Source organism: Paraburkholderia sp. PREW-6R (assembly GCF_039621805.1).
Taxonomy (GTDB): Bacteria; Pseudomonadota; Gammaproteobacteria; order Burkholderiales; family Burkholderiaceae; genus Paraburkholderia.
In genome coordinates, this window is the sequence record NZ_CP155074.1 from 1,091,171 (window position 1) to 1,148,841 (window position 57,671).

The following is a 57,671-nucleotide window of genomic DNA, read 5'->3' on the forward strand; positions in this document are numbered from 1 at the left end:
CGTGCGACGCGCCGCTTCTGCTGATCGCCATCACAGGCTATGGGCAACCCGAGGATCGCGTGCGCGCACAGGCGGCGGGCTTCGATCTGCACTTCGTCAAGCCGGTGAAGGTCGAGAGCCTGCTGGAATCGTTGTCGTCCCGGGTCACGGGCGACAACTCGACTGGGCGGGCGCCGCAGTAGCGTTGCTCCATGCCGGGTCTATGTCTCGCGCACGGCGCTTGCCAGGTGACGACGGCATGTAAGGAAGGCACATGCGTTGCTGCATCGGAAGAGCCTCCTGCGCTTTGCGCCCACCCTCTTGCCGAGTTCCCCATGCCGACACACCGCCGCCTTATCACGCTCTCCACCTGCGCCGTTCCACTGATCGTCGCCCTGGCCGCTTGCAGTCCGTCCGGCTCTGCAGGCGGTGGTCAGGGCAGTAACGGGGCGGCCACGAGCGCCGCTTCGCAGAGCGGCCAGGCCGCGGCTTCCGCGCCCGCGACCGCCGCTAGCGATAGTCCGGCTGGCGCAAGCCAGTAGAGAACTGGACGCATTTCTTGTAATGAGCAGAAGCGTCTTGATTCCCTATCGCCGACCTCCTGGCGCGCCGTAAAGGTTGGCAGGCATGCGGCGCCGGTAGGTGCGCAAAGCTGCGCAGGGCCTCGCCGTGATGGGCGGGCACCAGCGCGATCGCCCCTTCTACACGTGTGCTTGCAGGCGGCACAAAAAATGCGTCATCGCACACGATTACCCGTTCGGCGTCACCGTGACGCGAGACCCACTCGCCGCAACATGACGTTCTGGTTCGACAAGGTTAAGGAGCGCTTCAATGAACTATACAAAAGATCCGGCGGATTACGCGCTGGGTACTCAAGATCCTGCGTTGTTTGCCCATCAGCACGAAGGCGCGGTGTCATGGGGTGCCATTTTTGCTGGCGGCGTGGGCGCCGCCGCTTTTGCGTTGATCCTGCTAACCCTGGGCACTGGCCTGGGGCTCACGTCGATTTCACCGTGGTCTTCAGGCACGTCGAACGCCAAGGCGTTCGGGTTTGCAGCCGTGGTCTGGGTGTGCGTCACATCTATCCTGTCGTCCGGACTGGGCGGCTATCTGGCAGGACGGCTGCGCCGCCGCTGGCTCGCCACCGATGCCGATGAAGTGCACTTTCGCGACACCGCGCACGGTTTCCTCAGCTGGGCCGTGGCAACGCTCTTCACGGCCGCATTGCTCACGTCGGCTGCGTCGGGCGTGGTGCGCGCCGGCGCGCAAACCGCAGCGACATCGGCAGCGGCAGGCGGCGCGGTGACGATGAGCGGCATGCAGCGCGGCAACGCGGCGGCCGAAATGAACACGTGGCCGCTCGGCTACTTCGTCGACTCGCTATTCCGTTTGCCGGCTGGCGTGCCGCCTGGCGCCGTCACCACGCCGAACAGCAGTAACGAAGCGGCTCGCGCGGAAACCGTGCGCATTTTTCTCAATAGCGCGGCAACGGGCGATCAGTTGTCGCCGGAAGATACGGCGTACCTGAGCCAACTCGTCGCGCAACGGACCGGTCTTTCCCAGCAGGCCGCGCAGGCCCGGGTAGTCACGACCTACACACGTTTTCAGCAGAAAATCGCCGCCATCGACGCCGCCGCTAAAAATGCCGCAAATGAAGCGCGCAAGGTGACGATCGGCGCATCGCTATGGTTATTCGTTTCGCTTCTGATAGGTGCATTCTCCGCCAGCCTGATGGCGACCCACGGCGGCCGGGTTCGCCAGCTCTAACAAGACTTCAGATCAATTACCGAAGGAGGTATGTATGCGTTCGATTCTTCTCTATTTTCTCGGCGTGCCCATTCCGATCATCATTCTGATCGCCCTGTTCTGGCATTGACGATCAGCCGGTACAAAGAGTCAGAGCCTGGCCGGGTCTTTGAAGTCCCTCTCCGGTCGGGTCCGGCTCTTGCGAAGCAACATCGCAACGCTACAGCCGCGTTTTCAATGTACGAAGCAGTCCTGCAAAGCGTGGCGCGCGTTCCGGTCCTCTCACCGACCTATCTCGTTGTGCGCAAGCCAACGTGTTCCTTCAGGAGCAGACGATGGAACCCACAGACGCAGACGACGCGGTACAACAGGCCGCCGGCGATGTGCAGCAAGCCGCGGGCAATCTGCTGAGCGCGGCCGAAGCAAAGGCCACCGCCACCGCAAACGAACTGGGCGACCGGGCTCAACAGTTGTATGCCGATTTTGTGAAAGTCGTTCGCGAATCGACGCTGGACAAGCCGTTCTCCGCGCTTGCAGTGGCAGCGGGTGTCGGCTTTATTCTCGGCGCGCTACACGCGTCGAACCGGTCGCGCCCCGTGTATCTGCGCGACGATGACAGAACGCGCGACTAGTGTGCAGTTTATTTATCCGCCCAAGCCATCCGCCCAAGGAGTTCCGGTATGTCCGTGCGTGCAAAGATCACCAAATGGCGCAATGTCGGCCGGTTTTGCGTCGAACGCGCGAGTGATTACGGCGAACTTCTGGGCGTCGAACTCGAAGAGACGAGAAAGTGTCTGGTCCGCGAACTGAGCGCCCTCGTGGCGCTCGCGGTCGCGGCGCTCTTTACCCTATCGTTCGTCTGCATCGCGATCATTGCAACCGCATGGCAAACACCGTACTTTCTTCAGGTCGTGTGGGGAGTGGCGGCAGCGTGGCTGGTCATTTCGATCGTGTCACTGCTCATTGTGCGCGCGCAGAAACCCGGGCGATCGTTGCACGTGTTGCAGCGGGAAATTCGCAGTGATCTCGACACACTGAAGGAGGCGCTCAAGTGAACCGCGTACCTTCCCATCACGAAAGCGAAGCGGCAATCCTTGCACGCATGGCCGAGTCGCGCGTTGCACTACTCGCTGCCAACAGCATCACGGAGGCGGTCGACGCTTCCGGCGGGCCGACCCGAATCCCGGGTGCGAATCTCGTTGCGGCGCTAGTGGAGACGCCGCGTGTTGCACTGCTACTGGCGTTCTGCGTCGGCGCCATTGTGCTCGGACCGCGCCGGACGATACGCATAGCGGGGCGCTCGGGTGTGACGGCATGGGTGGCAGCAAGCGCCCGCAAGCTGGGTCAGCGGGTCGGCTAGTGCTGAACCCGGGCGCGGACGACCTGGCGATCTGCCAGCGCAATGTAGTCAGATCGCCTCTCTTCACGCACGAATGACCGGTTTGCCTGCCCGGTGTCAGCTGTGCAGAACCAGCTTCTGCACGCGCCAGTTCAACAGTTCGGCGACGAACAACGTGTTCTCCGCTGGGCACGCCATTTCGTGAATCCAGCCGAACTGCTTGGGCTGTTTGCCCGCCTTGCCTAGCACGCCAAGCACCTTGCCTTCGAGCGTCATCTTGTAGATGCGGCCCGGAAAAGCATCCGCGCTATACAGTACCTGATTGGGTCCCGGCGAGATGCAGATCGCCCACGGCGAGCCCGGCGCGAAGGTGCCGGCGGCGATCGCGGCCTCGTCCGGCATATTGCCAATGGCCGGGCGCGCGTCCGATGGAACCGGGACGTCGATCGTAAACTGGCGCAGGAACGTACCTTCCGTGTCGAACACCTGGATGCGCCGGTTGCTGCGATCGGCAACGTAGATATTGTCGTTCGCGTCGGTCGCAATGCTGTGCGGCGTATGGAATTGGCCCGGCCCCGTACCGCGCTCGCCCCATGACTTGATCCAGTTGCCGTCGCGATCCACTTTCGCGACGCGCGAGTTGATATAGCCGTCGCTGATATACGTGTTGCCCGCACGATCCCACGCGACGTCGGTCACCTGGCGAAAGCGCCCAGGCTCGGCCGGCAGCGGAGGATTCGGATGCTTGAGCGGACCGGTGTCTTCGTCGGCGGCTTCCTGTTTGCGTCCGAACACCATGTCGACGCGACCGTCCGGCGTGAATTTGATCACCATGTCGGAGCCTTTGTCCGTTACCCAGATGTTGTCCTGCCGGTCCACCTTGACCGCATGGGCGAATGACCATGCGTACAGGTTGTGCCCGATCTCGCGAATGAAGCGGCCGTCCGGTGCAAACTCCAGTAACTGCGCCGCAGCGGCACCGTAGGCGGGCCCGGTGCTGTTGCCGCGTGAGAGCACGAAGATGTGACCGTGCGAATTGAGCGCCACGCCGGAGCATTCGCCGAGGTACATGTCCTTTGGCAGCCGTACGGGATTGGCAACCGAATCGTAAGCAATGGAAGGTGCGGGCAGTTCGTCCGCGAACGCGGAAGGCATCGCAACGCCCGCCGCCGCGCCAGCGATCAGGCTCATGAAAGTGCGGCGGCTCATTGCACGATGCTCTGCCGTACCGCAACATGGACACAACAACCCATAAGCTTCGCTCATTCGATGTCTCCTCTGTTATGAATCACGGGGGGTGAAACCGTTGCTTCACAGTTGTACAGAGGCAATCGTAGTGCATAGAGCGCTTAATGGATAAGCCGCTTTTCGAGTTTAGCCGGTACTGCCGCCCTTTCTCAGCAGATACGTGTCCATGATCCAGCCATTCGCGCGACGCGCGTCGGCCCGCGTTCGCTGGATCTGGTCCATCACGTCCCTGACTTTTCCGCAGATGAGAATTTCGTCCGGCGTGCCGACATAGGCGCCCCAATAGATATCCACGTCCTCGTCGGCCACGTGCCGGTAGCTATCCTGCGAATCGAGCATGACGACTACACTGTCCACGTTGGGTGGAAACCCTTCGGCAATCCCACGTCCGTTCGTGATCTCCACAGAGCGGCCAATCAGGTTTAGCGGAACCCGGTGCCGCGCAGCAAGCGCCTGCACGCTGCTGATTCCTGGAATGACCTCGTAATCGAAATCATGCCTGCCGCTTTTGGCAATGGCTTCGATGATCCGGATCGTGCTGTCGTAAAGCGAGGGGTCGCCCCAAACGAGGAACGCGCCCACTTCCCCGTCGCGCAGTTCATCGGCGATCAGACGCTCGAATATCTGCTGCTTGTCACGGTTCAGTTCGTCGATTGTCGACTTGTAGTCTGTGTCGTCGCGGCGGCGTTCAGGGCTGGTTGCCTCGACGATGCGGTAATTCTCACCCTCGATGAAACGCTCGATAATCTGCCTGCGCAGCGCAATCAGCTTTTCCTTGGCGACGCCTTTATCCATCACGAAGAACGCGTCCACCTGGTTGAGTGCCTTGATCGCCTGGACGGTCATGTAGTCCGGATCCCCCGCGCCAATGCCGATAATCATGATTTTTTTCATTACGCTCACTCCTGCTCGATGCGACGACAGCCAGGTGACAGGTACGACATTGTTCGACTCGACCACCTGACTGTCCGTGACCACAAACCCCGCCGGTCATATGGTGATAAAAAACGTTGCTCGACGAATCATAGCGCGACGGATGTGCAGCGATGCTCGGCGATAACATAAACGCTATCACTCCATCCGGTTTCCGCATTGGAGTCCGTGGTTCTTCCTCCTTACACTGATCGGTCAGCCAGTTCAGCGTTTCATCGAGTGATCAGCGGCACTCGCGGCGCGACGACCAGGCGAACAGCAACACCTGCTACAACGACGACCACAACGATAAGCGGCCGCCTGAGGCCATCTGGATGGAGACACGCTTTGGACAGAGACACCCTTCCCGTACCGGCAGCCGCGGCCAGTTCCACCCGCCTCAACTTCCGCTGGCATGTGCTGATCTGGCTGCTGATCGGCGGCATCATCAATTATATGGACCGCGCGAGCCTCTCTATTGCCGCGCCGGGCATGATTCAGGAACTCGGGCTCACGCGCACGCAGATCGGCTTGCTCGGCAGCGTCTTTGCGTGGACGTATGCCGTCATGCAATTGCCGGCCGGCTGGGTGATCGACCGCTTCGGGGCGAAGCGCGCCTACGCGCTCGGCATGATCTGGTGGAGCGTCGCGACGTGGCTGACCGGCGTGGTCGGCTCGCTTTCGGGGCTGCTGGTCATGCGTGCGTTGCTCGCGGTGGGCGAAGCGCCGTGCTGGCCGACCTCGGCGAAAATCACGGCCGCCTGGTTTCCCGCCAAGGAGCGCGGCTTTGCAACCGGCGTGTGGGATTCCTCGTCGAAATGGGGACCGGCGATCGCGCCCGCCATGCTCGTTGCGCTGATGGTCGTATTCGGCTGGCGCTCGCTGTTTCATGTGACGGGCGCGGTCGGCATTGCGTTCGCACTACTGTTCCTGCTGCTCTATCGCAACCCGACTGACAGCAAACGGCTGCGCAAGGAAGAACTCGACTATATCGAAGCCGGCGGCGGCGGCCGGGAACGGTCGCTGAAAACAGCGTCGCTCAAGTGGCGTTCGCTGTTCGGGCGGCGCAGCGTATGGGGAATGATTCTCGGCTACTTCTGTACGATCTGGCTCTGGAACATCTTCCTCGTCTTTTTGCCGCTTTATCTGCTCGACCGCTTTCACATTTCGTTTGCGCAACTTGGCATCTATGCGGGCATTCCGTGGGCCGGCGGCGCGCTGGGCGAAATTGCAGTGGGCTATCTGGCAAAGAAACTGGTCGACCGGCATCTCGCGTCCGCTATCGACGCGAAACGGCGGCTGATTGCCTGCTGCGCGGCAGGCGCCGCCGTGTGCGCGATCGCGCTGCCTTTCTCTCACACGCTCGGCGTCACGCTCGCCCTGTTCACGGTGGGACTCGCGTTCATCGCCGCCGTGGTCGGGTCGGCATGGGCGCTGGCGGCGGACATCGCGCCTTCGTCCATGGTCGCGTCGGTCAGCGCGATCCAGAACTTCGGCGGCTACTTTGGCGGCGCATTCTCGCCGGTCGTCGCAGGCTTCATCGTCGATCGCACGGGCTCTTATGCGCTCGCTTTCATCTCGGGCGGCGTCATCGCGGGATGCGCGGCGCTCTTCTACTGGTTCATGGCGCGACAGCCCATTGCCGACGATGCGAATCCGGCAAACGGTTAGCGCCTCATGAGCGAAGCGGCTGCACACGCAGCCGCCGTTGCCTGTTCCAAGCGCGACTCAGAACGAATGCCGCATGCCAATACGCACGTCGCTTTGCGTGTTCGACGTCGACGGTGCGAAGCTGTATCCGATCACGGCGTTCACGCCATTCGAAGCGCGCAGATAATCGCCCGACACATACAGGTCGGTGCGCTTGGACAACAGATAGTGCAGCCCGAGCGACCCCTGATTCCAGTGATTCCCCTCGAAGCTCGTATGCTGGTAACCGCCATACAACATCAGTGCCGGCGTGAAGGAGTACGACGCGCCACCTTCGTACACCTGCATATGCGATGTCTCGCCCAAACCCTTGATTGTCGTGTACGTGAAGTTGCCGCTTAGCATCACCTTGCCGATCGTGTAGGCCGCACCGATCGCGAAGGCGCCTTGCCGGTCGACCGGGAACGACGACGAACTGTATAGATCCGTGACCGCGCCCGTAGCGGGGTCGACCGAAACGGTGGGCCTGCCGAGGAACGTCCGGGTGCCGATCATTGCGTAGGGGTCGAACGCGTAAATACCATACGGGTCGTTCAACTGCGTATAGGCCGTTCCCATATTGAATGCGCCATGCTCGTAGCGCGCGCCCACGCTCCACGCACTTTTCTGGTGGAAGTCACCCGCGGTATTGCCAAACGAATACATGCCGCCAAACGAGAAGCCGGACAGATCGCCCGACAGGTATTTGATCGAGTTGGGCAGGCGGTCGCCGTTCATGCGGTCGAAGTCACCTTGATGGATCGCATAGCCGCTCGCCCACGCCGAAATGTTGTACAGGTACGCGAACTCTTCCGTCATGTCGAGCTGGTTACCAAACGATAACGTACCCCAGCTATTCTTCAAACCCACATAAGCCTGCCGACCGAACTCCGCGCCGCCAAATGCATACTGCCCATTGCCGACGTGGAAACCGGACTCCAAGGCGAATACCGTCTGCAAACCGCCGCCCAGATCCTCCACGCCTTTAAAGCCGATCCGGTTGCCGTACGAAATGCCGTCGTCGAATCTGAACTGATGGGCGCCGCCCGCATTATTTACGTAGGTGATCCCGGCGTCCAGAATGCCGTATAACGTGACGCTGCTTTGCGCATGAACCGTTGCGGGAGCGCACACGGTACTCGCCGCAATCGCGAGTGCCGACAGGCTGACAGCATTTTTCTTCTGCATGTTATTTTCCCCTGCTCTTTGTCGGTGTATTTCGTTAGATAAAGCGATACCTGCTGCATGCCAAATTGGCATGCAAAACGGCATGCAAAACCACATGCAGCGTGCTCGCGAGTCGGGTAATTCAAAAAGTGACGGAAGCTGATTGAAGCGATCTGAAACAGGTATGGGAACCCGCAACGCACGCAGCGTATTGCCATGCGTGCATCGACGCATCAAGAATACGGGCGACAATTGTTCAGAATCGGACCGCAAGCGACATCGATCTGCCACGCTGCGACCTGGGTGACGAAGCGAACAGGCTTACTTCACGCCGAGCGCAGCCTGTACCGCCTGAAGTCCATTACCGCCATTTGCGGTGTTCACGCCGTCGAGCCATGACTTCCACAGTTCGGGGTGACGCTTGAGCGCGTCGGTTGCTGCCATGTCGACACTGGCTTTCTTCTCGAGAACATCGGTTATCACGCCGTTTTCCAGATCGACATTGAACGTGATCTGTCTGAAAAGACGCGCTACGTTCGGACACTGCTGCTCGTATCCTGCACGCGCTACGGTATTCACGGTGGCACCGCCGTAGTTCGGACCGAAGTACTTATCGCCGCCATCCAGATAGCTGAGTTTGAACTTCGTGTTCATCAGATGCGGTTCCCAAGCGAGAAACACAATCCACTTCTTTTCACGCACCGCTCGGTCGATTTGCGTGAGCATGCCGGTTTCGCTCGATTCGACCAGCTTCCAGTTGCCGAGGCCAAAAGCCTTGTCATCCACCATCTTTTTGATGTTCTGGTTGGCGGGCGCGCCCGGTTCAATCCCGTAGATCGTGCTATCGAACTTGTCCGCGTTCTTTGCCAGATCCGCGAAGGAATGCACGCCGGCGGCGGCTACATAGTCCGGAACAGCAAGCGTGAATTTGGCATTGCTCAGGTTCGGATGCACGACTTCGATCGACTTCTCCTCTTCGAACGGCTTCACCACCGGCGCTTGAGCCGGCATCCAGTTGCCCAGGAAGACGTCGATCTGCCCTTTCTTCAAACCTTGGTACGTGATGGGCACCGAAAGATTCGCCACGTGCTGCCGGTAGCCCAGTGCCTTCAGAAGAACGCCGCTCATCGCATTGGTCGCGTCGATATCGGTCCAGCCCGGCCCGGCCATGTTCACCTGCGTACACGAGGGCGGCTCGGCAGCCGATGCCGTTGTCACGGCAAACGCTGCTGCCATGCATGACATTGCGACACGGGATACAGCGTGTGCGAAGAACGTCTTCATCATTGGGTTTCCTGTAGAGGGATTCGGAGGGCCCGGCGCAAATCAGCGGGCAACGGCGGGAAAGCGGGCCATGGCTTCGAGTGTGTCGAGGTCGATGTGATTGCGCATGTAGCGTTGACTCGCGTCCACCATCGGCTGCCAGTCCCACGACGCCACCGCACCTTGAGTGGTGGCCTTGAAGTGGAAACGCCGGCGTCGCTGGCTTTGTACGATCTCGTCATGTAACGCGGCGAGATTCCAACGCTGCGCAATTTCCTGACGCAAAGCCGCAACCTGCTCCGCGTACTCACGTTGTGTCGCAAGGTTCTCGCGTTCCAGCGGATCCGCTTGCACGTCGTACAGTTGATCGGGATCGGCCGGTGAATGGATGAACTTCAGGCGGCCGCGCCGCAGCATCACGATTGGCGCAATCGCGCCTTCGCCGAGGTATTCGCCGATCGCTTCGTCATGTCCGTCAGGTTCGCCTCGCGCACCGCGACCGCCGCGCAGATGCGGAATCAGACTGCGGCCGTTGAGTGGATCGGGCCATGACGCAGGCGGCTCGCCGCGCGCCAGTTCCACGAGAGTCGGCAACAGGTCGAGATGCGAGACCGAAGCACTGACCCGATGCGCGTGGAATTGCTGCGGCGCATGCACGATCAACGGTACGCGGCAACCGCCTTCGAAGAACGTCATCTTGTACCAGAGGCCGCGTTCGCCCAGCATGTCGCCATGATCGGAAGTCACGACGATCACCGTGTCTTCCGCGAGACCCGCTTGTTCCAGCGCTTCGAGTATGGCGCCGAACTGGTCGTCCACGTAGGAGATTGCGCCATAGTACGCGCGGCGTGCATTGCGGACCTGCTGGTCGGCAGGCGGCGTGCGATCGGTTTCGCAAACATGGCGCAAGCGCTTCGAATGCGGGTCGGCATCGTCGAGCGAATCACGATATGCGGGCATGTCGATATCTTCGTCGCGATACATGTCCCAGTACTTTTGCGGGACCGCATACGGATCGTGCGGATGGGTGAGCGAGGCGACCATGCAGAAGGGTCGGGCGTCCCTGCCGGCCTGCCGTTCGCGAGCGATGTCGAACAGTTTTTGCCGCGTCGTGAATGTGACTTCGTCGTCGAAATCGAGCTGATTGGTTCGTGCACACGGACCGGCGTCGAGCACCGAACTCATGTTGTGATACCACGTAGGCCGCATTTCGAAGTTGTCCCAATCCGGGGTCCAGCCGAAGTCGGCCGGATAGATGTCGGTGGTGAGCCGCTCTTCGAATCCGTGCAGCTGATCGGCACCGCAGAAATGCATCTTGCCCGACAATATGGTCCGATAACCTTCGGCGCGAAGATAATGCGCGAAGGTCAGCGTTTGCGACGGAAATTCCGCTGCATTGTCATAAGCACCGATCGCGGAAGGCAGTTTGCCCGACAGGAGCGAGAAGCGCGACGGCGCACACAGCGGACTTGCGCAATACGCGGAATCGAATACCACGCCTTGCCGGGCAAGCCGATCGATATGAGGCGTTTTCGTGAGACGGTGGCCGTATGCGGCAAGTGCAAACGGCGTCATCTGGTCGGCCATCAGAACGAGAATATTCTTTCTGGTTTCAAGCATTGGGGCATGCCTCGAATAGAATCGCTAGTGTCAGTTGCATGTGGTGCGGCGGTGCGGCAAGTGCCGGTCGTAAAGCGGTGCATGCGAGAAGGCGCAGCAGAAGCAGGGCTCAATCCTGATCTCCATGAGCACCACTATTGCCGTCCAATTCGCCGTTGTGAAGACGGCTATTCGTTATGTGCCCATAAGGAGGTGTTATGTCGAGGCAGGACCGTTTGCCGCCCATGCAGGCGCTGACGATGTTCGAGTCCGCGGCGCGCCTCGCCAGCTTCACTGCGGCCGCACGCGAACTCGGCTCGACGCAACCAGCGGTAAGTCAGCGCGTGGTCCAACTCGAGGAATCGCTCGGCACGTTGCTTTTCGAGCGCGGCCACCGCGGCGTCACGCTCACCGAAGACGGACTGCGCCTCTTCGAGGCCGTGCGCGGTGCGCTCGATACGATCCGCATGGCCACCACGGAAATTCGTTCACGGCGCACGCCGCAAACACTCACCCTTTCCACGGACTTCGGCTTCGCCACGTACTGGCTGATGCCGCGCCTTTCGCAATTCAAGGCGTTGATGCCGGATGTCGACGTGAAAATCATCACGTCGCAGAATGTGTTCGATCCTTCGCACGATCACGCTGACATCGCCATCGCATTCGGGGACGAACACGCGGACTGGACCGCGCGCCATGCGGTGAAACTCTTTCCCGAACGCGTGACGCCGGTATGCAGTCCCGCTTTTCTCAAGTCTCATCCGTCGTTGCGAAGCCCCTCCGATCTGATGCACGTAGCGCTTCTTCACCTCGAGCCCACCCAGCCGGCACGCTGGCTTTCCTGGGCCGACTGGTTCGGCGCGCAGGCACTGGATGCGCCGCCCGCCCATCGCGGCATGACGTTCAACAGTTTCACGCTGGTCGCGCACGCGGCCATCATGGGTCAAGGCGTGGCGCTCGGTTGGGCGCCGCTCGTCGATGAACTGCTCGCCACCGGGCAACTCGTCGAACTGTTCGACACGCCGGTTGTCACGGAACGCGGCTATCTGCTCGTCACGCAACGCACCGTCGCACCCGCTGTGAGCGCGTTTCGTCATTGGCTGCTGGGCGAGTGCGGGCTCGACGCTGAATGAAGCCGTGGCGCGCCCGTACCAGCGGCACGGCGTTTAGCTTCTATGCGCGGACACCCCGCGTTTGTTCTACTGCGATGATGCATGCCGCACCCCGCGGCCTCGCCCTATCGTCCAAAGTGGAGAACGCATGTCCGTCGATTCCCGTCCCGATCAACTGGTTCTCACGGTCGCGTGTCCGAGCGCGGCGGGCCAGGTAGCCGCCGTCGTCGGCTTTCTCGACCGGCATCACTGCTATATCGACGAACTCACGGTGTTCGACGACGACCTGAGCGAGCGCTTCTTCGTGCGCTGCGTCTTTCACGGCGTGGACATCACGCAGACACTACGGGTCGATGCGCTGAAGCGCGAGTTCGAGCCGATCGCCGCGCGCTTCCGGATGACCTGGGCCATGCACGACGTCGGCACGCGGCCGAAAGTGTTCATCATGGTGTCGAAACTGGAGCACTGTCTGGCGGATCTGCTGTTTCGCTGGCGCATGGGCGAGCTGAAAATGGACATTGCCGGAATCGGTTCGAATCACCGCGATCTCGAACCGCTCGCGCAACAGCACGGCTTGCCGTTTCATTATCTGCCGATCAGCGCGGACTCCAAGCCGCAACAGGAAGCGCGCTTGCTCGATCTGTTCGGGACATCCGGCGCGGAATTGATGATTCTCGCGCGGTACATGCAGATTCTTTCAGGCGAGACGAGCCGTGCGCTCGCCGCGCGTGCAATCAACATCCATCACTCGTTTCTGCCCGGCTTTAAAGGCGCAAAACCGTACCACCAGGCCCATGCGCGCGGCGTGAAACTGATCGGCGCCACCGCTCATTTCGTGACTGACGATCTCGACGAAGGTCCGATCATCGAGCAGGTGGTCGAGCGTGTGGATCACTCATACAGTCCCGAGCGGCTGCTTGCCACGGGTCGCGACGTCGAATGCATTACGCTCGCTCGCGCGGTGAAAGCGTTTATCGAGCGGCGCGTGTTCATCAACGGCGACCGCACCGTCGTGCTGCAATAAAAAACGCCGCTTGAACAAGCGGCGCTTTCTCCGACTTGCAGCGTTGCCGCCTTGATCAGCGGCGGCGACGCTGTTGCTCAACGCAAGCGGCTATCCGTCATTTCACCCAGCTATCCACGCGATCACTGTGTGCGCTGATCCACGCGTCCGCTGCAGCAGTCGGCTTCTCGCCGTTTTGTGTCGCAAGCATCACGCTATCGATCTCGCCGGGTTTCCACTGAAACTTCTTGAGGAAAGACACGACCGTCGGTGCCTTCTTTTCAAGCTCAGGGTTCACCACGCTATCCACGTGTTCCGATTCACCGAACACCTTCTTCGGGTCGTCGAGGAATTTGAGCTTGTACTTTGCGAACATCCAGTGCGGCTTCCAGCCCGTGACGATGATGGGCTTGCTGGCCGCTTCCGAGCGCGCCAGCTCGGCCGTCATGGCACTACCCGAACTCGGCATGAGCTGGTAGTCGAGCCCATACGCCTTGATCGCTTCGCTCGTCTTCTGCATCACGCCCGCGCCGGCGTCGATCCCGACAATGCGAGAACCGAACTCGGTCTTCTTCGCTTCCAGATCGCCGACGGTTTTCACATCGGCGTTATCCGGCACGATCAACCCGATTTTCGCGTCGTTGAAGTTCGGACCCAGATCGACCACCTTGTCCTTGAAGTTGTTCCAGTACGCGCCGTGCGTCACCGGCAACCAGGCGGACAGCGTCGCGTCGAGATCGCCGCGTGCCACGCCCTGCCACATCACACCGGCTGCAACCGGAACAAGCTGCACCTGATACCCCAGCCGCTTTTCAATGACGCGTGCGGCCACGTTCGAGGTCGCCACGCTGTCGTCCCAGCCTTCCACATAGCCAATCTTGATGGTCGGCTTCGTATCCGCCGACACCATGCCGACGCCGCTGGCAGCCAGCGCCGCGCTCATTGCGCTCAACACCAGTATCTTTCTGATCAGTCTCATCGCCGTTCTCCCGTTCGCCGTCAAAACAACCCAATGAGCATTTAGAATCGCCAGCCAGAATTACCGGGTAGCGTCGTTTTCCGACATCCACTTGTCCGCACGCGACTTTGCGCGTTCGGCCGGTGGAGTCTCGTCTTACTTATCCACCACGAGGTCGCTCAGCGGCTTGCTGCAGCACAACAGCACCATGCCCTGATCGATCTCGCGCTGACGGATGCCGCCGGCGTGCTTCATCGCCACTTCGCCGGACAGCAGTTTGACCTTGCAGGTGCCGCACATGCCTTGCGTGCAGGATGCCGGCAGGCGCACACCGGCCTTCTTCGCTGCGTCGAGCACGTGCTGGCTGCTGCCGCATTCGATTTCACGATTGCTTTTCGCGAAGCTCACTTTGAAACGCGACTCCGTTTCGCCGGGTACGGCTTGGGGTATGGCTTCGGGTACGGCCTCGATCAGGGGTTCAGTCAAGGCTTCCGCACTAGCTTCGGTGGCAGACAAAGGCGCGGGATCGAACCCTGCCGCCTGCCCGCGTGCCCGCGCGAAGTCTTCCGCCGCAAGCGCCATCGTCACAGCCGGGTCCGTGCTTTCCAAAGCATCCGCGACATGTGCGGTGGCCAATTGTGCCGCGACTTCTTCGACGATTCCGAACGAAAAGCTTTCCTCGTGGTAGTGGCGCCGGTCAAAACCGCCTTCATCGAGAAGATGGCGGACGGCCTGCATATAGGGCGCGGGACCGCAGGTGAAGATCTCACGCTCCAGAAAATCCGGCGCAATCAGTTTGAGCAAAGGCAGTGTGAGAAACCCGGTCACGCCCAGCCAGTTCGTACGCGCGCCGACGCGCTCACATACGTAAGCCGTGCGGAAATTCGACTGGTTCGATGCAATCAGATCCAGTTCGCGGGCGAAGATGATGTCGTCGGGCGTGCGCGCGCTATGGACGAACACGATATCGCTATCTTCGCCGAGTTCGTGATGCGCGCGGCTCATGGACATGAGCGGCGTGACACCGGAGCCCGCTGACAAAAACAACATCTTGCGCGCAGGATGCCGCGCGCACGTGAATTCGCCGGCTGGCCCCAGCACGCGAACCGCCGAGCCCACTCGTAGCGTATCGTGCAGCCAGTTCGACACCTTGCCGCCTGGCACGCGCTTCACGGTGATCGAAATCGTATGGGGACGCGTAGGCGGTGACGAGATCGTATAGCAGCGGTTGACCGGTTCGCCGTCGATGTCGAGTTCCAGCGTGATGAACTGCCCCGGCTCGAATACGAAAGACCGTTCCGCAGGCGCGCGAAAGAAAAAGCTTTTGACGTCGTGCGTTTCCTGACGAATCTGGCAGCACACGAGCGTGTCGTCGGTATCGCTGTCCCAGCGCGCAGGCAGCGCGTCCCAGAATCGTGGCTGTGTCACTCGGCTAAGAGCCGCCGCGGGGTTCGGCTGAAACGTCGCCTGGTCGCGCATCATTATTCTCTCCCGCTCCTGGTTGCGGTATTGCGGTACTTCGGTATGAATCGCGCTCAGCGCATGAAGGAAACAACTTTCTCGCCGTGTGAAGCAGTCGCGGCACCGCCCATCTCTTGCGACGGCGGCGCATTGCTGTATTCGGCCATGCGCGCGATATACCATTCGCAGAACTTCTCGACGAGACCTTCGGTGAACGGCGAATAAGGACCCGGTTCGTAGGCGCTGCTGGTCGCACCGCGCTGCGAATACTCGACGAGCGCGCGATCCTGGTCGTTCGTCGCGCGCCACACGGCAGTGAGGTTATTCACGTCGTAATCGATGCCTTCGCGCGCGTCTTTATGAACGAGCCATTTCGTGCGCACCAGCGTTTTGCCTGCCGAGAGCGGGATTACCGAAAAGCTGACAATGTGGTCGCTCATGAAGTGATGCCACGAATTGGGCTGGGTCCAGAACGACAATCCGCCAAGATCCGCCTGCTCGAAACCGCCGAGCAGCTTTTTCGAAGCCACCTTCGCGTCCATGGTCTGCGATTCGCCGTCGCGGTCGAGCGGCAACCGTTGCGTGCGAAAACCCGTCACCAGGTCAGCAAGCCGGTCGATTTCAGCGGACGGCAGCTTCATGGCGTCCCATTGCGCAGTACGGCGCGCGACCGTTTCTTCGAACGCGGCCATGCCCTCTTCGTTTGCGGGCGTGCGCTGATAGCCGAATCCGTATTCGTACAACGAAATAGTCAGTTCAGGATGGTTCGCCACACAGTGATAGCACTCACGATTGTTCTCCATCGTGAGTTTCCAGTTGCCTTCTTCGATAATGTCGATCGCTGCGGCAATCTTGCAGCTGGCCAGATCGTGCGGTTGCAGATAAGGCTCCATTGCGGCTCGCATCACTGCGAAGTCCGTAGGCGGTTCGTCGGCGAGGCAGATAAAAATCAGCCCGGCCAGATTCTGCACATGCACCGCTTTCAGGCTGTGCTTGCAGCGGTCGAATTGCTCGCCCATGTGTTCGGCGAACATCAGATCGCCGTTCAGGTTGTACGTCCAGCTGTGATAAGGACAGACGATATTGCCGAGCGAGCCTTTCTCCGAATTGCACAGACGCGCGCCACGATGGCGGCACACATTGTGGAACGCACGCACCTGCATGTCGTCGTCGCGCACGATCAGAATCGAGTCGTGGCCCAGCTCCACCGTGATGTAATCGCCCGGTTCGGGCACATCCGGTTCCACGGCCACCTGGATCCAGTGTTGCCGAAAGATCGCGTCCATATCGAGCGCGAAGATGTCTTCGCTCGTATAGAACGGTGCTTCCAGCGTGTAATTCTTTTTGCGGCGTTCGATCAGTGCGCGAACGTCTGCCGAGACTTTCATTGTGTGCTCCGTTGCATATCACGTCTGGCGCCGCACCAGGCCCTCCTGGTGGCACGCTGGCCCGAGCCGGAAATCAGTAATCCACCAGTTGATGCTCGCGCAAATACGCGAGAATCACTTGTGCTTTTTCGACAGAACTTCCTTCAATTACGACGCTGCCGCCACGGCTTTCCGTCGTCGTGGCAGAAAGCATGCGCGCGTGACCCGAGCGCTTTTCGGCGGCGGCAAGGCGCACTGGCTTTGCGACAGCGGGACGCGTGGTCCACGCGAGATCGTCGGCGTTCGCTGCGGCGTCTAACGTCGCAGGGGCGGCTGTCGGGCGAATCGTGCCTTCGCGCAACCGTGCATACGCATAGGTTGGCGTGGCATTCGCCAGTGGATGCACGGCGATCAGCGCCGGTAGCTGCACGTCGACCCGCCGGCGCAGCCCTTTCGGCATGAATTGCCGCACCTCGGCGCAACCGTCGCGCAAAGTCAGTTCAACCGCAGCGCCGACGAGCGGCACGTTCAGCGCGCTCGCCACGCGATAAGGCAGCATGCCGCTGTCGAAAGCGCCCTCTGCCCGCGTGCCGGTCAGCACCAGGTCATAACCTTTCAGACGGTCAGCCAGGCGCGCAACGGGGTTGGGCGGAAGATCCGAAGTCGCAGGCACGGTCAGCACTTCAACGGTCCGCGCGCCCAGCGCGAGATAGTCGTTGAGCGCCGGGTTCGACGGATCGCCTGCATGAATGACGTCGAGCGTAGCGTGGTGCTGCTTCGCGAGGCCGAGTGCCATGGCAAGCGCGGCGGCGTCGTTGCGGCTGTAGCGCGCGGTGCCGCTCACCGGGTGACGGCCCACGGAAACGAGTACGGCGATCTTCATACGAGCGCTCCTTCGGCAAGGGTTGCGGAACCGAGCAACGCCGCGCCGGTTCCGCGCGCGCTGCGCGCCGCGGCCGCCGCTTCGTTGAGCGCAGCGATGGTTTCCTGTGCATCCGCGATCAACGTGAGGTTGGCGCGCGCGGCGATCGGCGCGCTTGCGTCCAGATTCACCGCGATCACGTGGCGGCAGTCCTTGATGCCCTGCAAATGCTGCACCGCGCCCGAAATACCGAATGCGATATACACGCTTGCCTCGACAGTCTTGCCCGTTGCACCGATCTGCTTGTCGCGCGTGAAGCGGCCGTCGTCCACGGCAACCCGGCTTGCGCCGATCGCGGCGCCCAACGTGGCGGCAAGACGCTCGAAGGCCGGCACATCGCTCACGCCGTTCCCCGCGGACACAATGAAGTCGGCCTCTTCCAGCGCGAGTTGCGCGGCGTCGATCTCCTCCACGCCGAGATCGCGCACGCTGCCATTCGATGTAGCCCGCGCCTCATCGATGTGCCACGTCACCCGCTCGCCCGCGCCGACGAACGGCAGCTTCGGATCGACCGCATTCGCTGCGAGCAGCACCACGTCCGGCAACGAGCGCGACGCAAACGCCGTATTCGCGCGGATATAACTGGCCACGTGCGCGGCATCGATCTCCACGACGTGGGTCGCGACGCTGGCATTCGCTGTCGCCGCATAACGGCGCCCCAGATCGCCGTCGCCGGTGGCGTTATCGGGCAGGAAAACGTGTATCGGCGCGTATGCGGCCACGCACGCGGCCAGCGCGTTCAGTTCTTCGACCGGCGCGAACCTGCGGCGGTCGAATGCCGGCAACTCGATCAGTTTGTCCGCGCCGAGCGCCGCAACGTCGCCAGTGAACGCGCCGAATACGAGCAGCACCACTTCCGTGGAAGCATCGGCGATCAATGCGGCGGCGGCGAGTGTCTGGCGCGCGTGGTCGTCGAGCGCGCCGCGATCCGCATGCGCCGCGACCAGCAGCGTGCGCTGCGGCGCCGTGTTCGTGCGGCGCGGTTTGGCCTCGTTTCGATGCGACGAGGCAGAGCCCTGCGCCGTGAAATCCATCTCGCCCGCACTCGCCATCATGCCCAGCGTGATGCGCCTGAGCCCGTCGGCCGTGATCGTGAACGGCCGGCGCGGGTCGATTCGTTTAAGCGTGTTCATCGCGTTACTCCAGCGCGGCTGCGACCAGTTCGGCAACGTCCAGCACTTCCGGGCGCGGACCGACCACGCCTTCCAGCATGGCCGTGCAATTCGGGCAGCCGACCGCCACCACTTCGGCCCCGATCGCGCGGGCGTCGTCGATACGGATATCCGGAATGCGGCGCTTGCCTGGAATGTCAGTCAGCGGCGCACCGCCTCCGCCACCACAGCAGCGCCCGCGCATGCCGCTACGCTCCATTTCCACGACCTGTATGCCAATCGTTTTCAGCAGACGGCGCGGCGCCTCCGTTTCACCGTTGTAGCGGCCCAGATAGCACGGGTCGTGATACGTGACCTTGCGATCCGCGAAGGCCGCCACCGCGCGCGGCGTCAATTTCCCGCTCGCGACGAGTGACTCGATCAGTGCCGTGTGATGCTGCACTTCATAGAATCCGCCGAGCGCGCGATACTCGTTACGCAAACTGTGCAGCACGTGCGGGTCCGCAGTGACGATCTTGCGGAACGAGTACTGCGAAAGCGTGCCGATCAGCTTGTGCGCGAGTTGCTGGAATGTCGCTTCGTCGCCAAGACGCCGCGCCGTGTCGCCCGTGTCGGTTTCCACGCCGCCTAGCACCGCGTAATCGATACCTGCGCGATTCAGCACTTTGACCAGTGCGCGCAGCGTGCGCTGGTAACGCATGTCGAATGCGCCTTCGCCGGCAATCAGCAGCACGTCGACGGCACGCCCCGGCTGTGCAACCTGCACCTGCAAGTCCACGGCCCAGTCGTAGCGCGCGCCGATGTCGTAACCGTTCGAGCTGCCCGTCTCACGCAGGTTGGAGAGCGTGATCGGCCCCTTGCCCGGTACGTTGCCTTCCACGAGCGTCTGGTTGCGGCGCATATCCACGATCGCGTCCACGTGCTCGATCAGCATCGGGCACTCCTGCACACAGGCGCGGCAGGTGGTGCAGGACCACAGCGTGTCGGCTTCGATCAGGCTGGAGATCAGCGGCTTGTCTGGCGCACCGCCATGCTTGCCGACAGGAATGCCCGGGGTGGGACTGCCCGCGTATCCCAAATCCGTTCCGCCCACCATCCCGGTGACGAGATCCTGAATCAGTTTCTTCGGATTGAGCGGCTGACCCGCGGCGAATGCGGGACAGGCCGCTTCGCATTTGCCGCACTGAACGCACGCGTCGAAACTGAGCAACTGGTTCCAGCGAAACTCGACCGGCTTGCCCACGCCGTACTCCTGTGCATCGAGCAGCGGCACTTTGAGCGCGGTCGGCGGCACGACGTCGTTGTCGTTACGCCCGGCAAAACGCTCCTGGCGCGGATGAAACGCGAGATGCAGCAGACCGGCCAGCGCATGCTTCATCGGGCCGCCGCGCGCCGCGCCAAACGTCATCGCGAAAGCGCCCGCCGCGATCAGCAATGCGACGATCATCGCGAGCGCACCCGACATAGCGGCAGCCGGCAACGCGAAAAACAGCACGAGGCCAAGTGCGAACGACCCGAGCAGCAGCGGCAGATGGTCCCACGGTCCGCGCGAAAGCCGCGCCGGCACCGCATTCGCGCCATGCCGGCGGCGCCATACGAACACGACCCCCGCCAGCATCACGAGCGCGCAAAGAAAGATCAGCTTGTCGAGCCACGGCGAGTAGATAGCAAGACCATAGTTGACGAATACCAGCGCCATTGCGCCGATTGCACCGCCCGCCGTGGCGACGTGCGTCTTCGCGATGTACGGGTCGCGCGCCACCACGTGGTGCAGGTCGACGAAATAGCGCTTCGGGATAGCCAGCAGGTTCATCCAGCCATACGCGCCCGCGGCGGTCGCGCGGCCTTCGCGCCAGTATGCTGCGCGCCGCGCGAGCGCGAACGCCAGCCCCGCCAGCGACAACCACAACAGGACAGTGATGACAAACACGGGGCTCATCGTCAGAAATCCTTGCAAAGACGCAGCGCGTCGTAGATCGCGCCATGAATGTTGTGCATCGAAATGCAATCGCCCACGCGAAACAGCAGGAAGCGGCCATTGCCCAGTTCTTCGCTGAGCGACGGTTGCGGCTCGGACGCGAACAGCTTGTGCACGTCCACCTGACCACGGTTCAGCGACTCGGGTTTGAGCTTCCAGTACAGTTCGTCGTTAGGCGTGCTACCGTTTTCGATGACCACCTGATCCACCGCCCGCTCTTCCTGCTCCTCGGTGTACTCGTTGCGGATCACGGCGATTTTCTTTCCGCTTTCCTCGTACACCTTGTCGAGCCAGTAGTTCGGCGTGTGAATCACGCCTTGCGCGTAAAGGCGGCGGTAGAAGATCGGGAACGTCGTGCCGCCAACGTCGTCAGCCACTTTCACGTCTGGCGTCACGATCTCCACGTTCGAGCCGCGGCTCGACATGAAGTCCGCCACGCCCGCGCCCGCATGGGTGCTGACACCGTCGTACACGAGCACATTCCTGCCGGGCTCGACACGGCCGGAGAGCACGTCCCACGAACTGACGGCGAGCCCTTCGTCGACGCCCCAGCCCGCCACCTGCGACGTGAACGAAGAGCCGCCCGTCGCCAGCACGACGATGTCCGGCTTCTCTGCCATGATGGCTTTCTCGTCGGCGGCGACACCGAGACGGCGATCCACGCCGAGGCGCTTCGTCTCCATGTCGAACCAGCGCACGATGCCCGCCATCTGTTCGCGCTGCGGCGCTTTCGCGGCGAGCATGATCTGGCCGCCCACATGATCGTTTTTCTCGAACAGCACCACGTCGTGTCCGCGCGACTTCGCCACGCGTGCCGCTTCGAGTCCGGCGGGACCCGCGCCGACCACGACGACCTTGCGCTTCGGACCACGCGTTTTCGCAATGACATGCGGCATGGTCGCTTCGCGGGATGTCGCGGCGTTCTGCACACACAGCACGTCGAGCCCGTTGTACTGGCGGTCGATACAGTAATTCGCGCCCACACACTGTTTGATTTCATCTTCACGGCCGTCGCGGATCTTGATGACCATGTGCGGGTCGGCAATCTGCGCGCGCGTCATGCCGACCAGGTCGACCGTGCCGCTTGCCAGCAGACGTTCCGCCTGGCCCGCGTCGCGAATACTTTGCGCATGCATCACGGGCAGCTTCACCACGGATTTGATGCCGGCTGCGAGATGCACGAACGGCTCGGGCGGCAGCGCCATCGGCGGCATGCAGTTGGCGAGCGTGTTGTGCGTATCGGCGCCCGAACCGATCACGCCGACGTAATCGATCAGCCCGCTCTCGCTCATCGCCTGCGCGATCTCTTTAAGTTGTTCGTGATCAAGCCCGTCTTCATGGAACTCGTCACCGCACATGCGCAGACCCACGCAGAAATCCGGGCCCACCGCTTGGCGCACGGCCTTCAGCACTTCCACGCCGAAACGCAGACGGTTTTCGAGCGAGCCGCCCCATTCGTCGGTACGGAAGTTCGTGCGCGGGCTCCAGAACTGGTCGATCAGGTGCTGGTGCGCCGCCGAGATTTCGACGCCGTCCATGCCCGCGTCTTTTACCCGTTTCGCGGCGGCCGCGAAGTCGGTGATGATGCGGCGGATTTCCTCCACTTCGATGATCTTCGCGTTGCCGCGGTGCACCGGCTCCCGCACGCCCGAAGGCGACATCAGATGCGGCCAGTGCTCGCCATGAAACGCCGAACGGCGTCCCATGTGCGTCGCCTGAATCATGATCTTTGCGCCATGCCGATGCATCGCTTCAGCGAGCCTCGCGAGCGGATCGATGATCCTGTCGGTGGACAGGTTGACCGACTTCCACCAGCCTTGCGGGCTGTCGATCGACACCGGGCTCGAACCGCCGCACACCGCGAGGCCGACGCCACCCTTGGCCTTCTCTTCGTAATAGCGGATATAGCGATCGCCAGGCAGGCCGCCCGGCTCCGCATACACTTCCGCATGCGCGGTACTGACGATGCGGTTGCGCAACGTCAGCTTGTTCAACGTGAGAGGCTTGAAAAGATTCGGGTAACGCATCGCGCTCGACCTCGGGATGATGTGCTTTGTTTCGTGCCGTCTGCGTGGCGCAAACGCTCAGGACGCGAGCGGCGACACTTCGAACACGCAGTGATCGTGATGCTCGGCCGCGCATTGCGCTTCTTTCGAGAACGAAGGCGGACCCTTGCGCGCCGAATCGGGCGCCGTGTCGTTGACCCAGTCCATCGCGCCCGCAAACCAGCCGGCGAACATGTAGCAGAGCTTGCCCTCCTTGCCCGGCTGCGCCAGCACGAACGACGAGTAATGCAACTCGACGCGCGCCCGCGCGCTCGACGGATCGGCTTCGGTAATCCGGAAAATGCCCCAGCCGCGCTGCGACAGACGGTTCAGGTAGTGCTCGAAAACCGCCATGCCAGAAATGCCGTGCTGTTTCGCTTCCTTGTCGCACCAGTAATACGCGGACTTGTAGCCGGCCTTGTAGAGAATCCCGGCATACGTATCGACGCCCAGCGCTTCTTCGACGGCAGTGTGATTGTTGGTGAAGAAATGGCGCGGCACGTAAAGCATCGGCAGCGCGTCGGTGGTCCAGACGCCGGTGTTCGCATCGACGTCGATAGGCAGTTGCGGTTGCATGTGGAAGACTCCGTATTTTATGGGGTGATTCGCGTGCCGAGTGTCAAACCTTCCAGACTTCGCCGAACACGCGCACCCAGTTTTCGCCCATGATCTTTTTGATGCGCGTTTCGCTCCAGCCCGCGCGCTCCATCGCGGCGGTCAGGTTCGGGAACTCGCCAATCGTGCGGATGCCTTCCGGATTCACCACCTTGCCAAAATTCGTCAACTGGCGATAACGGCCCTTGTCGTGCGTGATCCAGTCGAAGAACTCGGTGCTATAGCCTTGCGTGAAGTCGGTGCCGATACCCACCTGGTCCTCGCCGATCAGATCGACCACGTATTCGATCGCTTCCAGGTAGTCTTCGACCGTCGCGTCCGGGCCGCGCTTAAGGAATGGCGCAAACATCGTCACGCCGACGAAACCGCCCGCGTCCGCGATCTCTTTCAGTTGCTCGTCAGTTTTGTTGCGCGGATGCTCCTTCAGGCCCGACGGGCAGCAATGCGAGTAGCACACCGGTTTTTTCGACGCGGCGATCGCTTCCGACGAAGTCTTGCCGCCCACATGGGACAGATCGACCATCACGCCCACGCGATTCATCTCCTGAATCACTTCGCGGCCGTAGCCCGACAGGCCGCCGTCGCGTTCATAGCAGCCGGTGCCGACCAGATTCTGCGTGTTGTAGCAAAGCTGGACCACGTTCACGCCGAGGTCCTTGAAGGCTTCGATATAGCCCAGGTTGTCCTCGAACGCGTGCGCGTTCTGAAAGCCGAAGATGATGCCGGTCTTGTTCTCTTTCTTCGCCCGGAAAATATCGTCGGTGGTGCGCACGAGCGTGAGGATCTCGCTGTATTCGCGAATCTGCTGCTTCATTTCTGCAATGTTGTCGACGGTCTTCTGGAAGCTCTCCCAGACCGACACCGTACAGTTCACCGCGGTCACGCCGCCCTTGCGCATGTCTTCGAACACCGAGCGTTCGAACTTGGAAATGTTCAGACCGTCGATGATGATGCTGTTGTCGTGCAGAGTGCTCATCGTTTGCTCCAGGCAGGCTATGAAGGTGCTTAGTAAATGGGAAAGCGTTCGCACAGCGCGAAGATCTCGCGGCGCACACGTTGTTCAGTGGCGGCGTCGCCTGCCGGGTGATCGCGCAGCGAGTCGAGCACCTCGACGATCAGGCGGCCAATGTCGCGGAATTCGCTCACGCCGAAGCCACGTGTGGTTCCGGCCGGCGTGCCGAGGCGCACGCCGGAGGTCACGGTGGGCTTTTCGCTATCGAAAGGAATGCCGTTCTTGTTGCAGGTGATGCCCGCACGTTCCAGCGCCTGCTCCACCTGATTGCCCTTGAGGCCCTTCGGGCGCAGATCGACCAGCAGCAGATGGTTGTCGGTGCCGCCCGTCACGAGATCTACGCCACCGGCCTTCAGCACTTCGCCGAGCGCCTTCGCATTCGCGAGCACGTTGTCGATATAAGTTTTGAAACCCGGCTGAAGCGCTTCGCCAAACGCAACCGCTTTCCCGGCGATCACATGCATCAGCGGGCCGCCTTGCAAGCCGGGAAACACCGCCGAATTGATCTTTCTGGAAATCTCTTCGTCATTCGTCAGTACAAAACCGCCGCGCGGACCGCGCAAGGTCTTGTGCGTGGTGGAGGTCACCACGTGCGCATGCTCGACCGGATTCGGATGACGGCCCGCGGCGATGATCCCGGCAATGTGCGCCATGTCGACCATCAGCTTCGCACCGGCTGCGTCTGCAATGGCGCGCAGCCGTGAGAAATCCAGTTCGCGCGGATAAGCGGAAAAGCCGGCGATCAGAAGTGCAGGCTTGTGCTGCTGCGCGAGTTCTTCGATCTGCTCGTAATCAATCAACATCGTGTCGCGATTCACGCCGTATTGCACGGCGTTGAACCACTTGCCCGACAGCGCTGGCTTCGCGCCGTGCGTGAGGTGACCGCCTGCGTCGAGCGACATGCCGAGCACCGTGTCGCCCGGCTTGACCAGCGCGAGCATCACTGCGCCGTTGGCCTGCGCGCCCGAATGCGGCTGCACGTTGGCGAACTTCGCATTGAACAGCTGCCTGAGACGATCGATCGCCAGCGATTCGACCACGTCCACATATTCGCAACCGCCGTAATAGCGCTTGCCGGGATAACCTTCCGCGTATTTGTTGGTCAGCACCGAGCCTTGCGCTTCGAGCACCGCGCGCGACACGATATTTTCCGACGCAATCAGTTCGACTTGCGACTGCTGGCGCTCGAGTTCTTTCAGCACAGCGCCGCGCACTGCTGGATCGCGCGTGAACAGCGATTCTTCGAAAAAGGGCTTCGGGTTCGGCATGGAAGGTCCGTGAGGTCATTGACGGAGTGCCGCAAGCGCCGCTCAGTGCTTCGTTCGAGCCCGCCGCCGGCGGTCTGTATTGCGTCTATTCTTGACGTTCGCCCCGCGTGTCAATTTATGAATTCAGACGCGTTCTTTGCCTTTTCCGCCATGAACGACCTTTTTCCACAAGTCGACGCAGCGCGCGTGTCGCGCCTCGCTTTCTGCTGCACTGCGGTTGGACATCGTGCGCGCGGCAGGTGCGCTCCCGCCGGCATCCGGCGCTGTTCTGGTGCGATCGGTTCGAAGAGGCAGCAAGCGTGATAAGCCACCAGGGGTTTAGCCTGATGGCACGGTAGTTGCCCTAGTCCGCAGAATTGAAGAAGTCGCGGTTGGCCCACGGCGACGCGAAATAACAGATTCGAAGGAATCATTTCCCCCATGTCCACCGATCGCACGGCGTCGTTGTCGCATTTCGCATTCATGCCGGTCCCGAACTTCACGATGATTGCGTTCACCAACGCGATTGAAGTGCTGCGCATGGCGAACTATCTGACAGGGCAGACGCTGTACCGCTGGTCGATCGTCAGCCCGGACGGCGGTCCGGTGATGGCGAGCAACGGCTTGTCGGTCGACACGGTGGCGGTCGAATCCGTCGGCCAGCCTGACATCGTGTTCGTGGTCGGCGGCATCGACGTGCAGCGCTCCACCACGCCCGCCCATTTAAGCGCGTTGCGCCGCGCCGCCCGCATGGGCAGCGTGCTGGGCAGCCTGTGCACGGGCACCTATGCGCTGGCGCGCGCGGGTCTGCTGGCCGGTTATGCGTGTGCAATCCACTGGGAGAACATGTCGGCGCTGAAGGAAGAGTTCCCCGACACGCGTTTTCTGAAAGAGCTGTTCGTGATCGACCGCGATCGCGTGACCTGCACCGGCGGCGTCGCACCGCTCGACATGATGCTGAACCTGATCGCGCCGCGCGTCGGCACCGCACGCGTCACGCAGATCGCGGAGCAGTTCATCGTCGAACATGTACGCGATACCAGCGCGCAACAGAAGATGCCGCTCGTGGCGCGACTGGGCTCCGCGAACAAGTCGCTGTTCGAAGTGATCGCGCTGATGGAGAACAACATCGAGGAACCGCTATCGCGCGAAGAACTCGCGCGCCTCGCCGGCATGTCCCAGCGGCAATTGCAGCGGCTCTTCCGCGAACACCTGGGCATGACGCCCACGCACTACTATCTGACGCTGCGTTTGCGTCGCGCGCGTGAACTGCTGCTGCAAACGGATATGTCGATCATGCATATCACGATGGCATGCGGCTTTCAGTCCGCTTGCCACTTCTCGAAGAGCTATCGCGACGCGTTCGGCACGGCGCCCACGCGCGAGCGCCGCAAACAGGCGCCTTCGCTTGCCTCCGTGCCTGTCATGGCCGCCTGAACAGAATGGGTGCCAAGGGCCGCCCGGTCACGACAAAGGCTGATTCAGCACGTGGTGTATCGTCAGCAGCCGGATGCGATCCTGCGGCAACATCGAATAGTTGACGAAGCGGCCAGGCTCGTCGGAGACGATCCCGTTGTAGATATCCGTCTTCTGCTGCAGAACGCGGTCTGGATAACGTGGCGCATGGCTTTCGTCCTTCAGAAACACCGCGACGAAGTCGTTCCACTGGTCGCCCTGTTGCGCGCTCGTGTATGACTCGAGCAATAGCGGTTGCAGCCCATTGCGCTTTGCCCATGTCACGAGCGCTTTGCCGCTGTCGGGATAGAAGCGCCAGCAATCCACCGGCCAGCGATGAAAGTCTCCGTTCGAAGGGACGTTCAGATAGAACAGCCCCGCCGGCTTGAGCACGCGCATCACTTCGAGAAACAGCAGCCAGAACATCTCCGAGTGTTCAAACACGGAACTGGCGAGCACGATATCGGTGCTGTCGTCCTCGAATGGCAGCACATAGGGGTCCTGTAACACCACGTCCACACCGCGGCCTTCGACAAAATCCACGCCGGTATAAACATAGCCGTCCGGACAGACGCTGCGCAACGAGCCGTTGATGTCCTGGCTGCCGAGTTCGATCACCTTGGCGCCGGTCTCGGCGGATAGCACGTGGGGCGCGTAGCAGTCGAAGAACTGCCGGCAGTTTTGCATGGCGGTGGGATGCATGAATGCGATCTCCTTGCGAGTGAATCAATGCGATTGGCGCAATCACAACGCCGCGAGCCACGCGACTGCGTCGCACACCACGTCGTCCCAGTTGCCTTCCTGCGTTTGACGCAGTACCGTCGCGCCGTCGATCCACGGGCTCGCGACGCCACGGCTTCCCCAGCGCCAGTCGCCGGACGTATTGACCGGTACGCACGTCGGCTTTCCCATCATCACGGCGAGATTGGCGACCGCAGAGTCGACCGCGAGCACGGCGTCCAGCTCGCCGATGCACGCGGCGGTGTCGTCGAACAGGTGGATGCCCGGTTGATAGCGGTCGACACTCCCCGCCGGCGTCCCCGCCTCCGCTTCGGTCAGCGGATGATGCAGCGTGACGAAATGGATGCGGTCCTGCAACGCCGGATGCGTGACCAGACGGTTCAGTGCGTCGAGCGGCAGACTGCGGCGCGCGGCCCAGCAGCGCATGGTTGCGCCGAGCCCCGGGTGATGGCGCTGGTGACAATCCCAGAACAATCCGACGAGCCTTCTTCCCGGATGCCGCGCACGCAGTTGTCCTGCCCACTGTGCCGCGACACCTTGCTTGGCGTGCGGAACCCGAAGATACGGGCGAAACCGGTAAGCCGACGCCGGTGCCCGCGCGACGCCTAACAGCGGCAAATGCAGCAGCGTTGCGTAGAAATGAGGCGCGAATGCGTCGACATGCTCCTGTACGGCATCGGGTAGCGGCCCGTGGGTCTGCAAGGGACGCGGCACACTGATCACTTCGCAATGGGACAACGACGCCTCCATCAGCGCGTGAATCTGCAAGTCACACGAAAGCATGACCGTCGCGCCGGCGGCTTGCCAGTCCGCCACGCATGCGGCCAACAGAAAGTTATCGCCAAACCCCAATTGATGGACGACGAGCACGCGCTGACCGCGCAGGTCCAACTCGCCGGCCCATTCGGGAATACCGGCGGGGCGATAACTGCCGGCGTCGCCCGAATCATTGCGCTGCAGCCAAAGCGCAAAACCGCGCGGGTCTCCGGCTTTCAACATTGTTTCGCCGAGAAGATAGCTGGCCGTGGCGCGAAGACCCGGCGTGTTGTGCGGGCCCGGCTGCCGCGCCGCTTCCAGTAACGGAATCGCTCTTGCGAGCTGGCCGGCCATCATCAGGCTATAGCCGAGCCGCACGCGTGCAAGCACGGGTTCACTGAACATCGACGGATCGTGCAGCCTCGTTTCGACCGCCTCGGCGTGCCGCCCATGCAGGTCCAGCGCGAAAGCGCGCATCGCATGAAAATCGCCGCGTTGCGCGCCGAGTGCCAGCGCCCGGTCCGCCCACGCAATGAGTTCGTCTTCCCGTCCGAGCGCAATCAGCGTGTCACAGATCTTTCGCAAGGTTGCGAAGTTCAGCGGGTCGTTCTCGTGGCGCGCGTAGGCGGCATGCAACTGCTGGTCGAGATCCATGTTCACCCGAGACGATCTTCGTTCATTGCGCTTTCGCAGATGTCGACGTATTGCAGAACCGCCTGGCCAGTCACGCCCGTTTTCATCATGTTCTGCACGAATGCCTCGGTAGTCCAGAATTGCCGGTAGCGTTCATACATTGCTCTCACGCATTCGAACTTGCGCAGATCGCAATACACCTTGAGTAGCAGCATGACCTCGTTCGACGTGAACGTACTCACATCGAGCAGGCTCGCGATGTTCATCATCGTCGTGTCGTCCACGTGGCGCCACATGTTGAATGCGCTATGAAAACCAAAGGTCGGCTTGTCGGGACGCGCATGCTCATAAGCGAAACGGGCCGCGACGTCTGCGGGCGCAAAGCGGATGCCATACTCCGCTTCGAGCACGGGACGGTAGGCGCGACAGATCAGGTCGTCCTCGTTCACGCCGCGCAGAAACTGGAAGCGCGCGTCGGCGAGCGCGTGCAGCAGCTTCGCCGAGCGCAGCGAGAAGCCGCCGTTGCCCACGTTCAGGCCGTCGCGGTGAAATGGCCAGATCGCGCCGATATAGTCGTACTCGAAGAACGTGTCGTTCCACGCCGCGGGGTCGAGCACATAACCGTCCCATTGGGCGATCAGCACCCAGGGGGTCGTCACATGATGCAGCAACTGTTTGATCATGAAGGCCGAGTAGTCTTCCTTCGAGCGCAGGCGCGGAATGATTGCGGTGCGCAGACGGCCGGGAACGGCTTCGTGCGTGAAGAGGATCGTATCGGCGAAGGTGCAGCGAGCTGCGGAAATCTCGAGCGCGCGAGCGGCAAGCGCGGGATGAATCGAATCGGCCGCACATAGCGTCACGTCGCTCAGAGTCAGGTGTGGGTTGCGGTTCATTGATGCGGATGGGTCAGGCAATGGGCCCACCCTGAAACAACTATAGTTCGTTTTAATGGGCGGGCGGCCTTTCGCTGAAGTCAATCAGGAACGGTGACGGCGCGCATTCTAAACGACGCATCCGCATAATATTCAGATAACGACGGCGCGTTGCACGCCTGAGTCGAACGGACATTGCGCAGGATCAAGATGGGCTAGATCCTGCGCATGGCGACGGCGGTTACGCGGCCTTTAGCAGTCCATGCGGATCGATCACGAACTTCCTCGGCGCGCCGCCATCGAACTGACGGTAGCCATCGGGCGCCTCGTCGAGCGATACCACGGTGACGTTCACGATATCCGCGATCGGCAAACGATCCCACAGAATGGCCTGCATCAGATTGTGGTTGTACTTCATCACCGGCGTCTGCCCAGTATGGAACGAGTGCGACTTCGCCCAGCCGAGCCCGAAGCGGATGCTCAGGCTACCTTTGCGCGCGGCGGCGTCGGCGGCGCCCGGATCGTCGGTCACGTATAGGCCCGGAATGCCGATCGCGCCAGCGGCCCGCGTGATCTCCATCAGCGAATTGAGGACCGTGGCGGGCGCTTCTTCATGTGAGCCGCTGCTGCCGTGGCCATGCGCTTCGAAGCCGACGCAGTCCACCGCGCAATCCACCTCCGGCTTGCCGAGAATCTGTTCGATCTGCTCGCCGAGCGTGGCGTCTTTCGAGAGGTCGATGGTCTGAAAGCCCATCTTGCGCGCATGCGCGAGACGTTCCTCATTCATGTCGCCGACTATCGTGCACGCCGCGCCGAGCAGCCGCGCCGACGCCGCAGCCGCCATGCCCACCGGTCCCGCGCCGGCAATATAGACGGTTGCGCCGGGTTTGACACCCGCCATCACCGCGCCGTGATAACCGGTCGGCAGAATGTCGGACAGACACGTGAGATCGCGAATCTTCGACATGGCCTGCGCGCGATCCGGGAATTTCAGCAGGTTGAAGTCAGCATACGGAACCATCACGTATTCGGCCTGACCGCCGATCCAGCCGCCCATGTCCACGTAGCCGTAAGCGCCGCCCGCCCGCGACGGGTTCACGTTCAGGCACACGCCCGTATGTTGCGCCTTGCAGGTCGGGCAGCGTCCGCACGCGACGTTGAACGGCACCGACACCAGATCGCCGACCTTGAGTGTTTCGACGTCGCGGCCCACTTCGATCACTTCACCGGTGATCTCGTGGCCGAGCACGAGGCCGACCTCGGCGGTCGTGCGGCCGCGCACCATGTGCTGATCGGACCCGCAGATATTCGTACTGACCACTTTCAGGATCACACCGTGGCCGATACTGCGGCCACGCGGGTCCATCATCTTCGGAAAGTCGATCGACTGCACTTCCACCTTGCCCTGCCCGAGATACACGACACCGCGATTGCTGCTCATCTGGCTGTCTCCATGTCTTGTGAGCGGCGTGCTCGACCGTATGCGGCATGCCGTTCAACGAGCGTAGCGCCCGCCGTGGCATTGGACAGGTAGCGCATGCGACATGGGTTTGGCGGAAACCGACACGCGCTGTGCAACGCGCATCCAGACGGAACCATACGCTTTTTATTGATTGACCGCTCAATATAAAAAACCTACCATGCCCTTTCGAAAACAGCGGTGCCCCTCACCATGCCCAAAGTCGGAATGCGCGAAATCCGTCGTGCACAGCTTATCGACGCGACCTTGCTGACGATCGACGAGGCCGGCCTCGCCGGTGCCACGCTCGCTTCGGTGGCGCAGCGGGCGAGCATTTCCACCGGTATCGTCAGCCATTATTTCGGCGACAAGGACGGGTTGCTCGAGGCCACCATGCGCCACGTGTTGCGCGATCTGTGGCAGGCCACCGCGCGCAGACGCCGCGCGGCAAAAGCCGATCCGCGTGCGAAGTTGCGCGCAGTGGTAGCGGCCAATTTCGACGCCGGGCAGACCAGCGCTGCGGTGATGAAAACCTGGCTCGCGTTCTGGTCCGAAAGCATGCACAAGCCGCAGTTGCGTCGGCTGCAGTACGTGAACACGCGGCGGCTGAATTCGAATCTGTGCGCGGACTTCTCGAAAGCGTTGCCGCGTCAGGCGGCGCGCCGTGCGGCGAGCGGCCTTGCGGCGCTGATCGACGGCTTGTGGTTGCGCGGCGCGCTGTCCGGCGAACCGTTCGATACCAGAGCGGCGCTGCGCGTCGCCAACGACTATATCGATCTGCTGTTGCAGGGCGGCAAAGCAGCGCCCGACGCCTAGCAATGGCTGCGGATTGGCGCGGATCGGCACGAGAGCGGCACGAGAGCGGCGAACTTTTCCTCAGCAAAGGAGCAGGTCATGGCGGTATTCGCACTGCAACGTCTGTACATCCACGGCGGCTACGTGGATGCAACCAGCGAAGCGACCTTCGACACGCTCGACCCTGCCACCGGTGAAACGCTCGCGAGCGTGCAGCAGGCGTCGGCCGGCGACATCGATCGTGCGGTGCGGTCGGCGCGCGAAGGTCAGCGCGAATGGGCGGCGATGACGGCGATGCAACGCTCGCGCATCCTGCGCCGCGCGGTCGAGATTCTGCGCGAACGCAACGACGAACTCGCCGCGCTCGAAACGCGCGACACGGGCAAGCCGATCGCCGAAACACGCGCGGTCGACATCGTGACGGGCGCCGACGTGATCGAGTACTACGCCGGCCTCGCGACCGCCATCGAAGGACAGCAGATTCCGCTGCGTTCCACCTCGTTCGTCTATACGCGGCGCGAACCGCTCGGCGTGTGCGCCGGCATCGGCGCATGGAATTACCCGATCCAGATTGCGTGCTGGAAGTCCGCACCCGCGCTTGCGGCAGGCAACGCGATGATTTTCAAACCGAGCGAAGTCACACCGCTATCCGCATCGAAACTCGCGGAGATCTATACCGAAGCCGGTTTGCCGCCCGGTGTCTTCAACGTCGTGCAGGGCGACGGACGGGTCGGCGCGATGCTCGCCGTGCATCCTGACATCGAGAAAATATCGTTCACGGGTGGCGTGGAAACGGGCAAAAAGGTCATGTCGCTCGCGGGTGCATCGTCGCTGGAAGAAGTGACAATGGAACTCGGCGGCAAGTCGCCTCTTATCGTGTTCGACGACGCCAACCTCGAACGCGCCGCCGATATCGCGATGAGCGCCAACTTCTTCAGTTCCGGCCAGGTGTGCACCCATGGCACGCGGGTTTTCGTGCAACGCAGCGTAGCCGAGCGCTTCGAAGCACTGGTGCTCGCGCGCGCCGCACGCATTCGCGTGGGCGCGCCGACACACCCGGACACCAACTTCGGCCCGCTCGCAAGCGCTGCGCAATTACAGAAAGTACTCGGCTACATAGAAAGCGGCGTGCAGCAAGGGGCGCGGCTCGTGGCCGGCGGCAAGCGTCTCACGGCAGGCGTGTTCGCGATGGGTCAGTATGTCGAACCAACGGTGTTCAGTGACTGCCGCGACGACATGCGGATCGTGCAGGAAGAAATTTTCGGGCCGGTGATGAGCCTTCTTGTTTTCGACGACGAGGAAGAAGCCATCGAACGCGCCAATCGCACCGCTTATGGTCTGGCTGCAGGTGTGGTCACCGAAAACCTCGCGCGGGCGCACCGCGTGATTCACCGGCTCGAAGCGGGCATCTGCTGGATCAATACGTGGGGCGAGTCGCCGGCCGAGATGCCGGTGGGTGGCTACGGGCAATCAGGCGTGGGCCGCGAGAACGGTATGACCACGCTCGAACATTACACGCGGATCAAGTCGGTTCAGGTCGAACTCGGTCCTTATCAACCGGTGTTCTGAGGAGACGCTGTCATGGCTTCGAGCGAATACGATTACATCATTGTCGGCGCCGGGTCGGCGGGCAACGTACTCGCGTCGCGCCTCACCGAGGACCCGGACGTCAGCGTGCTGTTGCTGGAGGCGGGCGGCCCGGACTACCGGTTCGACTTTCGCACGCAGATGCCGGCGGCGCTCGCCTATCCGCTGCAGGGCCGCCGCTATAACTGGGCTTACGAGACCGATCCCGAACCGCACATGAACAACCGGCGGATGGAATGCGGGCGCGGCAAGGGGCTCGGGGGGTCCTCGCTGATCAACGGCATGTGCTATATCCGCGGCAATGCGCTCGATTACGACGGCTGGGCTGCGCTGCCCGGTCTCGAGAACTGGAGCTACCTGGACTGCCTGCCGTATTTCCGCAAAGCCGAAACGCGCGACGTGGGTGCGAATGCCTACCACGGCGGCGACGGTCCGGTGCACGTCACCACGAGCAAGCCGGGCAATAATCCGCTTTTCGCCGCAATGGTCGAAGCGGGCGTGCAGGCCGGCTTTGCGCGTACCGACGATCTGAACGGTTACCAGCAGGAAGGGTTTGGCCCGATGGACCGCACGGTCACGGCTAACGGACGACGCGCAAGCACGGCGCGCGGCTATCTCGACCGTGCGAAAGGCCGCCCGAATCTGACCATCGTCACGCACGCCGTCACCGATCGCGTGCTTTTTTCGGGCAAGCACGCAGTGGGCGTTGCATATCTGCATCACGGTAATGCGAAGAACGCGCATGCGCGCCGCGAAGTGCTCGTCTGCAGCGGCGCGATTGCCTCGCCGCAACTGCTGCAGCGTTCCGGCGTGGGCAACGCGCACTGGCTGCGAGCGCTCGACATACCACTCGTGCACGATCTGCCTGGTGTGGGCGAAAATCTTCAGGACCACCTGGAGATGTATATCCAGTACGAATGCAAGGAGCCGGTGTCGCTCTACCCTGCCTTGCAATGGTGGAACCAGCCGGCAATCGGCCTCGAATGGATGCTCAACGGCACGGGCATCGGCGCGAGCAATCAGTTCGAAGCAGGCGGTTTTATCCGTACACGCGACGACGATCAGTGGCCGAACATCCAGTATCACTTTCTGCCAGTCGCAATCAATTACAACGGCTCGAACGCGATCAGGATGCATGGTTTCCAGGCGCACGTCGGTTCAATGCGCTCGCCAAGCCGCGGGCGCGTCAGGCTGAAGTCGCGCGATCCTCGCGCGCATCCCGGCATCCTGTTCAACTATATGTCCGATCCGCTCGACTGGCGCGAGTTCCGCGACGGCATTCGCATTACGCGCGAGATCATGCGCCAACCCGCGCTCGACCGTTATCGCGGCCGTGAGTTGAATCCTGGCGCGGCGTTGACAACCGATGCGCAACTCGACGATTTCGTGCGAGCCAGAGCGGAGACGGCGTTTCATCCGTCATGCTCGTGCAAGATGGGCTACGACGAGATGGCGGTGGTGGACAACGAAGGCCGCGTGCATGGCATGAAAGGATTGCGCGTTGTCGACGCGTCGATCATGCCGCGCATTACCACCGGCAATCTGAACGCGCCGACCATCATGCTGGCGGAAAAGATCGCGGACCGGATTCGCGGGCGCGCCGCACTGGCGCGTGTGGAGACGGCCTATTTCGTCGCGAATGGGGTGGCTGCGCGCAGAGCGGGTGTGGCGGCCGACGTCAGCACCCATTCACTCTGACCCGCTAGCGTTGAACCGCAGAGGCGGTCAACGCGGGACATCCGAGAGATCGCCGTATTGCGTTTGGCCCGAATGGAGTCATCCATCGCGCGATCCGCAAAAGACGACGCGCTGCCCCCACTGACAAAGAGGGCAGCGTAAAGCCGCTCACTCCTGCACCGGCCTCAACACGCCTTGCCCGTCCTGCTCGACCGCTTCGGACACCAGTGTCTCCAGCGCCAGACCCTTCGTTTCGATCCCGAGAATCCACACCGCCGCCGCGGCAATCACGAAGCACATCGCACCCAGAGAAAACACGCCGCCCTGACCGAAAACGGGTAGCACCACGCCAACCACATACGGGCCGATCAACGAGCCGACCCGCCCGATCGCCGACGCGAACCCGGAACCCGTTGCCCGCGCGCCCGTCCCATACAGCTCGGGCGTATAGGTATAAAGCACGGCCCACATGGCGAACAGGAAGAACTGCATCGCGAGCCCCGCGCAGATCAGCAAGGTGGGCGTCTGCGCGTGCAAGGCGGTTTGTCCGTAGATGTACGCCATCACCGCACTGCCCGCGAGCGAGGCAATGCACGTCGGCTTACGTCCCCAACGCTCCACGAGCCACGCCGCGCAGACGAAGCCGGGAATGCCGCCAAGCGAAATCAGCACGGTGTAGAGCACGGACTTCGTCACCGCGAACCCAGCCTGCTGCATCAGCGCGCCTAACCACGATGTCAATCCGTAAAAGCCGAGCAGCGCGAAAAACCACAGCGTCCACACCATGATCGTGCGGCGACGATAAGCATTGCTCCATATTTCGCGAAACGCGCCCGTGCCTTTTGCGGCCTCCGGCTCCGTCAGCATCACGGGCGCACGCAATTGACTCAGCCCGTTCGACTTCATCACCTTCACTTCGATTTCGGCGAGAACGCTGTCCGCCTCGCCGAGCCTGCCGCGATGTTCGAGCCAGCGCGGCGACTCGGGCACGACGCGTCGAACGATCAGCACGAACACCGCGGGGATCGCCAGCAACGCGAACTCCGTGCGCCAGCCGAGCGTAGGCAGCACGAAATACGACACCACGCCCGCGGCAATGAAGCCGAGCGGCCAGAATCCGTCCATCAACGCGATCAGGCGGCCGCGCGATGCCGCCGGCACGAACTCCGACAGCAACGTCTGCGCGATCGGAAACTCCATGCCCATACCGAAACCGAGCAGCACGCGATAGAAGATCAACGCGTCGACACTCTGCGCGGTCGAGCACAGGTACGACGCGAGTCCCCACAACACCATGCTCCACTGAAACACGGGACGGCGGCCGAACCGGTCTGCAAGCAGCCCGGCAATTGCCGCGCCGATCACCATGCCGAAGAAACTGGCGCTAGCGACCAGTCCCGCCGCCGCGCTCGACAGATGAAACTCGGTTCTGATCGAGCCGAGCACGAAGGTCATCGTGCCGAGATCGACGGAGTCGAAGAAAAATGCAACGGCGATGATGATGAAGAGCGTCCGGTGATAACCGGAAAACGGCAGGCGTTCGAGCCGTGCGGCTGCGCTCGCGCGCGGCGGTGAGGTAACGGACATGTGATCCCCTTGTCGATGCGGCGCTTGCCGCGTAAGTCTTCCGGAGTACTTTCAGTAGATGTCGACATAAATCGGGCACATAGAAGGAATGCGTCATCGGAATGGAACGCAGACGCCGTTACCCGCATTCGTCAGAAGCGCCGCGTTTGCCGTACGTGAATCATCCACGCAGGCGCACGTGTGCGGCGGCCGCAATCCGAGCCAGCGCTTGTGTATCGAGTTGGGACGCAATCCGCTGGACGTATTCATGATGGCGCGGTTGCAACGCCGCGCCGAGTCGTTGCGCGAGGAGATAGCGGATCAGCGCGATGCGCCGGTGCCGCAACACGATGCTCTGGTCGAGCAGCGCGAGCGCGGCAGCGGCGTCGCCCTGATGACAGGCGCGCTCGGTGAGACGCGCAGTGGCGATACGTGTGGACGTCATGTCAGAAAAAGAACCGCCACGAACCAGCAACACCGCGAGCGGCGCCGTTGGATGCGCCGGCCGCCGTTCATGACGACATCAACGGCTCGGCTGCGTCGAGCATGATTTTGACGAAGTAATCCGCGAAACTGCGGCGCACCACGATTTCGAAGCGATCGGCGCCGGTAGGCAGCAGCGTGATGGATGCCTTGAAATAGTGGCTCTGCGCGCACTGTCCGTCGCCAAACAGTTTGGGGTGCAGATCGAGCGGGCAGCCGCGCGCCAGCACTTCGCGGGCACGTGTGCCGCTGATTTCGAGCACCGTATAACCGCTGCCGATATCCACCGCCGACGCGAAGACGCCCGCAAACGCAGCGCCCAGTTTCGCCTGCAACGGTGCGGTGCGCGAGGCGTCGTGCGCGGTGGCCGAACGCACGAGCCATTCGTCCGGACCGAGCCACATCACGTCGTAGCCGTTGCCGCGCGCGACCGTATTTGCCTTTTCCGGCAGACGGCAGCCGATTACGCCTTCTGCCGCATGCATGAACGCGGCGTCGCGCGTATCGCCCCGCACATTGACCAGTTCCAGAAACGGCCGTTCGGCGAGCCTGAACGCAGCGGACGCCGTCGCCTGATGCTTTTTGAGCAGCACGTCCACGCCCACCAGCGGCGATTCCTGCCACACGCCGGTCTGGCTGCCGACCGCGCGATCCACAACGGACGCCGTCCCTCTCGTTTCATTCCACATGTTGACGTGCTCCTTCGCTGTCGTAGAACACCGAACTGGTGATCTTTGCCGCAATCTGCTTGCCGCTCGAAAGCGGAACCGTGACCGTTTCGCCGATCTTGTCGAGGCCGCCCTTCACGACGGCCATCGCAATCGAACGCTTGAGAATGGGGCTGTAATAGCTCGACGTGACGTGCCCGAGCATGGCCGCGGTCTCCCCCTGAAACGGACCTGCGACAATCTGCGAGCCTTCCGGAATCACGAACGACGGATCGTCGGAGAGCAGCCCGACCAGTTGCTTGCGCCCCGCCTTCGCCGTATCCGTACGCGTCAGCGAGCGCTTGCCGAGGAAGTCTTTCGACTTCGCGACGAGACCGCCCATGCCAAGGTCGTAAGGCGTCATCGAGCCGTCCGTATCCTGGCCGACGATGATGTAGCCCTTCTCCGCGCGCAATACGTGCATTGTTTCCGTGCCGTATGGCGTGATGTCGAATTCGGCGCCCGCGGCCATCAGCGCTTCCCACACCGCGCGTCCGACGTTCGCCGGTACATTGACTTCATATGCCAGTTCGCCGGAGAAGCTGATGCGCATGACCCGCGACGCCGCGCCCGCGACCGTGCCTTCGCGATAGCTCATGAACGGAAACGCGCCGTTCGCGAAGTCGATGTCGTGGCAAACCTTCTGCAGAACCTTGCGGCTGTTCGGCCCGACCACGGCAAACGTCGCCCAGTGATCGGTGACCGACGCGAGACGCACGCGCATATCGGGCCATTCGGTCTGCAGCCAGCGTTCGAGCCACGTAAGCACGCGCGCCGCGCCGCCCGTCGTGGTGGTCATCATGTAATGCTGCTCGGCGAGGCGAACAGTCACGCCGTCGTCGAAGATCATGCCGTTTTCGTCGAGCATCAGACCGTAGCGGCACTTGCCCACTTCCAGCTTGCTCCACGGATTCGTGTACACCCAGTTCAGGAGTTTTGCCGAATCGGGGCCCTGAATGTCGATCTTGCCGAGCGTGGACGCATCCAGTATGCCCACGCTCGTGCGCACCGCGAGCGATTCACGTGCGACGGCCGCATGCAGGTCCTCACCGGCTCTCGGGTAATACCAGGGGCGCTTCCAGTTGCCGACGTCCTCGAATGCCGCGCCGTTTTCGACATGCCATTCGTGCACCGCTGTCTTGCGCACCGGATCGAGAAACTCGCCCAGCTCGCGGCCCGCGAACGTGCCGAACGTGACAGGCGTGTAATTCGGACGGAACGTGGTGGTGCCGGTTTCGGGAATCGTCTTGCCGAGCGCCTGCGCAAGAATCGCCATACCGTTGATGTTGCCGAGCTTGCCCTGATCGGTGCCGAAGCCCATCGCCGTGTAACGCTTCACGTGTTCGACGGATTCAAAGCCCTCGCGTGCAGCGAGAAAAATATCCGCTGCGGACACGTCGTTCTGGAAATCGATGAACTGCTTCGGACCGCGCGTTGCCATCTCGCGGCCACCGACGAGCCACAGCGGCTGCATCGGCGCCTCGCTGATCTCGGCAACCTGCACCGGATTCGGCCGCGCCACGATATGACCCGCCGCGCGTGCTGCTTCGACGCCGGCGTCCACCGCGAAGCGGATGCCTGAACCCAGCCTGAAGTCTCCGGAGCACGCACCGACACTCGTCTCGGGCTGCATTGCCTTGCCCGGCACGAAGCAGGCTTTTCCGTCGTGCCAGTGGGCCTTGCCGCCCGATTGCGCGAACAGGTGCAGCACCGGACTCCAGCCGCCCGACATGGCGAGCAGGTCGCACTGCACTTCGCCCTGCTTCACACCGACCTGTCCATTCGAATACGACGCGATATCGACCGACGTCACCCGCAGTTTGCCGTGCGCCGCCGTGACGACCGCGCCGGTCATGACTTTCACGCCGTGACGCCGGGCGAGTACGGGCAACGTACCGTTCGATTCGCCCGCGCGCGGATCGATCACTGTGACCTGCGCGCCGGCCGCCTTCAGATCGAGCGCGCATTGATAGCCGTCGTCGTTGTTGGTAAAGACCACGGCCTTGCGCCCCGGCAGCACCGCATAACGGTGCACATAAGTGGAGACCGCCGAAGCCAGCATCACGCCCGGCAGATCGTTGTTGCCGAACACGATCGGACGCTCGTGCGCGCCGGTAGCGAGAATCACGCGTTTCGCGCGGATCTTCCACATCAGTTCGCGCGTGCCCTTGCGCTGCGTGACCGGCAGATGTTCGGTCAGCCGCTGCGTCACCGTGACGAGATTGTGGTCCTGATAGCCGAATGCGGTGCTGCGCGACAGGATCTTCACGTCGGGCATCTGGCGCAATTCGTCTTCGATCTTCTGCACCCAGTTCAGCGCGGGGCGGCCGTCGATCTCAGCGCGGCACGACAGCAGCGAACCGCCGAGTTCCGGCTGATCGTCGACCAGCGTGACGCGCGCGCCGGAAAGCGCCGCCGCGTGCGCCGCAGCCAGACCCGTCGGACCGCCGCCGACCACCAGTACGTCGCAATGTGCGAAACACTTGTCATAGCGGTCCGCGTCGGGTTGCTCCGGCGCCTTGCCGAGACCGGCGGCGTCGCGAATCACTTCTTCGTATTTCGGCCAGAACTTGCGCGGCCACATGAACGTCTTGTAGTAAAAGCCCGCCGGAATGAAGCGCGCGATCTTCTGATTGACCGCCATGCGGTCTTTCTCGATGCTCGGCTTCGCATTCACACTGGTGGCAACGAGCCCCTGATACAGCTCGACCTCGGTCGCACGTGCGTTCGGCACCGTGTCTGCGCCGGTTTCGAGCTGCACGACCGCATTCGGCTCTTCCACACCCGCCGTCACGATGCCGCGCGGCCGGTGATACTTCCAGCTGCGCGCGACGAAGTGCTCACCGTTCGCGAGCAACGCCGATGCAAGCGTATCGCCTTGATAACCCTGATATCGACGGCCGTTGAACGTGAAGTTCAGAACGATCGCGCGGTTGATGCGTCCGCCGCTCGGGAGTCGGTCTTTCTGGCTCATGATGCGTTGCCCTCCTGTGTGCTGTTCTGAACCCTGCTTGGCGCGTCGGCCCGAGCCTGCGACTGCATCTGTGACCGGGCGTCTGCCTGAGCGTCCACCTGAGGGTTCATCTGAGCGCCGTCCATCGTGAGCAGCGGACGGTCGAACGTCTCGTAGCTCTGGATTTCATAGCTCACCGTGTCGCGCTGCGCCTTGAACCAGCGTCGGCAGCCTTGCGTATGCAGCCATTGTTCGCGATGCACACCACGCGGGTTCTTGCGCATGAACAGGTAGTCGCCCCATTCGCGGTCGGTGAGATGCTCGGAGTCGAGCGGCCGGGCGATGTCCGCTTCGCCGCCGCAGGAGAATTCAGTTTCGGCGCGGGGTCCGCACCACGGGCATTCGATCAGCAACATAGCTTTGTCCTTGCGTCTGGCGGTAGGCGGGCGTCAATGAGCAACAGCGGCCGCGCCGTGCTCGTCGATCAGGTGACCGGTGTAGAAACGGTCCAGCGAGAACGGCGCATTCAATGCATGCGGCTCGTCTTTCGCGATCGTATGGGCATACGCCCAGCCCGAACCCGGCGTCGCCTTGAAGCCGCCCGTGCCCCAGCCGCAGTTGAAATAAAGACCCTTCACATCGGTTTTGCTGATGATCGGGCAGGCGTCCGGCGACACGTCCACGATGCCGCCCCACTGGCGGTTCATACGCACACGCGAAAACACCGGAAACATTTCGACGATCGCTTCGAGCGTGCCTTCGATGATCTGGAAGCTGCCGCGCTGCCCGAAGCCTGTGTACTGGTCCACGCCCGCGCCGATCACCAGATCGCCCTTGTCGGACTGACTGATGTACGCGTGCACCGCATTCGACATCACCACCGTGTTGACCACCGGCTTGATCGGCTCGGACACCAGCGCCTGCAACGGATGGCTTTCGAGCGGCAGGCGCACGCCGGCCATATCCGCAAGCGTGGACGTGTTGCCCGCCGCGACGATTGCCACCTTCTTCGCCTTGATGAAGCCCTTCGTGGTGTCCACGCCGGTCACCTGGCTGCCGTCGCGACGAATGCCGACCACCTGGCAGTTCTGCACGATGTCCACGCCCGCCTGATCCGCGCCGCGCGCGAAACCCCATGCCACCGCATCGTGACGCGCGACACCGCCGCGGCGCTGGATCGACGCGCCAAGCACCGGATAGCGGCTATTCAGATTGATCGTCGGCTCGATTTCCTTGATCTGCGCCGGCGTGAGGAATTCCGCATCCACGCCGTTGAGCCGGTTCGCATTCACGCGACGCTCGGTGTCGCGCACGTCCTGCAGCGTGTGCGCGAGGTTCATCACGCCGCGCTGACTGAACATCACGTTGTAGTTCAGATCCTGCGACAGCCCTTCCCACAGCTTCATGGCCTTTTCGTACAGCGCCGCCGACTCGTCCCACAGATAGTTCGAGCGCACGATCGTCGTATTGCGCGCGGTATTGCCGCCGCCAATCCAGCCTTTTTCCAGTACGGCGACATTGCGCACGCCATGCTCTTTCGCGAGGTAGTAGGCGGTGGCGAGCCCGTGGCCGCCGCCGCCGACGATCACCACGTCGTATTCACGTTTGGGCTCCGGGCTCTTCCACTGTCGCTCCCAGTTTTCGTGGTACGACATTCCGTTGCGCAGGAGGCTGAATATCGAATAGCGGCTCATCGTGGGTCCTTTTGGGTACAGACTGTCAGTGCTCGTGCGTGTTGCTTCACAGCGGTCTCAGATCAACAGGTTCAACATTCGATGACGTTCACGGCCAAGCCGCCGCGCGACGTCTCCTTGTATTTCGTTTTCATGTCCGCGCCGGTTTCGCGCATGGTCTTGATCACGTTGTCGAGCGATACGTAGTGCTGGCCATCGCCCTTCATTGCCATGCGCGCCGCGTTCAGCGCCTTGATTGCGCCCATTGCGTTGCGCTCGATGCACGGAATCTGCACGAGGCCGCCCACCGGATCGCAGGTCATGCCGAGGTTGTGTTCCATGCCGATTTCGGCGGCGTTCTCCACTTGCGTCGGCGTGCCGCCCATCACGGCGGCGAGCGCCGCGGCGGCCATCGAGCACGCCACGCCCACTTCGCCCTGGCAGCCCACTTCGGCGCCGGAGATCGAAGCCGTTTCCTTGTAGATGATGCCGATCGCCGCGGCGGTCAGCAGAAAGTTGACGATGCCCTCATCGCTCGACGCGTGCATGAACTTCACGTAGTAATGCAGCACGGCGGGAATCACGCCGGCCGCGCCGTTGGTCGGCGCCGTGACGACCCGGGCGCCCGCGGCGTTTTCTTCGTTCACGGCCATGGCATACAGGTTGACCCAGTCGAGCATGGAAAGCGGATCGCGCAGCGACTCTTCCGAGCGCGAGCGCAATTGCCCGCACAGATCCGCCGCGCGGCGCTTTACGTGCATCGGACCGGGCAACTCGCCGCGCACCTTGCAGCCTCGCTCGACGCACGCCGACATCGCGCGCCAGATCGCAAGCAGTCCTTCGCGCACCTCCGCTTCTGGACGCGACGCGCATTCGTTGCGCAACGTCACCTGCGCGATCGACAATCCGCTTTCGCGGCACACGCGCATCAGATCGTCGCCGGTACGGAACGGATACGGCACGTCGGCGCCTGCCCGCAGACCATTCACGCGGTCGCCTTCGCGATTCACCACGAAGCCGCCGCCAATCGAGTAATACTCTTTCTCGACGAGGCGTTGCCCTTCTTCATCGAACGCCTGGAAACGCATGCCGTTCGGATGCACGATGCCGGAGCCCGCGGCGCCTGGCATCAGCTTTCGGAAGAAACCGAGGTGCTCGCGCTCCTCGAACCGCACCGCGCGCTTGCCAAGCAGCACCAGTTGCTTCGTTTCGCGAATCGCCTGCAGACGCGGCTCGATCACGTCCGGGTCGATCACGTCGGGCAGATTGCCTTCAAGGCCGAGCAACACGGCCTTGTCCGTGCCGTGCCCTTTACCCGTCGCGCCAAGCGAGCCGAACAGTTCGACCTTCACGCGATGCACGAACCCCAGCAGATTCGCGTCCTCGATATGGGACGCGAAGCGGCAGGCAGCGATCATCGGCCCGACTGTATGCGAGCTTGAGGGACCGATACCGATCTTGAACAGATCGAACACGCTGACGTTCATGGCTGCCTTTTGCGTTGCAATGACGGTTTCCGGAAAGTGCCTCTATTGCACCGCACGCCAATTTGGACCGATAGAATAAAAGCGGCATCACGGTGGGATAGTGACGCCAATACGGCCGCCCGCAAAGGCCCGCGACGGATTCACGAAGACTTCTGACGCTTTTGCGAAAAGCGCGGCACGCAGCGCGCGGCGCGGCTGGCCTGATGGCGAGCGCCGCCGACGTTCGGCTCCCGTCACGGCGAGTCCCGGTGCTATGCTCGGATCAACCTTTCCATTTGCTGGCTGCACGCATGAACTCCGCAGAACTGCTTCCTCCACAATCGATAGACGGCACCGCGAAGCAGCGCATCCGCTTCGGGATCATCCTGCTGCCGAACTTCACCTTGACGGCGTTTTCGGGTTTCGTCGATCTGTTGCGCCTGTCTGCGGACGAGGGCGATTTCAGCAAGCCGGTGCGCTGCTCGTGGAGCGTCATAGGGGAAACCCTCGCCCCGGTGCGCGCGAGTTGCGGCATTCAGATCACGCCGTGGGAGACCTTCGACGCCGCCGAGCCGTTCGACTACGTGGTGGTGGTGGGCGGCCTGCTGCACTCCGGCCCGGCGACGAACGACGCCACGCTCGCGTTCATCCGCCGCGCCGCCGCGTCGGAGGCCACGCTCGTCGGCATGTGCACGGGCGTGTTCTCGCTGATGCGCGCAGGCGTGCTGGAAGGCCACCGTATCTGTGTGAGCTGGTTTCACTACTGGGATTTCATCGAGCGCTTTCCGTCGGTCAATGAAGAGTCGCTGGTCGCGGACCGGCTCTTCGTGATCGACCGGCGGCGTATCACCTGTTCCGGCGGACGCGCGTCGATCGACGTGGCCGCCGCGATCCTGCTGCGCCACTTCGAAACGGCGACGGTGCAGAAGGCGCTGCGTATCCTGCTCGTCGACGATATGCAGAAAGGCAATGCGCCTCAGCCGCATCCGCCTGGCCTCGCGCCCGCCGCGCATCCGAAAGTCAAGCGCGCGATCCTGTTGATGGAGCAGCATGTCGGGCGTTCGCTGCCGCTCGAAGAACTGGCGCGCAAGCTCGATCTGTCGCCGCGACAGCTGGAGCGGCTCTTCAAGGCCGAAACCGGCAAGGCGCCTCAAGCCTACGCGAAGCAGGTGCGGCTGCGCACCGCCGCGTGGCTGCTGACGAGTTCGGATAAGACCGTTGCGGACATCGCGTCGAGTTGCGGTTTTTCCGATGCGTCGCATCTGGGCCGCGAGTTCCGCAAACAGTTCGGTCTGCCGCCCATGGCTTATCGCGAGCAACGCGGAACAGCGGCGGAGCCGGAAGATAGCGGCGATTACGACGAGACGTTTCCGGGGCGGGCGCAAGCGATCTGACGATGGGCCGTCATCGGGCGGCCCACGGCGGCATGCGTGATGCGACACGACCGCTTTCGCATGAAGTGCTGCCCGTCCTCTATTTCCCTGCCAGATACGCCTTGACCGCCGGCAACCCATCTTTCCCGTCGTACGTCTTCACCCCCGCGAGCCACTTGTCGAGCACGCCCGGATTCGCCTTGAGCCAGTCGCGCGCGGCCTTGTTCGGATCGGTCCTGTTCATGATCGGCAACATCACGTGATTCTCGATATCCGTCGTGAACTGAAGATTGGACACGAGCTTCGCAACGTTCGGGCACCGCGTCGAATAATCGCTCGGCGTAACCGTCAGCACTTTCGCCTCGCCGTAGTTCGGGCCGAACACGGCGTCCCCGCCGCTCAGATAATCGATCTTCATCTGCACGTTCATCGGATGCGGTTCCCAGCCAAGGAAAACAATCGGCTTCTTTTCGCGAATCGCACGGTTCACCTCCACCAGCATGCCCGCCTCGCTCGATTCCACCAGCTTGAACTTGCCGAGGCCGTACTGGTTGCTGTCGATCATCTTCCTGATCAGCGCATTGCCGTCGTTACCCGGTTCGATCCCATAGATCTTGCCGTCGAGTTGATCGTAGTGCGCGGCAATATCGCTGAACGACCTGATGCCCGACTGATACGTATAGTCGGGCACGGCGAGCGTGTATTTCGCGCCCGTCAGGTTCGGCGTGGGCAGCACGCTAAGTTGATTGTTCTTTCGGAACGGGTCGATCATCGGGTCCATGGTGGGCGACCAGTAGCCAAGGAACACGTCGATCTGTCTGGTCTTGACGCCCGCGAACGTGATCGGCACCGAGGCAATCGTCTTCGTGGGCTTGTAGCCGAGACCTTCGAGCACGGTCGATGCAAGGCCCGTGGTGGCCGCAATGTCGGTCCAGCCGACATCGGCAAACCGCACGTCCCGGCAGGAAGCAGGCTCCGCAGCGAAGACAGACGACACCGACAGCGCGCACAACGACGCAGCCCACAAACGTTTCATGGCGTTCCCTCAGAGTGATTGAAGCTCGACTGGTTTGAACAAGGCGTTATTTTTATCCGGCGCGATCCGCCCGCGTGCATGCATCGAGGGCACCTTCCTATGACGACAGGCGCCGCTCAACGCTCGGTGCATGACCGAATTGCGCACGATAGGCTTTGCTGAAATGACATGCGGAATGAAATCCGCAAACAGCGGTGACCCGTGCGATCGACGCATCCGTATTGCGCAGCAGTTCGCGCGCGCGGCGCAGACGCAACGTGAGGTAATAATGCGTGGGCGACACGCTCAAAAACATCTTGAACATGCGCTGTAAATGACGTTGCGACAGACGCACGAGCCGCGCGAGTTCATCGAGTGATAAGGGCTCCTCGATATTGGCTTCCATCAGCCGGACCACCTCGATCAGTTCGGCGCGCGAAAACCCCACGCGGGCGTCAACGGGAATGTGCTGGTAATCCGTCGAACCACGAATCCGTTCGACAATGAACTGCTCCGACACCTGCGCGGCCACGCCGCGGCCCAGACGCATTGCGACCAGGTTGAGCATCAGATCGAGCGGCGCAGTGCCGCCCGTGCAGGTCATGCGATCGCGGTCGATCACGAACAGTTCGTCGGCAAAATGCACGTGCGGATAGGACCGGTGCAAGGGCGACATGTCCTCCCAGTGCACGGTGGCGCGATAACCGTCGAGCAAGCCGGCTGCAAGCAATGCGTACGGCCCCGTGCAGATACCGCCGAGCGGAATGCCCCTTGCCGCCACGTCGCGCAGCAACGCGATGACCGTGTCATCCACGAAGTCGCGCACCTGCCAGCCGGCGCACACGAACAGGACATCCGGCAGGCCGGCTTCGGCGAGCGTCATGGTGGGCTTGACCGTGATGCCGTTGCTGGCACGCGCCGGCTCGCCGTCCGGCGTGATCACCGACCACGTGTAGTGCTGCGCGCGGCCGACGTAGTTCGCCATGCGCAGCACCTCGACCGCGCTCGTGAACGCGATCATCGAAAAGTTCGGCAGCGTCAGAAAGCCGACATGCGCGAGCCCGGCCAACGGCGAATCAATCGGGGCGTCGAGCGGCGTGATCGCGTCGCGCTTCATGGGCGGCTCAGCCGTGTTGCGCCGCCGGTTCGCGGCGCACTTTCATCACGCTGCGCAGACCCGAGAGCAGCGGTGCGCGCGCCATGCCCGGCGAGCGGCCGAAGCTCTCCGTGATACGGTCGAGAATGATGGCGAGCATCACCACGGACAGACCGCTTTCGAAGCCGAGCCCGATGTCCAGACGCTGGATGCTGGCGAGCACGTCGTTACCGAGGCCGCCCGCGCCCACCATCGACGCAATGATCACCATGGATAGCGCCATCATGATGGTCTGGTTCACGCCGGTCATGATCGACGGCAATGCGTTCGGGAACTGCACCTTGTAGAGCAGTTGCAGCGGTGTGCAGCCGAAGGCCTGCCCGGCTTCGACGATTTCGCGATTCACGTGCTTGATGCCAAGCGACGTGAGACGCACGGCAGGCGGCATCGCGAAGATCACGGTGGAGAGAATCCCCGGCACGCGGCCGAGACCGAATAGCATCGCGGCTGGAATCAGGTACACGAAGGCCGGCATGGTCTGCATCAGATCGAGCACCGGGCGCACGATCATCTCGACAGTCCGGCTTTTCGCGGTCCAGATGCCCAGCGGCACGCCAAGCAGCAGACTGATCAACGTGGACGACAGCGTCAGCCCGAGCGTGATGACCATCTGATCCCAGAAACCGGTGCCGTGGATCAGCAGCAGCGCGAGCAGGACGAACAGCGCGAAGCGCCAGCCGACGCGCCACAAACCGATGCCCACGAAAATGGCCATCAGCGCCCACATCGGGATCGCCTGAAGGCCATGCTCGACCAGGGCGGCAAAGCTCTCGATCACCTTGCCGATCGAATCGAACGTTTTTGCGTCGTGATCGAGCAGATAGTGAACGCCGTGATCGACCCAGGCGCCAAGTGGAATGACTTCAGACATGGGAGCTCCGATGGCGGGTGAGGACACTCAGCACGTTCGTCTTGTTGACCGAACCGCAGTACGAGCCGTCCGCTTCGACGACCGGCAGCGGTGCATGGCTCGCCACCACGCGCTCGACGACGTCGTCGAGCGGTGTCGTGCGGCCGATGCATTCGACCGGATTCAATTGCGGCGATGCGCTGCCCATCGCGTCGCGACAGACGAAGCCGCGAATCTTGCGCTCGCTGTCGAGCACGAACGCATACTCGGCGCTCCCGTTCAGCGTTTGTGCGAGCGTGGAAACGTCGATCTGCGGCGCCTGCGAATGCATCAGCGGCACAGCGTCGGTCTGCATCAGGTCGCCTGCCGTCAGATAACGGCTCGTGTCGATGCCCTCGAAGAACGCGCGCACGTAGTCGTCCGCGGGATTCGTGATGATCTGCTGCGGCGTGCCCACCTGCACGACGCGCCCGCCTTCCATGATCGCGATGCGCGTGCCGATGCGCATCGCCTCTTCCAGATCGTGCGACACGAACAGGATTGTGCGCTGCTGCTCGCGCTGCAGATCGAGCAGCACATTCTGCATTTCCTTGCGCTTGAGCGGATCGAGCGCCGAGAACGCCTCGTCCATGATCATCAGCGACGGGTTGACGGCCAGCGCGCGCGCGAGCCCCACGCGCTGTTGCATGCCGCCGGACAACTGCGCGGGCAGCTTCTGCGCGAACGGTGCGAGTCCGACCTGTTCGAGCACCGTCATCGCCCGCTTCTCGCGCTCTTTACGGCCGACGCCCGCCACTTCGAGGCCGAACGCTGCGTTGGACAGCACGGTGCGCTGCGGCATCAGCGCAAAGGACTGGAACACCATGCTCATGTCCTTGCGGCGCAGCGCCGTCAATTCCGAGCGCGGGACGCTGGCCACGTCGCGGCCATCGATCAGCACCTTGCCGGCCGTCGGCTCGACAAGACGATTGATCAGGCGAATCAGGGTCGATTTACCGGAGCCAGACAGGCCCATCAGCACGAAGATCTCGCCTTCCCTGACTTCGAACGAAACGTTATGGACGCCGACGATCTGGCCGGTGCGCGTGAACACTTCCTCTTTCGTGGCGCCGGCGGCCAGCATGCCGACCGCCTGCTTCGGATTGGCGCCGAACACCTTGCACAGCCCTTCAACCACGACCTTGGGGGAATTCATCGAATGCTCTCCTAGCGTGGCGGACGTCCGTCCGCGCTGTGCATACATAGTTGCCAGAAAAAATTGCGCCTAGCGGACTATTTGCGACAACCACATGTGGAAATACGACACCCAGCCGGCGCACGCGCGGGCCGCCGGCGGTGAAAGCCTGACGGGACAAGGGTTTGATGGCCGCGACTGCGAACGGACGTGCGTGTCGCAATTGGGCAGGAAGGCGCTTCGGAGAGCGGAGAGCGGAGAGCGGAGAGCGGAGAGCGGCAAGGATTCGGCGACCGGTGGGTCGCCGTTTCAAAAAAAGCGGATAGGCGGCGCGCGAGCGCCCTGTCATTCCGCTACGCGGCGGGCGCCGCGCGATAGCTGCGCCGTCCGACGAGCAGCGCGAGCAGCGCGGAAACCGCCAGGCTCGCCGAGACTACATAAAGGCCGGCCGCATAGCCGCCCGTTACGCTCTTCAGCCAGCCGATCGCAAACGGCCCGACGAAGCCGCCGAGATTGCCGATCGAGTTGATCATGGCAATTCCGGCCGCAGCGCCCGCGCCTGACAGAAACGTGCTGGGCATCGCCCACAGCGGCGCCTTCGCCGCACTGATCCCGACATTCACGACGACGAGCGCCAGCACCACCGCGACGATGCTGTCGGCCATGCCGGCCCACGCCAGTCCGGCCGCCGCCGCCACGCATGGAATGACCACGTGCCACGTGCGCTCGCCTGTTCGATCGGACCGGCGCGCCCACCACACCATGCCGAGCACCGCGAGCACGCTCGGAATCGCGTTCAGCGCGCCGGTGGCAAGCGCGCTGAAGCCGAACTGACGGATGATCAACGGCGCCCACAAGCCGAGCGTGTACAGCCCGGCGGACGTGCCGAAATAGATCATCGCCATGATCCACACGCGCATGTCGCGCAACGCCGCGAACGCGCCGGCCGCATGTCCGGCCTGCGCTTCGCGACCCACGCGCTCGTCGCGCAAGGTGGCGATGAGCCACGCCTTTTCATCGGCGGCGAGCCAGTCTGCTTTTTCCGGAGCATCAGTCAACGCTTTCAGTACGACAAAGCCGAGCAGCACCGCGGGAATCGCCTCGACGATAAAGAGCCATTGCCAGTCTTTCAGGCCGAATAGCGCCGGCATTTGCATGATGGCGCCGGAAATCGGCGAGCCGATAGCGGTGGATAGCGGCGCGGCCGCCATGAACGCCGCGGCGGCAAGCGCACGCTGGCGCGCGGGGAACCACTGGCTCAGGTACAGGATGATGCCGGGAAAGAAGCCAGCTTCGGCGACGCCCAGCACAAAGCGCAGCGTGTAGAACGAGGTCGGTCCTGTCACGAACGCGGACGCCGCCGAAACGAGTCCCCAGGTGACCATCACGCGAGCAATCCAGATGCGCGCGCCGACCTTGTGCAGGATCAGGTTCGACGGCACTTCGAACAGAAAATAGCCGAGAAAGAAGATGCCTCCGCCGAGTCCGAACGTGGTCGGCGACAGCCCGAGGTCCTTGTTCATCGTAAGCGCCGCGAAGCCGACGTTCACGCGATCGAGAAAGCTCACGAAATAAAGCAGCATGACAAAGGGCAAAATGCGCCATGTCAGCTTGCGAACCACGCGGGCCTGCAGGTCATGTGTCATATCGGTCTCCGTGTCTTCTTGTCTGCTGTCTGCTGTGCCATCGAGCGGCAGCGGGCGCCGCCAGGCGCCGTGAAAACGGGCTCACGCCGCCTTGGACTCCGCTGGACGCCCGCCGGCGAGAATCGCGCACACGGCATCGGTCACCTGCGCGGTGGTTGCCGTGCCGCCGAGGTCGCCGGTATGCAACGCCGGATCGGCCGTGATGCGCTCGATCGCATCCATCAGCCGACGCGCGGCGTCCGCTTCGCCGAGATGATCGAGCATCATCACAACCGACCAGAACGTGCCGACCGGATTCGCGAGACCCTTGCCCATGATGTCGAACGCGGAGCCGTGAATCGGCTCGAACATCGACGGATAGCGCCGCTCCGGGTCGAGATTCGCGGTGGGCGCAATGCCGAGGCTGCCGGCCAGCGCCGCCGCCAGATCACTCAGGATGTCCGCATGCAGATTGGTCGCCACGATCGTGTCGAGCGTGGCCGGACGGTTGACCATGCGCGCGGTTGCAGCGTCGACGAGTTCCTTGTCCCACTTCACGTCCGGAAACTCTTTCGACACCTGTACCGCGATCTCGTCCCACATCACCATCGCGTGACGTTGCGCATTGCTCTTCGTGATGACGGTCAGCAGTTTGCGCGGACGCGATTGCGCCAGCCGGAACGCAAAACGCAAAATGCGTTCGACGCCCGCGCGCGTCATCATCGACACATCGGTCGCGACTTCGATCGGGTGGCCCTGATGCGCGCGGCCACCCACGCCCGCATATTCGCCCTCCGAATTCTCGCGCACGATCACCCAGTCGAGGTCCGCGGGTGCGCAGCGTTTCAGCGGCCCGTCGATGCCGGGCAGAATTCGCGTGGGACGCACATTCGCATATTGATCGAAGCCCTGGCAGATTTTCAGACGCAAGCCCCACAACGTGATGTGGTCGGGAATGTCCGGATCGCCTGCCGATCCGAACAGGATCGCGTCCTTGTCGCGAAGCGCGTCGAGACCATCGGCGGGCATCATCACGCCATGCTCGCGGTAGTAGTCGCCACCCCAGTCGAAGCTTTCGAACTCGACACTGAAATCGCGGCTATGCGCGGCCAACGCCTGCAACACTCGCTGACCGGCCGGTACGACTTCCTTGCCGATGCCGTCGCCGGGAATGGTGGCAATGCGGTAATGCTTCATGCGGCGTCTCCAGAACGATGAAAGTATGTGCAGCATCGTAGAGCGGAGCAGTGCTGCTAATACGCTGCTAGACTCAAACCATCTTTAACCTGAAGTTAATAATGACGCTTCGCGTCTGTCGCTCACATGAACTCATCGGTCCAACCGGACGACCTTGCGTTCTTCTCCACTGTCGCGGCAAGTGGCAGCCTGACGGCCGCCGCGCGTGAATTCGGTCTCAGCACGGCGGCGGTCAGCAAGCATCTGGCGCAAATGGAAGCGCGCGCGGGCGTGTCGCTCGTCAACCGCACGACGCGGCGCATGAGCCTCACGCCCGAGGGCGAGCTTTATCTGACGCGTGCGCGGCGCATTCTCAGCGAGATGGACGACCTCGCGCAGTTGCTGGGCGGCTCGCGGGCGGCGCCGAAAGGTCTGCTGCGTGTGAACGCAACACTCGGCTTCGGCCGCAGTCACGTGGCGCCGCTCATCTCGGCATTCGTGCGGCGCTTTCCCGAAGTGGACGTGCAGTTGCAGCTTTCCGTCGACCCGCCGCCGCTCAGCGACGATGCGTTCGACGTCTGCATCCGTTTCGGCGAACCGCCGGACGCCCGTGTGATTGCACGGCGAGTGGCATCGAACCGGCGCTTGCTATGCGCGTCGCCAAAGTACTTCGCGCGGCGGCGGCCGCCGCGCAGCGCGGCTGAACTGGCGCAATACAACTGCATCGGCATCCGCCAGGGCGACGACGGTTACGGCCTGTGGCGGCTCACCAGCGGACGCGCCGGCGCGGAGACGACCGAAACGGTGCGCGTGCGCGGCAACCTCACCACCAATGACGGTGAAATCGCGGTCAAATGGGCATTGGACGGTCACGGCATTCTGATGCGTGCCGAGTGGGACATTGCGGACTATCTGGCGGACGGACGCCTGATTCACGTGCTGCCGGACTACCGCACGCCGGGCGCGGATATCTACGCTGTGTATCCGCAGCAGTTACAGTTCACCGCGCGGGTCAAGGCGTTCGTCGAGATGCTGGTGGAAGCGCTGGGGTCGCGCTAGGTGCAAGACTGGCTGTCATGCCGTAGCAAGCGTCACTGCCAATAAGTGGATGGACGCGCAACGCTTGCATGTTTTGCGCCCACCTTATGCGTAGGCTTTACCCGGCACGCGGCCGCGTGCGCGTGCGCGACGACGCAACGCGGCTCGCTTCGTTTACTGCTGGCCGGCAGGCGCGCCAATGCCTGCTTTTTTCTCCGCCTTCTGCAGATTGTTCGGATAGTTTGGATCGTCCTGCGACGGCTGGTAGCCGGCGTCTTCGAGTTTCTTCAACTCGGCGTTTTTCTTCGCGCGCGCTTCCTTGCGGGCGGCTTTGCGCTGCGCTTTGCTCGATGGCGCACTGGCTGCACCGGCGGTGCCGGCGCCGGGCGAAGCGCTCGGACTCTGGGCGGCAGCAAGCGGAATACCGCCGCTTACCATCGCACTGACGGCAAGACCGAGCATCATTTGTCTGGCAAAACCCTTCATGGCGACACCTCCTTTTCCATTTGACGATTGCACCTAAGCCGCTTGTGAATGGCTTATTCCTCACTCCGATACGCACGCGGCGTACCCAAGTCCCATTGCCAGCAGCTTACCGTCAAACGACACAGCCAATCGACACGGGCACGCACGAAGCGCTGGCCTGATCGTCAGCGGGCCGTACCGCCGTCACTACCGGCGGCAAGCGTGCGCGCCGCATCCTCCTCCTGCAGTTTGCGCCACAGGATCTTGCCGCTTCCCGACTTGGGCAGCGACGCCACGAACTCGACGATGCGCGGCGCCTTGTACGACGCCATCTGCTCGTGTGCCCAGTCGATGATCGCCTGTTCCGTAATCGTTCCGGCGTGCGTGGCGGCGGGCACGACCAGCGCCTTCACGGTTTCGCCGCGCCTGTCGTCTTTCACGCCGATCACGCAGACTTCCTGGATCGCCGGGTGCCGGTACATCAGCGTTTCGACTTCGGCCGGCCAGACCTTGTAGCCCGATGCGTTGATCATCCGTTTGAGGCGGTCGGTCATGAAGAAATAGCCGTCCTCGTCAATATGACCCAGGTCGCCGGTGCGCAGGAAGCGCTGACCGTCGAATTCGACGAACGCTGCCTCGGTCGCCTTTGGATCGCGCCAGTAACCTTGGAAGACCTGCGGCGCAGAGGTCACGATCTCGCCTGTTTCGCCCGGCGGCATTTCCTGCAATGTGAGCGGATCGATTACGCGCGAATCGACATCGAAGACCGGAATGCCCAGACATTGCGGTTTCGGACGATGCGGCGGATTGATATGCGTGCCCGCCATGGTCTCGGACATGCCGTAGCCTTCCACGTAATCGAGTCCGGTCAGCGCCTTCAGCTTTCTGGCGATGGCGTCCGGCATCGCCGCGCCACCGCCGCGCGTACCTTGAAGACTCGACAGATCGTATTCGCCGAGCTTCGGGTTCGACAGGAAGTCGACCATCATCGTGGAGATGGACTGCCATGCCGTGACGCGATATTTCTGCATGCATAGCGCGGCGGCGTCGCGGTCCCAGCGCGGCAGGATGACGATCGTCGCGCCCGAGAAGAGTGCGCTGTTCATGCCGCCCTGCATGCCCGTCACGTGAAAAAGCGGCAGCACCGACAGATAGACGCCGTCCGCCGGCGCGCCGAACCACACGCAGCCGCCGAGCAGCGTGCTCATTACGCTGCGATGCGTGTGCATGCAGCCTTTCGGCTTGCCCGTTGTGCCCGACGTGTACGGCATCACGCACAGATCGTCGGGACTGGCCGTAAGCGGTCCCGGCACGAGACGCCGTTCGAGTACGTCAGCCCATGCCGTCACGCGAGGCAAGTCGAAAGTCTTACGCGGCGCGGCGATCACCTCTGGCACCGGAATCGAAGACGGACCCTTCACGTAATCGCTGTACGTTGCGACGATGGCATGCTCGATGCCCTGCCCCGCCGCGTTGCCGATCAACGGCTCGACATTCGCGAACAGACACTGCGGCGCGATGATGGTGGTTGCGCCACTGTCTTCGACATAATGGCGCAGTTCGTCGGTCATGTTCATTGGATTGACCGGCACGACCACGGCGTTGGCGCGCAGAATGCCGTAATAAGCAAGCACCCATTGCGGGCTATTCTGCATGTACAGCAGCACACGGTCGCCGGCTTTTACCTGGCATTCCTGCTGAAGGAAACCCGCAATCCGCTCGGCCTCATCCTTGAACGCGGCGAACGAAAGCACCGTGTCGTAGAAAATGATGAACGGCTTGTCGGGAAAGCGCGTGGCCGAGACTTCGGCGTTGTAGAAGATGTTGGTTTGCGGCAGTGTGAGATGCAAGGGCACGTGCGGCGGCCAGTGCGGGTGATGGCGTTCGTTCATCGGCGTCTCCAGTTTTTATTCAGGCGCGGCGGCTGAATGACGTATGCGCCGCGCAGCACGTCGCTCAGACGACGATCGCGCCACCGTCTACCGCGAAATATTGTCCCGTGACATGACGCGATGCTTCGCTTGCGAGAAACACGATGGGTCCTTTCAGATCCTCGTCGCCGCCGAGGCGTTGCAGCGGCGTGTGCGAGACGATCGTCTCGCCGAGCCTGTCGAGCAGTCCCGCCGACATCTTCGACGGGAAAAAGCCCGGGCAGAGTGCATTGACGTTAATGTTGTACTTGCCCCATTCCGCGGCCAATGCACGCGTGAAATTGATCGCCGCAGCCTTCGACGTGTTGTAGGCAATCGTGTCCATGCCCGGCGGCGAACCCTTGAGTCCCGCCACCGAGGCGATGTTGATGATCTTGCCGGCGCGCTTCGCGATCATGCTGCGCTTGCCCACTTCGCGCGCGAGAAAGAACGGCGCGTTGACGTTCAGGTTCATAACCTTGTGCCACGCTTCGTCGGGATAATCTTCGGCGGGTGCGCCCCACGTAGCGCCCGCGTTGTTCACGAGAATGTCGATGCGCCCATGCCGGCCCAGCACCTCGGTCACGAGCGTGGGAATTTCTTCGAAACGCTGCAGGTCGTTGACGACCGTTTGCACCTCGACACCGAGGCGTTGCAGATGCACTTTCGCCTCGTCGAGCTCGCCCGCCTTTCGCGCCGTGATCGCGACACGGCAGCCCATTTCGCCGAGCGCTTCGGCCATTTGCAGACCCAGTCCGCGCGAGCCGCCAGTGATCAACGCAACTTTGCCATCCAGTTGAAACAGGTCCTTCACAGACATGCGATGCTCCTCCAGTTTGTGCCGCCTGACATCGTCAACTCGATCATTTTTCTGGCCATCATACGTGCCGCAATCAGGGCTGTAAATAAAAGCACGATCATTCACTTTCGTTATACACTGACATGCATCGGTGCGAAGCCGGTCATCGGGATTTACCCGGATGCAGGCGCTTTTACGCTTTCCGCATAACGCTTTCGCCTCACGCAGCGAGCCGCTGCACAGCGCTTTCAAAAGACCTTGCACGAGCCTTCGCGCGATCTTGCGCGACGTTGCGCAGGCCTTCCGCACTCACTTTTCGAACGGACTTTCCCATGCAAGATGCGCCGATCATCAACCCGCGTGATCTGGAGTTCCAGCTGTTCGAGTTGCTCGAGTGCGAAGCGCTTACCCGGCGTGCGCGCCATGCCGATCACAGCCGCGAGACGTTCGTCGCCGCGCTCGACACCGCGCACGCGGTCGCGGTCGAAAAGTT

The 57,671-nt window shown here is 62.4% G+C and carries 50 protein-coding genes (2 of these 50 running past the window's edge); 15 read left to right on the plus strand and 35 right to left on the minus strand.

What is annotated here, in order from left to right; translation table 11 throughout:
- The 5 genes from AAGS40_RS20045 to AAGS40_RS20065 form a co-directional block, all read left to right on the plus strand.
- Positions 1-182, plus strand: partial view of a PAS domain S-box protein gene (locus AAGS40_RS20045; RefSeq protein ID WP_345814512.1) — the 3' portion only. Its footprint begins 2,503 nt before the window's first position; the window shows 182 of its 2,685 coding nt (coding positions 2,504-2,685); its start codon lies beyond the left edge, outside the window; its stop codon occupies positions 180-182.
- Between the two features lie 628 nt (positions 183-810).
- Positions 811-1,746 carry a hypothetical protein gene (locus tag AAGS40_RS20050; protein WP_345814513.1) on the plus strand — a complete coding sequence of 312 codons (936 nt, stop codon included), beginning with the start codon at positions 811-813 and terminating at the stop codon, positions 1,744-1,746.
- 314 nt (positions 1,747-2,060) lie between these two features.
- The gene (locus AAGS40_RS20055) at positions 2,061-2,357 is read left to right on the plus strand and encodes a CsbD family protein (RefSeq protein WP_345814514.1); all 297 of its coding nucleotides are present in this window, start codon (positions 2,061-2,063) and stop codon (positions 2,355-2,357) included.
- A 48-nt stretch (positions 2,358-2,405) separates the two neighbouring features.
- A complete protein-coding gene (locus AAGS40_RS20060) occupies positions 2,406-2,780 on the plus strand; it encodes a phage holin family protein (RefSeq protein WP_345814515.1) in 375 nt (124 codons plus the stop codon).
- Positions 2,777-3,085 (plus strand): hypothetical protein, encoded by a 309-nt coding sequence (locus AAGS40_RS20065; RefSeq protein WP_345814516.1) that lies wholly within the window; start codon positions 2,777-2,779, stop codon positions 3,083-3,085. Before AAGS40_RS20060 ends, AAGS40_RS20065 begins: the two co-directional genes overlap by 4 nt.
- Positions 3,086-3,181: 96 nt before the next feature.
- On the opposite strand, the gene AAGS40_RS20070 is transcribed toward AAGS40_RS20065, so the two are convergent.
- Complete coding sequence (locus AAGS40_RS20070) at positions 3,182-4,330, minus strand: peptidyl-alpha-hydroxyglycine alpha-amidating lyase family protein (RefSeq protein ID WP_345814517.1); 1,149 nt, start codon at positions 4,328-4,330, stop codon at positions 3,182-3,184.
- Positions 4,331-4,438: 108 nt separating this feature from the next.
- Positions 4,439-5,206: a precorrin-6A synthase (deacetylating) gene (gene cobF / locus AAGS40_RS20075; RefSeq protein WP_345814518.1), complete on the minus strand. Its 768-nt coding sequence runs from the start codon at positions 5,204-5,206 to the stop codon at positions 4,439-4,441.
- Positions 5,207-5,572: 366 nt separating this feature from the next.
- Between cobF and AAGS40_RS20080 the strand changes: the two genes are divergently transcribed.
- On the plus strand, positions 5,573-6,895 hold the full coding sequence (locus AAGS40_RS20080) for an MFS transporter (RefSeq protein WP_345814519.1): 1,323 nt from the start codon (positions 5,573-5,575) through the stop codon (positions 6,893-6,895).
- A 57-nt stretch (positions 6,896-6,952) separates the two neighbouring features.
- Here the strand turns inward: AAGS40_RS20080 and AAGS40_RS20085 are convergent, their stop codons facing one another.
- The 3 genes from AAGS40_RS20085 to betC all read right to left on the minus strand — a co-directional run bounded on the left by AAGS40_RS20085 (position 6,953) and on the right by betC (position 10,963).
- Entirely contained in the window at positions 6,953-8,101 is a 1,149-nt protein-coding gene (locus AAGS40_RS20085; protein WP_345814520.1) for a porin, read from the minus strand.
- Positions 8,102-8,401: 300 nt separating this feature from the next.
- Positions 8,402-9,364, minus strand: coding sequence for a choline ABC transporter substrate-binding protein (locus AAGS40_RS20090; RefSeq protein WP_345816523.1), 963 nt, complete (start codon positions 9,362-9,364; stop codon positions 8,402-8,404).
- A gap of 42 nt (positions 9,365-9,406) precedes the next feature.
- Positions 9,407-10,963, minus strand: a complete 1,557-nt coding sequence (gene betC / locus AAGS40_RS20095) for a choline-sulfatase (protein WP_345814521.1) — start codon at positions 10,961-10,963, stop codon at positions 9,407-9,409.
- Between the two features lie 197 nt (positions 10,964-11,160).
- Between betC and AAGS40_RS20100 the strand changes: the two genes are divergently transcribed.
- Both AAGS40_RS20100 and purU read left to right on the plus strand, forming a co-directional pair.
- The gene (locus tag AAGS40_RS20100; protein WP_345814522.1) at positions 11,161-12,075 is read left to right on the plus strand and encodes a LysR family transcriptional regulator; all 915 of its coding nucleotides are present in this window, start codon (positions 11,161-11,163) and stop codon (positions 12,073-12,075) included.
- A gap of 127 nt (positions 12,076-12,202) precedes the next feature.
- Positions 12,203-13,078, plus strand: coding sequence for a formyltetrahydrofolate deformylase (gene purU / locus AAGS40_RS20105; protein WP_345814523.1), 876 nt, complete (start codon positions 12,203-12,205; stop codon positions 13,076-13,078).
- 97 nt (positions 13,079-13,175) lie between these two features.
- On the opposite strand, the gene AAGS40_RS20110 is transcribed toward purU, so the two are convergent.
- The 10 genes from AAGS40_RS20110 to AAGS40_RS20155 form a co-directional block, all read right to left on the minus strand.
- Positions 13,176-14,036 carry a glycine betaine ABC transporter substrate-binding protein gene (locus AAGS40_RS20110; RefSeq protein WP_345814524.1) on the minus strand — a complete coding sequence of 287 codons (861 nt, stop codon included), beginning with the start codon at positions 14,034-14,036 and terminating at the stop codon, positions 13,176-13,178.
- A 135-nt stretch (positions 14,037-14,171) separates the two neighbouring features.
- Complete coding sequence (locus AAGS40_RS20115) at positions 14,172-15,497, minus strand: hybrid-cluster NAD(P)-dependent oxidoreductase (RefSeq protein WP_345816524.1); 1,326 nt, start codon at positions 15,495-15,497, stop codon at positions 14,172-14,174.
- A gap of 53 nt (positions 15,498-15,550) precedes the next feature.
- Positions 15,551-16,864 carry an aromatic ring-hydroxylating dioxygenase subunit alpha gene (locus AAGS40_RS20120; RefSeq protein ID WP_345814525.1) on the minus strand — a complete coding sequence of 438 codons (1,314 nt, stop codon included), beginning with the start codon at positions 16,862-16,864 and terminating at the stop codon, positions 15,551-15,553.
- Positions 16,865-16,937: 73 nt separating this feature from the next.
- Positions 16,938-17,726 (minus strand): electron transfer flavoprotein subunit beta/FixA family protein, encoded by a 789-nt coding sequence (locus AAGS40_RS20125; RefSeq protein WP_345814526.1) that lies wholly within the window; start codon positions 17,724-17,726, stop codon positions 16,938-16,940.
- Positions 17,723-18,898 (minus strand): electron transfer flavoprotein subunit alpha/FixB family protein, encoded by a 1,176-nt coding sequence (locus AAGS40_RS20130; RefSeq protein ID WP_345814527.1) that lies wholly within the window; start codon positions 18,896-18,898, stop codon positions 17,723-17,725. Before AAGS40_RS20130 ends, AAGS40_RS20125 begins: the two co-directional genes overlap by 4 nt.
- Positions 18,899-18,902: 4 nt before the next feature.
- A complete protein-coding gene (locus AAGS40_RS20135; protein ID WP_345814528.1) occupies positions 18,903-20,816 on the minus strand; it encodes a (Fe-S)-binding protein in 1,914 nt (637 codons plus the stop codon).
- A gap of 2 nt (positions 20,817-20,818) precedes the next feature.
- Positions 20,819-22,882, minus strand: a complete 2,064-nt coding sequence (locus tag AAGS40_RS20140) for an NADH:flavin oxidoreductase (protein ID WP_345814529.1) — start codon at positions 22,880-22,882, stop codon at positions 20,819-20,821.
- Positions 22,883-22,939: 57 nt separating this feature from the next.
- Positions 22,940-23,476 (minus strand): DUF5943 domain-containing protein, encoded by a 537-nt coding sequence (locus AAGS40_RS20145; RefSeq protein WP_345814530.1) that lies wholly within the window; start codon positions 23,474-23,476, stop codon positions 22,940-22,942.
- Positions 23,477-23,519: 43 nt separating this feature from the next.
- The gene (locus AAGS40_RS20150; protein ID WP_345814531.1) at positions 23,520-24,491 is read right to left on the minus strand and encodes a dipeptidase; all 972 of its coding nucleotides are present in this window, start codon (positions 24,489-24,491) and stop codon (positions 23,520-23,522) included.
- A 29-nt stretch (positions 24,492-24,520) separates the two neighbouring features.
- Entirely contained in the window at positions 24,521-25,795 is a 1,275-nt protein-coding gene (locus AAGS40_RS20155; protein WP_345814532.1) for a serine hydroxymethyltransferase, read from the minus strand.
- Between the two features lie 420 nt (positions 25,796-26,215).
- Here AAGS40_RS20155 and AAGS40_RS20160 point away from each other — a divergent pair, with 420 nt between their 5' ends.
- Positions 26,216-27,211: a GlxA family transcriptional regulator gene (locus tag AAGS40_RS20160; protein WP_345814533.1), complete on the plus strand. Its 996-nt coding sequence runs from the start codon at positions 26,216-26,218 to the stop codon at positions 27,209-27,211.
- A gap of 27 nt (positions 27,212-27,238) precedes the next feature.
- Here AAGS40_RS20160 and AAGS40_RS20165 read toward each other — a convergent pair whose 3' ends face one another.
- The 4 genes from AAGS40_RS20165 to fdhA form a co-directional block, all read right to left on the minus strand.
- Positions 27,239-27,931 carry a class I SAM-dependent methyltransferase gene (locus tag AAGS40_RS20165; RefSeq protein WP_345814534.1) on the minus strand — a complete coding sequence of 231 codons (693 nt, stop codon included), beginning with the start codon at positions 27,929-27,931 and terminating at the stop codon, positions 27,239-27,241.
- A 42-nt stretch (positions 27,932-27,973) separates the two neighbouring features.
- Positions 27,974-29,380 (minus strand): hypothetical protein, encoded by a 1,407-nt coding sequence (locus tag AAGS40_RS20170; RefSeq protein ID WP_345814535.1) that lies wholly within the window; start codon positions 29,378-29,380, stop codon positions 27,974-27,976.
- Between the two features lie 2 nt (positions 29,381-29,382).
- Positions 29,383-30,252 carry a DUF5672 family protein gene (locus tag AAGS40_RS20175; protein ID WP_345814536.1) on the minus strand — a complete coding sequence of 290 codons (870 nt, stop codon included), beginning with the start codon at positions 30,250-30,252 and terminating at the stop codon, positions 29,383-29,385.
- Between the two features lie 220 nt (positions 30,253-30,472).
- Positions 30,473-31,672 carry a formaldehyde dehydrogenase, glutathione-independent gene (fdhA, locus tag AAGS40_RS20180; protein ID WP_345814537.1) on the minus strand — a complete coding sequence of 400 codons (1,200 nt, stop codon included), beginning with the start codon at positions 31,670-31,672 and terminating at the stop codon, positions 30,473-30,475.
- 231 nt (positions 31,673-31,903) lie between these two features.
- On the opposite strand from fdhA, the gene betI reads away from it, so the two are divergent.
- From betI to betA, 3 genes are all read left to right on the plus strand, one after another.
- On the plus strand, positions 31,904-32,506 hold the full coding sequence (betI, locus tag AAGS40_RS20185; protein WP_345814538.1) for a transcriptional regulator BetI: 603 nt from the start codon (positions 31,904-31,906) through the stop codon (positions 32,504-32,506).
- A 78-nt stretch (positions 32,507-32,584) separates the two neighbouring features.
- Positions 32,585-34,054 carry a betaine-aldehyde dehydrogenase gene (gene betB / locus AAGS40_RS20190; RefSeq protein ID WP_345814539.1) on the plus strand — a complete coding sequence of 490 codons (1,470 nt, stop codon included), beginning with the start codon at positions 32,585-32,587 and terminating at the stop codon, positions 34,052-34,054.
- 12 nt (positions 34,055-34,066) lie between these two features.
- A complete protein-coding gene (gene betA / locus AAGS40_RS20195; RefSeq protein WP_345814540.1) occupies positions 34,067-35,770 on the plus strand; it encodes a choline dehydrogenase in 1,704 nt (567 codons plus the stop codon).
- A gap of 147 nt (positions 35,771-35,917) precedes the next feature.
- Here betA and AAGS40_RS20200 read toward each other — a convergent pair whose 3' ends face one another.
- The 7 genes from AAGS40_RS20200 to AAGS40_RS20230 all read right to left on the minus strand — a co-directional run bounded on the left by AAGS40_RS20200 (position 35,918) and on the right by AAGS40_RS20230 (position 44,618).
- A complete protein-coding gene (locus AAGS40_RS20200; RefSeq protein ID WP_345814541.1) occupies positions 35,918-37,336 on the minus strand; it encodes an MFS transporter in 1,419 nt (472 codons plus the stop codon).
- A gap of 160 nt (positions 37,337-37,496) precedes the next feature.
- Positions 37,497-37,760 carry a hypothetical protein gene (locus AAGS40_RS20205; protein ID WP_345814542.1) on the minus strand — a complete coding sequence of 88 codons (264 nt, stop codon included), beginning with the start codon at positions 37,758-37,760 and terminating at the stop codon, positions 37,497-37,499.
- Between the two features lie 67 nt (positions 37,761-37,827).
- Positions 37,828-38,487, minus strand: coding sequence for a sarcosine oxidase subunit gamma (locus AAGS40_RS20210; RefSeq protein ID WP_345814543.1), 660 nt, complete (start codon positions 38,485-38,487; stop codon positions 37,828-37,830).
- Positions 38,477-41,479, minus strand: coding sequence for a sarcosine oxidase subunit alpha family protein (locus AAGS40_RS20215; protein ID WP_345814544.1), 3,003 nt, complete (start codon positions 41,477-41,479; stop codon positions 38,477-38,479). The genes AAGS40_RS20210 and AAGS40_RS20215 overlap by 11 nt, the downstream gene beginning before the upstream one ends.
- Positions 41,476-41,874, minus strand: coding sequence for a sarcosine oxidase subunit delta (locus tag AAGS40_RS20220; protein ID WP_345814545.1), 399 nt, complete (start codon positions 41,872-41,874; stop codon positions 41,476-41,478). The genes AAGS40_RS20215 and AAGS40_RS20220 overlap by 4 nt, the downstream gene beginning before the upstream one ends.
- Positions 41,875-41,907: 33 nt before the next feature.
- Positions 41,908-43,152, minus strand: coding sequence for a sarcosine oxidase subunit beta family protein (locus tag AAGS40_RS20225; protein WP_345814546.1), 1,245 nt, complete (start codon positions 43,150-43,152; stop codon positions 41,908-41,910).
- A gap of 71 nt (positions 43,153-43,223) precedes the next feature.
- Positions 43,224-44,618: an L-serine ammonia-lyase gene (locus AAGS40_RS20230; RefSeq protein WP_345814547.1), complete on the minus strand. Its 1,395-nt coding sequence runs from the start codon at positions 44,616-44,618 to the stop codon at positions 43,224-43,226.
- A gap of 290 nt (positions 44,619-44,908) precedes the next feature.
- On the opposite strand from AAGS40_RS20230, the gene AAGS40_RS20235 reads away from it, so the two are divergent.
- Positions 44,909-45,991, plus strand: coding sequence for a GlxA family transcriptional regulator (locus AAGS40_RS20235; protein WP_345814548.1), 1,083 nt, complete (start codon positions 44,909-44,911; stop codon positions 45,989-45,991).
- A 79-nt stretch (positions 45,992-46,070) separates the two neighbouring features.
- Here AAGS40_RS20235 and AAGS40_RS20240 read toward each other — a convergent pair whose 3' ends face one another.
- The 6 genes from AAGS40_RS20240 to AAGS40_RS20265 form a co-directional block, all read right to left on the minus strand.
- Positions 46,071-47,006 carry a choline ABC transporter substrate-binding protein gene (locus tag AAGS40_RS20240; RefSeq protein WP_345814549.1) on the minus strand — a complete coding sequence of 312 codons (936 nt, stop codon included), beginning with the start codon at positions 47,004-47,006 and terminating at the stop codon, positions 46,071-46,073.
- A 97-nt stretch (positions 47,007-47,103) separates the two neighbouring features.
- Positions 47,104-48,102: a GlxA family transcriptional regulator gene (locus AAGS40_RS20245; protein ID WP_345814550.1), complete on the minus strand. Its 999-nt coding sequence runs from the start codon at positions 48,100-48,102 to the stop codon at positions 47,104-47,106.
- A gap of 7 nt (positions 48,103-48,109) precedes the next feature.
- Positions 48,110-49,012, minus strand: a complete 903-nt coding sequence (gene choW / locus AAGS40_RS20250; RefSeq protein WP_345814551.1) for a choline ABC transporter permease subunit — start codon at positions 49,010-49,012, stop codon at positions 48,110-48,112.
- Positions 49,005-50,186, minus strand: a complete 1,182-nt coding sequence (locus tag AAGS40_RS20255; RefSeq protein WP_345814552.1) for a glycine betaine/L-proline ABC transporter ATP-binding protein — start codon at positions 50,184-50,186, stop codon at positions 49,005-49,007. The genes choW and AAGS40_RS20255 overlap by 8 nt, the downstream gene beginning before the upstream one ends.
- A gap of 332 nt (positions 50,187-50,518) precedes the next feature.
- On the minus strand, positions 50,519-51,811 hold the full coding sequence (locus AAGS40_RS20260) for an MFS transporter (RefSeq protein ID WP_345814553.1): 1,293 nt from the start codon (positions 51,809-51,811) through the stop codon (positions 50,519-50,521).
- Positions 51,812-51,892: 81 nt separating this feature from the next.
- The gene (locus tag AAGS40_RS20265; protein ID WP_345814554.1) at positions 51,893-52,987 is read right to left on the minus strand and encodes a tartrate dehydrogenase; all 1,095 of its coding nucleotides are present in this window, start codon (positions 52,985-52,987) and stop codon (positions 51,893-51,895) included.
- A gap of 126 nt (positions 52,988-53,113) precedes the next feature.
- Here AAGS40_RS20265 and AAGS40_RS20270 point away from each other — a divergent pair, with 126 nt between their 5' ends.
- Positions 53,114-54,025, plus strand: coding sequence for a LysR family transcriptional regulator (locus tag AAGS40_RS20270; protein WP_345814555.1), 912 nt, complete (start codon positions 53,114-53,116; stop codon positions 54,023-54,025).
- A 153-nt stretch (positions 54,026-54,178) separates the two neighbouring features.
- On the opposite strand, the gene AAGS40_RS20275 is transcribed toward AAGS40_RS20270, so the two are convergent.
- From AAGS40_RS20275 to AAGS40_RS20285, 3 genes are all read right to left on the minus strand, one after another.
- Positions 54,179-54,490 (minus strand): DUF4148 domain-containing protein, encoded by a 312-nt coding sequence (locus AAGS40_RS20275; protein WP_345814556.1) that lies wholly within the window; start codon positions 54,488-54,490, stop codon positions 54,179-54,181.
- Between the two features lie 164 nt (positions 54,491-54,654).
- Positions 54,655-56,361, minus strand: a complete 1,707-nt coding sequence (locus tag AAGS40_RS20280; RefSeq protein WP_345814557.1) for a long-chain fatty acid--CoA ligase — start codon at positions 56,359-56,361, stop codon at positions 54,655-54,657.
- A 64-nt stretch (positions 56,362-56,425) separates the two neighbouring features.
- Positions 56,426-57,199 (minus strand): SDR family oxidoreductase, encoded by a 774-nt coding sequence (locus tag AAGS40_RS20285; RefSeq protein ID WP_345814558.1) that lies wholly within the window; start codon positions 57,197-57,199, stop codon positions 56,426-56,428.
- A 311-nt stretch (positions 57,200-57,510) separates the two neighbouring features.
- Between AAGS40_RS20285 and AAGS40_RS20290 the strand changes: the two genes are divergently transcribed.
- Positions 57,511-57,671 carry the 5' portion of an acyl-CoA dehydrogenase gene (locus AAGS40_RS20290; RefSeq protein ID WP_345814559.1) on the plus strand. 1,645 nt of this gene lie beyond the right edge of the window, so the window shows 161 of its 1,806 coding nt (coding positions 1-161); the start codon lies at positions 57,511-57,513; its stop codon lies off the right edge, out of view.

Excerpts from the sequence above, each read along its gene's own strand:
- AAGS40_RS20210 (WP_345814543.1), bottom strand. The coding sequence starts at position 38,487 with ATGTGGAATGAAACGAGAGGGACGGCGTCCGTTGTGGATCGCGCGGTC.
- AAGS40_RS20055 (WP_345814514.1), top strand. The coding sequence starts at position 2,061 with ATGGAACCCACAGACGCAGACGACGCGGTACAACAGGCCGCCGGCGAT.
- AAGS40_RS20230 (WP_345814547.1), bottom strand. The coding sequence starts at position 44,618 with ATGAACGTCAGCGTGTTCGATCTGTTCAAGATCGGTATCGGTCCCTCA.
- AAGS40_RS20235 (WP_345814548.1), top strand. The coding sequence starts at position 44,909 with ATGAACTCCGCAGAACTGCTTCCTCCACAATCGATAGACGGCACCGCG.
- AAGS40_RS20200 (WP_345814541.1), bottom strand. The coding sequence starts at position 37,336 with ATGTCCGTTACCTCACCGCCGCGCGCGAGCGCAGCCGCACGGCTCGAA.
- AAGS40_RS20170 (WP_345814535.1), bottom strand. The coding sequence starts at position 29,380 with ATGGATCTCGACCAGCAGTTGCATGCCGCCTACGCGCGCCACGAGAAC.
- AAGS40_RS20150 (WP_345814531.1), bottom strand. The coding sequence starts at position 24,491 with ATGAGCACTCTGCACGACAACAGCATCATCATCGACGGTCTGAACATT.
- AAGS40_RS20115 (WP_345816524.1), bottom strand. The coding sequence starts at position 15,497 with ATGATGCGCGACCAGGCGACGTTTCAGCCGAACCCCGCGGCGGCTCTT.
- AAGS40_RS20215 (WP_345814544.1), bottom strand. The coding sequence starts at position 41,479 with ATGAGCCAGAAAGACCGACTCCCGAGCGGCGGACGCATCAACCGCGCG.
- cobF (WP_345814518.1), bottom strand. The coding sequence starts at position 5,206 with ATGAAAAAAATCATGATTATCGGCATTGGCGCGGGGGATCCGGACTAC.
- AAGS40_RS20240 (WP_345814549.1), bottom strand. The coding sequence starts at position 47,006 with ATGAAACGTTTGTGGGCTGCGTCGTTGTGCGCGCTGTCGGTGTCGTCT.
- betA (WP_345814540.1), top strand. The coding sequence starts at position 34,067 with ATGGCTTCGAGCGAATACGATTACATCATTGTCGGCGCCGGGTCGGCG.
- betI (WP_345814538.1), top strand. The coding sequence starts at position 31,904 with ATGCCCAAAGTCGGAATGCGCGAAATCCGTCGTGCACAGCTTATCGAC.
- choW (WP_345814551.1), bottom strand. The coding sequence starts at position 49,012 with ATGTCTGAAGTCATTCCACTTGGCGCCTGGGTCGATCACGGCGTTCAC.
- fdhA (WP_345814537.1), bottom strand. The coding sequence starts at position 31,672 with ATGAGCAGCAATCGCGGTGTCGTGTATCTCGGGCAGGGCAAGGTGGAA.
- AAGS40_RS20060 (WP_345814515.1), top strand. The coding sequence starts at position 2,406 with ATGTCCGTGCGTGCAAAGATCACCAAATGGCGCAATGTCGGCCGGTTT.
- AAGS40_RS20110 (WP_345814524.1), bottom strand. The coding sequence starts at position 14,036 with ATGAGACTGATCAGAAAGATACTGGTGTTGAGCGCAATGAGCGCGGCG.
- AAGS40_RS20275 (WP_345814556.1), bottom strand. The coding sequence starts at position 54,490 with ATGAAGGGTTTTGCCAGACAAATGATGCTCGGTCTTGCCGTCAGTGCG.
- purU (WP_345814523.1), top strand. The coding sequence starts at position 12,203 with ATGTCCGTCGATTCCCGTCCCGATCAACTGGTTCTCACGGTCGCGTGT.
- AAGS40_RS20160 (WP_345814533.1), top strand. The coding sequence starts at position 26,216 with ATGTCCACCGATCGCACGGCGTCGTTGTCGCATTTCGCATTCATGCCG.
- AAGS40_RS20245 (WP_345814550.1), bottom strand. The coding sequence starts at position 48,102 with ATGAAGCGCGACGCGATCACGCCGCTCGACGCCCCGATTGATTCGCCG.
- AAGS40_RS20155 (WP_345814532.1), bottom strand. The coding sequence starts at position 25,795 with ATGCCGAACCCGAAGCCCTTTTTCGAAGAATCGCTGTTCACGCGCGAT.
- AAGS40_RS20100 (WP_345814522.1), top strand. The coding sequence starts at position 11,161 with ATGTCGAGGCAGGACCGTTTGCCGCCCATGCAGGCGCTGACGATGTTC.
- AAGS40_RS20125 (WP_345814526.1), bottom strand. The coding sequence starts at position 17,726 with ATGAAGATCGCCGTACTCGTTTCCGTGGGCCGTCACCCGGTGAGCGGC.
- betC (WP_345814521.1), bottom strand. The coding sequence starts at position 10,963 with ATGCTTGAAACCAGAAAGAATATTCTCGTTCTGATGGCCGACCAGATG.
- AAGS40_RS20120 (WP_345814525.1), bottom strand. The coding sequence starts at position 16,864 with ATGAAAGTCTCGGCAGACGTTCGCGCACTGATCGAACGCCGCAAAAAG.
- AAGS40_RS20130 (WP_345814527.1), bottom strand. The coding sequence starts at position 18,898 with ATGAACACGCTTAAACGAATCGACCCGCGCCGGCCGTTCACGATCACG.
- AAGS40_RS20165 (WP_345814534.1), bottom strand. The coding sequence starts at position 27,931 with ATGCATCCCACCGCCATGCAAAACTGCCGGCAGTTCTTCGACTGCTAC.
- AAGS40_RS20070 (WP_345814517.1), bottom strand. The coding sequence starts at position 4,330 with ATGAGCGAAGCTTATGGGTTGTTGTGTCCATGTTGCGGTACGGCAGAG.
- AAGS40_RS20265 (WP_345814554.1), bottom strand. The coding sequence starts at position 52,987 with ATGAAGCATTACCGCATTGCCACCATTCCCGGCGACGGCATCGGCAAG.
- AAGS40_RS20225 (WP_345814546.1), bottom strand. The coding sequence starts at position 43,152 with ATGAGCCGCTATTCGATATTCAGCCTCCTGCGCAACGGAATGTCGTAC.
- AAGS40_RS20280 (WP_345814557.1), bottom strand. The coding sequence starts at position 56,361 with ATGAACGAACGCCATCACCCGCACTGGCCGCCGCACGTGCCCTTGCAT.
- AAGS40_RS20090 (WP_345816523.1), bottom strand. The coding sequence starts at position 9,364 with ATGAAGACGTTCTTCGCACACGCTGTATCCCGTGTCGCAATGTCATGC.
- AAGS40_RS20050 (WP_345814513.1), top strand. The coding sequence starts at position 811 with ATGAACTATACAAAAGATCCGGCGGATTACGCGCTGGGTACTCAAGAT.
- AAGS40_RS20270 (WP_345814555.1), top strand. The coding sequence starts at position 53,114 with ATGAACTCATCGGTCCAACCGGACGACCTTGCGTTCTTCTCCACTGTC.
- AAGS40_RS20285 (WP_345814558.1), bottom strand. The coding sequence starts at position 57,199 with ATGTCTGTGAAGGACCTGTTTCAACTGGATGGCAAAGTTGCGTTGATC.
- AAGS40_RS20135 (WP_345814528.1), bottom strand. The coding sequence starts at position 20,816 with ATGAGCCCCGTGTTTGTCATCACTGTCCTGTTGTGGTTGTCGCTGGCG.
- betB (WP_345814539.1), top strand. The coding sequence starts at position 32,585 with ATGGCGGTATTCGCACTGCAACGTCTGTACATCCACGGCGGCTACGTG.
- AAGS40_RS20145 (WP_345814530.1), bottom strand. The coding sequence starts at position 23,476 with ATGCAACCGCAACTGCCTATCGACGTCGATGCGAACACCGGCGTCTGG.
- AAGS40_RS20175 (WP_345814536.1), bottom strand. The coding sequence starts at position 30,252 with ATGAACCGCAACCCACACCTGACTCTGAGCGACGTGACGCTATGTGCG.
- AAGS40_RS20260 (WP_345814553.1), bottom strand. The coding sequence starts at position 51,811 with ATGACACATGACCTGCAGGCCCGCGTGGTTCGCAAGCTGACATGGCGC.
- AAGS40_RS20255 (WP_345814552.1), bottom strand. The coding sequence starts at position 50,186 with ATGAATTCCCCCAAGGTCGTGGTTGAAGGGCTGTGCAAGGTGTTCGGC.
- AAGS40_RS20140 (WP_345814529.1), bottom strand. The coding sequence starts at position 22,882 with ATGCGTTACCCGAATCTTTTCAAGCCTCTCACGTTGAACAAGCTGACG.
- AAGS40_RS20220 (WP_345814545.1), bottom strand. The coding sequence starts at position 41,874 with ATGTTGCTGATCGAATGCCCGTGGTGCGGACCCCGCGCCGAAACTGAA.
- AAGS40_RS20205 (WP_345814542.1), bottom strand. The coding sequence starts at position 37,760 with ATGACGTCCACACGTATCGCCACTGCGCGTCTCACCGAGCGCGCCTGT.
- AAGS40_RS20085 (WP_345814520.1), bottom strand. The coding sequence starts at position 8,101 with ATGCAGAAGAAAAATGCTGTCAGCCTGTCGGCACTCGCGATTGCGGCG.